This window comes from Streptomyces sp. NPDC039423 (assembly GCF_055598725.1).
Map to the genome: position 1 here is coordinate 1 of NZ_JBVKAH010000017.1, position 57671 is coordinate 57671.

Annotated in this window: 46 protein-coding genes (1 of these 46 running past the window's edge); 19 read left to right on the plus strand and 27 right to left on the minus strand. The window is 72.3% G+C overall.

Annotated elements, in window-relative coordinates; translation table 11 throughout:
- Nucleotides 1-246: 246 nt before the first annotated feature.
- The 3 genes from ACZ7LK_RS31665 to thyX all read right to left on the minus strand — a co-directional run bounded on the left by ACZ7LK_RS31665 (nucleotide 247) and on the right by thyX (nucleotide 3884).
- The gene (locus tag ACZ7LK_RS31665) at nucleotides 247-1932 is read right to left on the minus strand and encodes a ribonuclease J (protein ID WP_392277736.1); all 1686 of its coding nucleotides are present in this window, start codon (nucleotides 1930-1932) and stop codon (nucleotides 247-249) included.
- 112 nt (nucleotides 1933-2044) lie between these two features.
- Nucleotides 2045-2944 (minus strand): 4-hydroxy-tetrahydrodipicolinate synthase, encoded by a 900-nt coding sequence (gene dapA / locus ACZ7LK_RS31670; protein ID WP_392277735.1) that lies wholly within the window; start codon nucleotides 2942-2944, stop codon nucleotides 2045-2047.
- Nucleotides 2945-3143: 199 nt separating this feature from the next.
- Nucleotides 3144-3884 carry an FAD-dependent thymidylate synthase gene (thyX, locus tag ACZ7LK_RS31675; RefSeq protein ID WP_471144596.1) on the minus strand — a complete coding sequence of 247 codons (741 nt, stop codon included), beginning with the start codon at nucleotides 3882-3884 and terminating at the stop codon, nucleotides 3144-3146.
- A 187-nt stretch (nucleotides 3885-4071) separates the two neighbouring features.
- On the opposite strand from thyX, the gene ACZ7LK_RS31680 reads away from it, so the two are divergent.
- A complete protein-coding gene (locus ACZ7LK_RS31680) occupies nucleotides 4072-4314 on the plus strand; it encodes a hypothetical protein (protein ID WP_392277733.1) in 243 nt (80 codons plus the stop codon).
- A 107-nt stretch (nucleotides 4315-4421) separates the two neighbouring features.
- Nucleotides 4422-4967: a hypothetical protein gene (locus tag ACZ7LK_RS31685; RefSeq protein ID WP_392277732.1), complete on the plus strand. Its 546-nt coding sequence runs from the start codon at nucleotides 4422-4424 to the stop codon at nucleotides 4965-4967.
- Nucleotides 4968-5045: 78 nt separating this feature from the next.
- Here the strand turns inward: ACZ7LK_RS31685 and ACZ7LK_RS31690 are convergent, their stop codons facing one another.
- From ACZ7LK_RS31690 to eccD, 7 genes are all read right to left on the minus strand, one after another.
- Nucleotides 5046-5450 carry a hypothetical protein gene (locus tag ACZ7LK_RS31690; protein ID WP_392277731.1) on the minus strand — a complete coding sequence of 135 codons (405 nt, stop codon included), beginning with the start codon at nucleotides 5448-5450 and terminating at the stop codon, nucleotides 5046-5048.
- Nucleotides 5451-5549: 99 nt separating this feature from the next.
- On the minus strand, nucleotides 5550-6005 hold the full coding sequence (locus tag ACZ7LK_RS31695) for a tetratricopeptide repeat protein (protein ID WP_392277730.1): 456 nt from the start codon (nucleotides 6003-6005) through the stop codon (nucleotides 5550-5552).
- Nucleotides 6006-6012: 7 nt separating this feature from the next.
- Nucleotides 6013-6768, minus strand: a complete 756-nt coding sequence (gene dapB / locus ACZ7LK_RS31700; RefSeq protein ID WP_392277729.1) for a 4-hydroxy-tetrahydrodipicolinate reductase — start codon at nucleotides 6766-6768, stop codon at nucleotides 6013-6015.
- A gap of 44 nt (nucleotides 6769-6812) precedes the next feature.
- Entirely contained in the window at nucleotides 6813-8192 is a 1380-nt protein-coding gene (locus ACZ7LK_RS31705; RefSeq protein ID WP_392277728.1) for a M16 family metallopeptidase, read from the minus strand.
- On the minus strand, nucleotides 8189-10408 hold the full coding sequence (locus ACZ7LK_RS31710) for a polyribonucleotide nucleotidyltransferase (RefSeq protein WP_469464619.1): 2220 nt from the start codon (nucleotides 10406-10408) through the stop codon (nucleotides 8189-8191). Before ACZ7LK_RS31710 ends, ACZ7LK_RS31705 begins: the two co-directional genes overlap by 4 nt.
- A gap of 300 nt (nucleotides 10409-10708) precedes the next feature.
- Entirely contained in the window at nucleotides 10709-10999 is a 291-nt protein-coding gene (gene rpsO, locus ACZ7LK_RS31715) for a 30S ribosomal protein S15 (protein ID WP_006346214.1), read from the minus strand.
- A 155-nt stretch (nucleotides 11000-11154) separates the two neighbouring features.
- Entirely contained in the window at nucleotides 11155-12657 is a 1503-nt protein-coding gene (gene eccD, locus ACZ7LK_RS31720; protein WP_392277726.1) for a type VII secretion integral membrane protein EccD, read from the minus strand.
- 219 nt (nucleotides 12658-12876) lie between these two features.
- Between eccD and eccCa the strand changes: the two genes are divergently transcribed.
- The 4 genes from eccCa (at nucleotide 12877) to ACZ7LK_RS31740 (ending at nucleotide 22292) form a co-directional block, all read left to right on the plus strand.
- Nucleotides 12877-16845, plus strand: coding sequence for a type VII secretion protein EccCa (eccCa, locus tag ACZ7LK_RS31725; RefSeq protein WP_471144597.1), 3969 nt, complete (start codon nucleotides 12877-12879; stop codon nucleotides 16843-16845).
- A gap of 236 nt (nucleotides 16846-17081) precedes the next feature.
- Nucleotides 17082-18005 (plus strand): protein kinase family protein, encoded by a 924-nt coding sequence (locus ACZ7LK_RS31730; RefSeq protein ID WP_471144598.1) that lies wholly within the window; start codon nucleotides 17082-17084, stop codon nucleotides 18003-18005.
- 17 nt (nucleotides 18006-18022) lie between these two features.
- Nucleotides 18023-20227, plus strand: a complete 2205-nt coding sequence (locus ACZ7LK_RS31735) for a protein kinase domain-containing protein (protein WP_471144599.1) — start codon at nucleotides 18023-18025, stop codon at nucleotides 20225-20227.
- Between the two features lie 16 nt (nucleotides 20228-20243).
- Nucleotides 20244-22292 carry an outer membrane protein assembly factor BamB family protein gene (locus ACZ7LK_RS31740; protein ID WP_471144600.1) on the plus strand — a complete coding sequence of 683 codons (2049 nt, stop codon included), beginning with the start codon at nucleotides 20244-20246 and terminating at the stop codon, nucleotides 22290-22292.
- 82 nt (nucleotides 22293-22374) lie between these two features.
- Here ACZ7LK_RS31740 and ACZ7LK_RS31745 read toward each other — a convergent pair whose 3' ends face one another.
- The 7 genes from ACZ7LK_RS31745 to eccB form a co-directional block, all read right to left on the minus strand.
- Nucleotides 22375-22674, minus strand: a complete 300-nt coding sequence (locus tag ACZ7LK_RS31745; protein WP_392277721.1) for a WXG100 family type VII secretion target — start codon at nucleotides 22672-22674, stop codon at nucleotides 22375-22377.
- Between the two features lie 65 nt (nucleotides 22675-22739).
- A complete protein-coding gene (locus tag ACZ7LK_RS31750; RefSeq protein WP_392277720.1) occupies nucleotides 22740-23087 on the minus strand; it encodes a WXG100 family type VII secretion target in 348 nt (115 codons plus the stop codon).
- A 90-nt stretch (nucleotides 23088-23177) separates the two neighbouring features.
- Entirely contained in the window at nucleotides 23178-24461 is a 1284-nt protein-coding gene (locus ACZ7LK_RS31755) for a S8 family serine peptidase (RefSeq protein ID WP_471144601.1), read from the minus strand.
- A gap of 25 nt (nucleotides 24462-24486) precedes the next feature.
- On the minus strand, nucleotides 24487-26199 hold the full coding sequence (locus ACZ7LK_RS31760) for a WXG100 family type VII secretion target (RefSeq protein WP_471144602.1): 1713 nt from the start codon (nucleotides 26197-26199) through the stop codon (nucleotides 24487-24489).
- Nucleotides 26196-26678 (minus strand): hypothetical protein, encoded by a 483-nt coding sequence (locus tag ACZ7LK_RS31765; RefSeq protein ID WP_392277717.1) that lies wholly within the window; start codon nucleotides 26676-26678, stop codon nucleotides 26196-26198. Before ACZ7LK_RS31765 ends, ACZ7LK_RS31760 begins: the two co-directional genes overlap by 4 nt.
- Nucleotides 26679-26900: 222 nt before the next feature.
- A complete protein-coding gene (gene mycP, locus ACZ7LK_RS31770; RefSeq protein WP_469464626.1) occupies nucleotides 26901-28145 on the minus strand; it encodes a type VII secretion-associated serine protease mycosin in 1245 nt (414 codons plus the stop codon).
- Between the two features lie 14 nt (nucleotides 28146-28159).
- A complete protein-coding gene (gene eccB, locus ACZ7LK_RS31775; protein WP_471144603.1) occupies nucleotides 28160-29686 on the minus strand; it encodes a type VII secretion protein EccB in 1527 nt (508 codons plus the stop codon).
- 182 nt (nucleotides 29687-29868) lie between these two features.
- On the opposite strand from eccB, the gene eccE reads away from it, so the two are divergent.
- The 9 genes from eccE (at nucleotide 29869) to ACZ7LK_RS31820 (ending at nucleotide 41588) form a co-directional block, all read left to right on the plus strand.
- Complete coding sequence (gene eccE / locus ACZ7LK_RS31780; RefSeq protein ID WP_392277714.1) at nucleotides 29869-31203, plus strand: type VII secretion protein EccE; 1335 nt, start codon at nucleotides 29869-29871, stop codon at nucleotides 31201-31203.
- Nucleotides 31203-31919: a hypothetical protein gene (locus tag ACZ7LK_RS31785; protein ID WP_392277713.1), complete on the plus strand. Its 717-nt coding sequence runs from the start codon at nucleotides 31203-31205 to the stop codon at nucleotides 31917-31919. The genes eccE and ACZ7LK_RS31785 overlap by 1 nt, the downstream gene beginning before the upstream one ends.
- A gap of 216 nt (nucleotides 31920-32135) precedes the next feature.
- The gene (locus ACZ7LK_RS31790) at nucleotides 32136-32369 is read left to right on the plus strand and encodes a DUF397 domain-containing protein (protein ID WP_392277712.1); all 234 of its coding nucleotides are present in this window, start codon (nucleotides 32136-32138) and stop codon (nucleotides 32367-32369) included.
- Between the two features lie 368 nt (nucleotides 32370-32737).
- On the plus strand, nucleotides 32738-35626 hold the full coding sequence (locus ACZ7LK_RS31795) for an SCO5717 family growth-regulating ATPase (RefSeq protein ID WP_471144604.1): 2889 nt from the start codon (nucleotides 32738-32740) through the stop codon (nucleotides 35624-35626).
- A gap of 202 nt (nucleotides 35627-35828) precedes the next feature.
- Nucleotides 35829-37646, plus strand: a complete 1818-nt coding sequence (locus ACZ7LK_RS31800; protein WP_392277710.1) for an ABC transporter substrate-binding protein — start codon at nucleotides 35829-35831, stop codon at nucleotides 37644-37646.
- 6 nt (nucleotides 37647-37652) lie between these two features.
- Nucleotides 37653-38681, plus strand: coding sequence for an ABC transporter permease (locus ACZ7LK_RS31805; RefSeq protein WP_392277709.1), 1029 nt, complete (start codon nucleotides 37653-37655; stop codon nucleotides 38679-38681).
- 47 nt (nucleotides 38682-38728) lie between these two features.
- Nucleotides 38729-39655 carry an ABC transporter permease gene (locus ACZ7LK_RS31810; RefSeq protein WP_471144608.1) on the plus strand — a complete coding sequence of 309 codons (927 nt, stop codon included), beginning with the start codon at nucleotides 38729-38731 and terminating at the stop codon, nucleotides 39653-39655.
- Nucleotides 39652-40620, plus strand: a complete 969-nt coding sequence (locus ACZ7LK_RS31815; RefSeq protein ID WP_392277707.1) for an ABC transporter ATP-binding protein — start codon at nucleotides 39652-39654, stop codon at nucleotides 40618-40620. Before ACZ7LK_RS31810 ends, ACZ7LK_RS31815 begins: the two co-directional genes overlap by 4 nt.
- The gene (locus ACZ7LK_RS31820) at nucleotides 40617-41588 is read left to right on the plus strand and encodes an ABC transporter ATP-binding protein (protein WP_471144605.1); all 972 of its coding nucleotides are present in this window, start codon (nucleotides 40617-40619) and stop codon (nucleotides 41586-41588) included. The genes ACZ7LK_RS31815 and ACZ7LK_RS31820 overlap by 4 nt, the downstream gene beginning before the upstream one ends.
- Before the next feature lie 20 nt (nucleotides 41589-41608).
- On the opposite strand, the gene ACZ7LK_RS31825 is transcribed toward ACZ7LK_RS31820, so the two are convergent.
- The 9 genes from ACZ7LK_RS31825 to rimP all read right to left on the minus strand — a co-directional run bounded on the left by ACZ7LK_RS31825 (nucleotide 41609) and on the right by rimP (nucleotide 53480).
- Complete coding sequence (locus ACZ7LK_RS31825) at nucleotides 41609-42553, minus strand: bifunctional riboflavin kinase/FAD synthetase (protein WP_392277705.1); 945 nt, start codon at nucleotides 42551-42553, stop codon at nucleotides 41609-41611.
- 42 nt (nucleotides 42554-42595) lie between these two features.
- Nucleotides 42596-46219: a trypsin-like peptidase domain-containing protein gene (locus tag ACZ7LK_RS31830; protein WP_471144606.1), complete on the minus strand. Its 3624-nt coding sequence runs from the start codon at nucleotides 46217-46219 to the stop codon at nucleotides 42596-42598.
- A gap of 248 nt (nucleotides 46220-46467) precedes the next feature.
- Nucleotides 46468-47367, minus strand: a complete 900-nt coding sequence (gene truB / locus ACZ7LK_RS31835; RefSeq protein ID WP_392277703.1) for a tRNA pseudouridine(55) synthase TruB — start codon at nucleotides 47365-47367, stop codon at nucleotides 46468-46470.
- Complete coding sequence (rbfA, locus tag ACZ7LK_RS31840; RefSeq protein ID WP_392277702.1) at nucleotides 47364-47813, minus strand: 30S ribosome-binding factor RbfA; 450 nt, start codon at nucleotides 47811-47813, stop codon at nucleotides 47364-47366. The genes truB and rbfA overlap by 4 nt, the downstream gene beginning before the upstream one ends.
- Nucleotides 47814-47864: 51 nt before the next feature.
- The gene (locus tag ACZ7LK_RS31845) at nucleotides 47865-48158 is read right to left on the minus strand and encodes a DUF503 domain-containing protein (RefSeq protein ID WP_392277701.1); all 294 of its coding nucleotides are present in this window, start codon (nucleotides 48156-48158) and stop codon (nucleotides 47865-47867) included.
- A gap of 139 nt (nucleotides 48159-48297) precedes the next feature.
- Nucleotides 48298-51375 (minus strand): translation initiation factor IF-2, encoded by a 3078-nt coding sequence (gene infB / locus ACZ7LK_RS31850; protein ID WP_392277700.1) that lies wholly within the window; start codon nucleotides 51373-51375, stop codon nucleotides 48298-48300.
- A 148-nt stretch (nucleotides 51376-51523) separates the two neighbouring features.
- Complete coding sequence (locus tag ACZ7LK_RS31855; RefSeq protein ID WP_392277699.1) at nucleotides 51524-51802, minus strand: YlxR family protein; 279 nt, start codon at nucleotides 51800-51802, stop codon at nucleotides 51524-51526.
- 164 nt (nucleotides 51803-51966) lie between these two features.
- A complete protein-coding gene (gene nusA, locus ACZ7LK_RS31860; RefSeq protein ID WP_392277698.1) occupies nucleotides 51967-52968 on the minus strand; it encodes a transcription termination factor NusA in 1002 nt (333 codons plus the stop codon).
- A gap of 2 nt (nucleotides 52969-52970) precedes the next feature.
- Nucleotides 52971-53480, minus strand: a complete 510-nt coding sequence (gene rimP / locus ACZ7LK_RS31865) for a ribosome maturation factor RimP (RefSeq protein WP_392277697.1) — start codon at nucleotides 53478-53480, stop codon at nucleotides 52971-52973.
- 162 nt (nucleotides 53481-53642) lie between these two features.
- Between rimP and ACZ7LK_RS31870 the strand changes: the two genes are divergently transcribed.
- From ACZ7LK_RS31870 to ACZ7LK_RS31885, 4 genes are all read left to right on the plus strand, one after another.
- Nucleotides 53643-54302 carry a hypothetical protein gene (locus ACZ7LK_RS31870; RefSeq protein WP_392277696.1) on the plus strand — a complete coding sequence of 220 codons (660 nt, stop codon included), beginning with the start codon at nucleotides 53643-53645 and terminating at the stop codon, nucleotides 54300-54302.
- Nucleotides 54299-54739 carry a DUF4439 domain-containing protein gene (locus tag ACZ7LK_RS31875; protein WP_392277695.1) on the plus strand — a complete coding sequence of 147 codons (441 nt, stop codon included), beginning with the start codon at nucleotides 54299-54301 and terminating at the stop codon, nucleotides 54737-54739. The genes ACZ7LK_RS31870 and ACZ7LK_RS31875 overlap by 4 nt, the downstream gene beginning before the upstream one ends.
- Before the next feature lie 51 nt (nucleotides 54740-54790).
- Nucleotides 54791-55693: an aminoglycoside phosphotransferase family protein gene (locus ACZ7LK_RS31880; RefSeq protein WP_471144607.1), complete on the plus strand. Its 903-nt coding sequence runs from the start codon at nucleotides 54791-54793 to the stop codon at nucleotides 55691-55693.
- Between the two features lie 80 nt (nucleotides 55694-55773).
- Nucleotides 55774-56706: a slipin family protein gene (locus tag ACZ7LK_RS31885; RefSeq protein ID WP_392277693.1), complete on the plus strand. Its 933-nt coding sequence runs from the start codon at nucleotides 55774-55776 to the stop codon at nucleotides 56704-56706.
- 52 nt (nucleotides 56707-56758) lie between these two features.
- Here ACZ7LK_RS31885 and ACZ7LK_RS31890 read toward each other — a convergent pair whose 3' ends face one another.
- Nucleotides 56759-57671: the 3' portion of a proline--tRNA ligase gene (locus ACZ7LK_RS31890; RefSeq protein WP_392277692.1), read on the minus strand. Its footprint extends 782 nt past the window's final position; 913 of the gene's 1695 nt are visible here — the last part of the coding sequence; the start codon falls outside the window, past its right edge; its stop codon occupies nucleotides 56759-56761.

Here is a 57671-nt window from a genome sequence, read left to right on the forward strand (position 1 = left end):
TACCAGATCCGTTTTCCGTTCCGTTTCCGGTTCGGATTCTGTTTCCGGTGGCCGTTGGAGGGCCTTTGCCTTTCGGCTGCTCCGACTTTATCAGAGATTCTGAGTCGGAATTTCCGGCTCTTCCCGGGCACCCTTCGAGGCACACGAAGGTGCCGGGTTCCCGTTCAGGCGGAGCCGTAAACGTACTGGAGCGGGGCGCCCCGATGCAAATCGAGGGGCCCCGCTCCGCGACGAGCTGGTGGAACGTCAGACCTCGACGACCACGGGGAGGATCATCGGCCGGCGGCGGTAGGAGTCGGAGACCCACTTGCCGATGGTGCGGCGGATGAGCTGCTGGAGCTGGTGCGGCTCCGCGACCCCGTCCGCGGCCGACTTGGCGATGGCCTCGTGCACCTTCGGGATGACCGCGTCGAAGGCGCCGTCCTCGATGCCCGAGCCGCGCGCCTGGATGTGCGGGCCGCCGACGACCTTGCCTGTCGTGGAGTCGACGACCACGAACACCGAGATGATGCCCTCGTCGCCGAGGATGCGGCGGTCCTTCAGGTGCACCTCGGTGACGTCGCCGACCGAGAGGCCGTCGACGTACACGTAACCCGCCTGGACCTTGCCGACGATTTTGGCCTTGCCGTCGACGAGGTCGACCACGACGCCGTCCTCGGCGATGACGATCCGGTCCTTGGGGACCCCCGTCAGGGCGCCGAGCTCGGCGTTGGCGCGGAGGTGGCGCCACTCGCCGTGGACCGGCATCAGGTTCTTCGGCCGGCAGATGTTGTAGAAGTACAGCAGTTCGCCGGCCGAGGCGTGGCCCGAGACGTGGACCTTGGCGTTGCCCTTGTGGACGACGTTGGCGCCCCAGCGGGTGAGGCCGTTGATCACGCGGTAGACCGCGTTCTCGTTGCCCGGGATCAGGGACGACGCCAGGATCACGGTGTCGCCCTGGACGATGCGGATCTGGTGGTCGCGGTTGGCCATGCGGGACAGGGCCGCCATCGGCTCGCCCTGGGAGCCCGTACAGACCAGCACGATCTCGTGGTCCGGGAGGTCGTCGAGGGTCTTGACGTCGACGACCAGGCCGGCCGGGACCCGGAGGTAGCCCAGGTCACGGGCGATGCCCATGTTCCGGACCATCGAACGCCCGACGAAGGCGACTCGTCTGCCGTATTCGTGGGCCGCGTCGAGGATCTGCTGGATGCGGTGCACATGGCTGGCGAAGCTGGCCACGATGATGCGCTTCTGCGCGCCGGCGAAGACCGAGCGCATGACGTTGGAGATGTCGCGCTCGGGCGGGACGAAGCCCGGGACCTCGGCGTTCGTGGAGTCCGACAGCAGGAGGTCGATGCCCTCCTCGCTGAGGCGCGCGAAGGCGTGCAGGTCGGTGAGACGGTTATCCAGCGGGAGCTGGTCCATCTTGAAGTCGCCGGTGTGCACCACCATGCCCGCGGGGGTGCGGATGGCGACGGCCAGGGCGTCGGGGATGGAGTGGTTGACCGCCACGAACTCGCAGTCGAAGGGGCCGAGGCGCTCGCGGTCGCCCTCCGTGACCTCCAGGGTGTACGGACGGATCCGGTGCTCCTGGAGCTTGGCCTCGATGAGCGCGAGCGTCAGCTTCGAGCCGATGAGCGGGATGTCGGGCTTCAGCCGGAGCAGGAAGGGGACGCCACCGATGTGGTCCTCGTGGCCGTGCGTGAGCACGATGCCCTCGATGTCGTCGAGGCGGTCCTTGATGCTGGTGAAGTCCGGCAGGATCAGGTCGATGCCGGGCTGCTCCTCCTCGGGGAAGAGCACGCCGCAGTCGACGATCAGCAGGCGGCCGTCGAACTCGAAGACGGTCATGTTCCGGCCGATCTCGCCGAGACCGCCGAGCGGGGTGACGCGCAGGCCGCCCTTGGGCAGCTTCGGGGGCGCGCCCAGTTCAGGATGCGGATGACTCAAAAGACTCTCCTCACCACACGCGCCACGTACCAGTGAGGCACGTGGCGCGCATGACATTCGTGCACTTGCTGTTGTCTGATGTTGATTTCGTATTCAGTTATGAAGTCCGTTGCTACAGCTGTACCCCGCCGGCGGCGAGGTCGATCTTGAGCTGAGCGGTTTCCTCCGGGGAGAGCTCCACGAGCGGCAGGCGCAGCGGCCCGGCGGGGAGGCCCTGGAGGGCGAGGGCGGCCTTGGTGGTGATCACGCCCTGGGTGCGGAACATTCCGGTGAAGACCGGCAGCAGCTTCTGGTGGATCTCGGTGGCCTTCTGGACGTCACCGGTGAGGTGGGCGTCGAGGAGGGCGCGGAGCTCCGGGGTGACGACGTGGCTCACGACGGAGACGAAGCCGCAGGCTCCTACGGAGAGCAGCGGCAGGTTGAGCATGTCGTCGCCCGAGTACCAGGCGAGGCCGCTGCGCGCGATGGCCCAGCTCGCGCGGCCGAGGTCGCCCTTGGCGTCCTTGTTGGCGACGATGCGCGGGTGGGCGGCGAGGCGGACGATCGTCTCGGTGTCGATCGGGACGCCGCTGCGGCCGGGGATGTCGTACAGCATCACGGGGAGGCCGGTGGCGTCCGCGATGGCCGTGAAGTGCCGGAAGAGGCCCTCTTGCGGGGGCTTGTTGTAGTACGGGGTGACGGCTAGCAGGCCGTGCGCCCCGGCGCGTTCGGCGGCGCGGGCGAGTTCCACCGAGTGGTGGGTGTCGTTGGTTCCGATGCCGGCGACGACGTGGGCGCGGTCGCCCACCGCCTCCAGGACCGCTCGTACGAGCTGGTCTTTCTCCGCGTCGCTGGTGGTCGGGGACTCGCCGGTGGTGCCGTTGATGACGAGACCGTCGTTGCCTGCGTCGACCAGGTGGGCGGCGAGCCGCTGGGCGCCGTCGAGGTCGAGTACGCCGTCCGCCGTGAAGGGCGTGACCATGGCGGTGAGGACCCGCCCGAAGGGGGTCTGCGGAGTGGAGATCGGAGCCATGGGTAACACGCTACTCGCTGCTCTGCCCGCCGGGTCCCCTCGGGGGACGTGAGGGAGGTGGAGCCCGGCACTGCCTGCTCGGGGGTTCAAGCAGTGCCGGGTCCGTTTGATCAGCCTAGATGAACTTCTCGAAACGCCGCAATACGGACACTTCGGGCGGATGATCCGCACATCTGTACCGGGCTTTGACCTGGGACGACTACGGAGCGACGCGGCCGTTCGCGTTGAAGGCGGCGTACGTCAGGGGCATCAGCCGGGCCCACTCCTGCTCCATCTTCTCCCCGACCATCTCGATCTCACGCTGGGGGAAGGACGGGACCTTGGCCAGCTCGTGCTGGGTGCGCAGCCCGAGGAAGTGCATCAGCGAGCGGGCGTTGCACGTGGCGTACATCGAGGAGAACAGGCCCACCGGGAGGACCGAACGGGCCACCTCGCGGGCGACGCCGGCGGCGAGCATCTCCTGGTACGCCTCGTACGCCTGGACGTAGGAGGTCTCCATCGTGCGCTCGACGAGCGCCTGCTGGTCCTCGGTGCCCTCCACGAAGACGTACTTGCCGGGACGCCCCTGCTGGACGAGCTTGCGGGAGGCGTCGGGGACGTAGAAGACGGGCTGGAGCTCGCGGTAGCGGCCGGACTCCTCGTTGTACGACCAGCCCACGCGGTGCCGCATGAACTCGCGGAACACGAAGATCGGGGCGCTGATGAAGAACGTCATCGAGTTGTGCTCGAAGGGGCTGCCGTGCCGGTCCCGCATCAGGTAGTTGATCAGCCCCTTGGAGCGCTCGGGGTCCTTCTGGAGCTCCTCCAGGGACTGCTCGCCGGTCGTGGAGACGCGGGCCGCCCACAGGACGTCGGAGTCGGCGGCGCTGTGCTTGACCAGCTCGACGGTCACTTCGCTGCGGAAACTGGGCTTGAGGTCTTCGGCGGGGGTGTCGGTCACCGACGCGGTCCTTCCCTTTGCATCGTTGGGCGGCGCCCACTCTACGGCCCGGCACCGACAGCCGAGGACGAGGCGGGGACGGCTGACATCGTTCGATCGATGCGGGGAAATCGGGCACCAAACCGCTGCTTCGCGCGTCTGTCCCAGTAGCAGCGTCCATCGCCCGCATTCCAAGGAGGGTTCTCACATGTTCCGCCGGCGTGAGGCAGTCCCGTTCGCGTTCGTCGCCGAGGCCGACCGCTTCCGCAGTAACGTCACTCCCCCGACTCGGCAGCGTCCCAGCATTTCCGAAGTGACCGGTCGTACGCTGATCGGGCTGACCGTCGTGGCCGGTCTGGTCGGGTCGCTGCTCTTCGGCCTTCCGGCGATGGAGTCGGGTCCCGGTACCACCGGGCACGGGCAGCAGTCCGAGGCTTCCCACGGGCGCTGAATCGGGCACTCCCCCGTACGGCCACCCTGGAGTGGCCGGTCGTCGGACCGCTGGGTAGCCTCACCCGGCACAGCCCCATCGAGCGTGCGTATGAGTGAGGACCAGCCGTGCCCCTGCCCTTCCTGACGGCCGACCGCGGTTTCGACACCGACGAGGACGTCGCGCTGCCGTTCGACGACCACGACCAGTGGCGCCGCCCGTACCGCCCGGGGCCCTGGCGGGTCGCGGCGGCGGCGCTGGCGCTGCTGCTCGCCTCGTTCATGCTGCTGGCCACCGTGATCATCGCCTTGGCGGGGGGGCTGTCCGGCGCCGCCGTGTGCTTCGGGCTGGCGGCGCTGGTGATCGTCTGCGCGTTGCGGATGCTGCGCGTCGGGACGTGGGTGAGCCGGCACGGTCTGCGGCGCGTCGCCTTCTTCCGTACGACGACGCTGCCGTGGTCGCGGGCCGGGGGCGTCCGTACGGTGCAGCAGCCCGTGCGGTGGCTGGGGCTGCCGAGGACCGTTCAGGGGCAGGCCCTGGTGGTCGCGCGCAAGGGTGGCGAGCAGCTCGCGCTGCTGACCGACCACAACGCGGACTTCCTGGCCCGGGTCGAGGCCTTTGAGCGGGCGGCCGACACGGTCGAGGCGTGGAGCGCGGAGTACGCGTCGTCCTAGGCCGACCCCGCGCCATTCGCCGTACCGCAGTCGTGTCCGGGCTCCGGTCCTCCTCGGGAGGGCCGGAGCCCGGTCGTTTCAGCGGGCGAACCAGGCCTTGCTCTCGGCCGAGGCGAACGTGGTGACGACGGCGACGGCCAGCAGGAGGCCGACGATCACCGTCGGGCCCCCACCGGAGAAGAGGGTGAACACGGCGCCGGCCATCAGGATCACCTCGATGACGATCACGGCGACCCGCACCCAGTCCAGGCGCCGCAGGGTGAGCACCGCCGCGGCGATCAGCGCGGCGGCCGCCAGCAGCGACACGTACGCCATGGCGCGCAGGACGCCGGCGTCCTCGTCCTGTCCGTGGTCCACCCGGTCGCTCACCAGGGAGAGGATGAGGACCGCGGCGAGCACGTTCATCAGGCCCTGGAACCACACGGCCACCAAGGCGAACTTGAGCTTGCCGGGCATCGGCGCGGGTACTGCTCGCTGACTCATGACGGACTCCCCCCTCGTCGGTAGGGAGAGCATGGACGTGGCCGCGCGGGCTGTCCAGATGCCGCGGAAGCGTATTTCGTCCGGTTGCCGGAGCCCCGGTCAGGTCCCGACGGGCCGCCTGCCCTCGTGGAGGGCGATGGCCCGCTGCATCGCCTTGCGGGCGCGCGGGGTGTCGCGGGCGTCGTGGTAGGCGACCGCGAGACGGAACCAGCAGCGCCAGTCGTCGGGCGAGTCCTCGGTCTCCGCGCGCCGCCGGGCGAAGACGGCGTCGGCCGAGTCGCGGACGACGCGGCCGCTGGGGGTGCGCTCCAGCTCGTCGGCCGGCAGTCCGCCCTCGGCCTCCAGTACGGCGGCCAGGCGGTTGGCCTTGGTGACGAACCGCGTGTTCTGCCACAGGAACCAGACGCCGATGACCGGCAGGACGAGCACCGCGCAGCCGAAGGTGACGGTGAGCGCGGTGCCGTGCTGGATCAGCATCACACCACGGCTGCCGACCAGGACGAAGTAGACGACCAGGACGGCTGCCGTGACGAAGTAGGTGATCTTGGCGCGCATGAGGTGATCAGCCCAGGTCCAGGAAGTGTTCCAGCCCGAAGGTGAGACCGGGGGTGGTCACCACACGGCGGGCGCCGAGCAGGATGCCCGGCATGAAGCTGCTGTGGTGCAGCGAGTCGTGGCGGACCGTGAGGGTCTCGCCCTCGCCCCCGAGGAGCACCTCCTGGTGGGCCAGCAGGCCCCGGAGGCGTACGGCGTGGACGGGGACGCCGTCCACGTCCGCGCCGCGGGCGCCGTCCAGGGCCGTCGCCGTGGCGTCGGGCTGCGGGGCGCAGCCGGCCTCCGCGCGGGCGGCGGCGATGAGCTGGGCGGTGCGGGTGGCGGTGCCGGAGGGGGCGTCCACCTTGTTGGGGTGGTGGAGCTCGACGACCTCGACCGACTCGAAGTACGGCGCGGCGATCTGCGCGAACTTCATGGTGAGGACCGCGCCGATGGAGAAGTTCGGCGCGATCAGGACGCCCGTCTCCGGGGAGCCCTCCAGCCAGCCGTTCAACTGGGCGAGGCGGTCCTCGGTCCAGCCGGTGGTGCCGACCACGGCGTGGATGCCGTGGCGTACGCAGAAGTCGAGGTTGCCCATGACGGAGGCGGGGGTGGTGAGTTCCACCGCCACCTGGGCGCCCTTCTCGGCGAGCGTCTCCAGCTTGTCGCCGCGCCCGAGGGCGGCGACGAGTTCCATGTCCTCGGCGGCCTCGACGGCGCGTACGGCCTCGGAGCCGATGCGTCCCTTGGCGCCGATGACCGCGACCCGCAGCTTGCTGCTCATGCTCGTACTTCCTTCGGTTGCGTCGGTTCCGTCCGGGAGAGGCGTTACGCGACCGCGGTGTGGAGGCGGTCCGCCTGCTTGTCCTTCAAGGGGCCGATCACCGACAGCGACGGGCGCTGTCCGAGGATCTCGGCGGCCACCTCGCGTACATCATCGGGGGTGACGGCGGCCATCTCGGCGAGCATGTCGTCGACCGACATCTGGTCGCCCCAGCACAGCTCGCTCTTGCCGATGCGGTTCATCAGCGCACCGGTGTCCTCCAGGCCGAGGACGGTGGAGCCCTTGAGCTGGCCGATCGCCCGCTCGACCTCGTCGTCGGTCAGGCCTTCGCGCGCGACGCGGTCCAGTTCGTCGCGGCAGATCCGCAGCACGTCGTGGACCTGGTTCGGCCGGCAGCCCGCGTACACGCCGAAGAGACCGCAGTCGGCGAAGCCGGAGGTGTACGAGTAGACGCTGTACGCCAGCCCGCGCTTCTCCCGGACCTCCTGGAAGAGGCGGGAGGACATGCCGCCGCCGAGGGCCGTGTTGAGCACGCCCAGGGCCCAGCGCCGGTCGTCGGTGCGGGCGAGGCCCGGCATGCCGAGGACCACGTGGGCCTGCTCGGTCCGGCGGCCGAGGACCTCGACGCGGCCGGCCGTGCGGATGGTGCGCCGGCCGTCGCGCGGGGCGACCGGGACGGCGTCCGTACGGGTGAGGGCGCCGGCCTTCTCGAAGGCGCGGCGGACCTGGCGTACGACCGTGGCGTGGTCGATGTTGCCGGCGGCGGCGACGACCAGGTGGGTGGGGTCGTAGTGCTTCTTGTAGAAGCGGCGGATGCGGTCCGCGGACAGGGCCTCGACCGTGTCGACGGTGCCGAGGACCGGGCGGCCCAGCGGGGTGTCGCCGAACATCGTCTTCGCGAAGAGGTCGTGGACGACGTCACCGGGGTCGTCCTCGGTCATCGCGATCTCCTCGAGGATCACGCCGCGCTCGGCGTCGACGTCCTCCTGGAGGATCAGTGAGCCGGTGAGCATGTCGCACACCACGTCGATGGCGAGCGGCAGGTCGGTGTCCAGCACCCTGGCGTAGTAGCAGGTGTACTCCTTCGCCGTGAAGGCGTTCATCTCGCCGCCGACCGCGTCTATGGCGGAGGAGATGTCGAGGGCGCTGCGGTTGCGCGTGCCCTTGAAGAGGAGGTGCTCCAAGTAGTGCGTGGCGCCACCGAGGGCGGGCGTCTCGTCGCGGGAGCCGACGTGCGCCCAGATGCCGAAGGTGGCGGAGCGCACCGAGGGGAGGGTCTCGGTGACGATGCGGAGGCCGCCGGGCAGGGTGGTGCGGCGGACCGTGCCGATGCCGTCCCGGCCCTTGAGAAGCGTTTGGGTACGGGCGACGGCCCGCGCCTCCGAGGAGGTGCGGGCCGTCGCCTTCGAACTACGGGACGTCACTGGTCGGTGTCGTCCTTCGTCTCGCCCTCGGCGTCCTCGTCCGCGATCACGGGGATCAGGGAGAGCTTGCCGCGCTGGTCGATCTCGGCGATCTCGACCTGGACCTTGGAGCCGACCGCGAGCACGTCCTCGACGTTCTCCACGCGCTTGCCACCGGCGAGCTTGCGGATCTGCGAGATGTGCAGCAGGCCGTCCTTGCCCGGCATGAGGGACACGAACGCACCGAAGGTGGTGGTCTTGACGACCGTACCCAGGTAGCGCTCGCCGACCTCCGGCATGGTCGGGTTGGCGATGCCGTTGATCGTGGCGCGGGCGGCCTCGGCCTGCGAGCCGACCTGGGCACCGATGTAGATGGTGCCGTCGTCCTCGATCGTGATCTCGGCGCCCGTGTCCTCCTGGATCTGGTTGATCATCTTGCCCTTGGGGCCGATGACCTCACCGATCTTGTCCACGGGGATCTTGACGGTGATGATCCGCGGGGCGTTCGGGGACATCTCGTCCGGCGTGTCGATCGCTTCCATCATCACGTCGAGGATGTGGAGGCGGGCGTCGCGGGCCTGCTTGAGGGCCGCGGCCAGGACGGAGGCCGGGATGCCGTCCAGCTTGGTGTCGAGCTGGAGGGCGGTGACGAACTCCTTCGTACCGGCGACCTTGAAGTCCATGTCGCCGAAGGCGTCCTCGGCGCCGAGGATGTCGGTCAGCGCGACGTAGTGCGTCTTGCCGTCGACCTCCTCGGAGATGAGGCCCATGGCGATGCCGGCGACGGGGGCCTTGAGCGGCACACCGGCGTTCAGCAGCGACATGGTGGAGGCGCAGACCGAGCCCATGGACGTCGAGCCGTTGGAGCCGAGGGCCTCGGACACCTGGCGGATCGCGTACGGGAACTCCTCGCGCGTCGGCAGCACCGGCACGATGGCGCGCTCGGCGAGCGCGCCGTGGCCGATCTCGCGGCGCTTGGGCGAGCCCACGCGGCCGGTCTCACCGACGGAGTACGGCGGGAAGTTGTAGTTATGCATGTAGCGCTTGCGGGTCACCGGGGAGAGGGTGTCCAGCTGCTGCTCCATGCGGAGCATGTTGAGGGTGGTGACGCCCAGGATCTGGGTCTCGCCACGCTCGAACAGCGCGGAGCCGTGCACGCGCGGGATGGCCTCGACCTCGGCGGCGAGCGTACGGATGTCCGTCAGGCCACGGCCGTCGATGCGGACCTTGTCCTTGATGACGCGCTCGCGGACCAGCTTCTTGGTGAGCGAGCGGTACGCGGCGGAGATCTCCTTCTCGCGGCCCTCGAACTGCGGGAGCAGCTTCTCGGCGGCGATCTCCTTGACGCGGTCCAGCTCGGCCTCGCGCTCCTGCTTGCCGGCGATGGTGAGCGCCTGGGAGAGCTCGGTCTTGACCGCGGCGGTCAGCGCCTCCAGGACGTCGTCCTGGTACTCGAGGAACACCGGGAACTCGCCGACCGGCTTGGCGGCCTTGGCGGCCAGGTCCGACTGGGCCTTGCAGAGGACCTTGATGAAGGGCTTCGCGGCCTCGAGACCGGCGGCGACGACCTCCTCGGTGGGGGCCTCGGCGCCGCCCTTGACGAGCTGGATGGTCTTCTCGGTGGCCTCGGCCTCGACCATCATGATCGCGACGTCGCCGTCCTCCAGGACGCGGCCGGCGACGACCATGTCGAAGACGGCGTCCTCGAGCTCGGTGTGCGTCGGGAAGGCGACCCACTGGCCCTTGATCAGGGCGACACGGGTGCCGCCGATCGGGCCGGAGAAGGGCAGGCCGGCCAGCTGCGTGGAGCAGGAGGCGGCGTTGATCGCGACCACGTCGTACAGGTGGTCGGGGTTGAGCGCCATGATCGTCTCGACGATCTGGATCTCGTTGCGCAGGCCCTTCTTGAAGGAGGGGCGCAGCGGCCGGTCGATCAGGCGGCAGGTGAGGATCGCGTCCTCGGAGGGGCGGCCCTCCCGGCGGAAGAAGGAGCCGGGGATCTTGCCGGCCGCGTACATCCGCTCCTCGACGTCCACCGTGAGGGGGAAGAAGTCGAGCTGGTCCTTGGGCTTCTTGGAAGCGGTGGTGGCCGACAGCACCATGGTGTCGTCGTCCAGGTACGCCACGGCGGAGCCGGCGGCCTGCTTGGCCAGGCGGCCCGTCTCGAAGCGGATGGTGCGGGTGCCGAAGGTGCCGTTGTCGATGACGGCCTCGGCGTAGTGGGTCTCGTTCTCCACCAAAGCGAATTCTCCGTTGCTTGTCGTCTTTGCGTCCCGGGTCGCCCGTGTGGCGAGGGGACGGGGCGGAGAAGTGCGCCGTGTGTGCGGGGCCGGTCTTCGATCGAAGCGCCCGGGGTGATCTCTCCCGGGGGCCACTACCGAGGACCGGCGACGGCGCCGGGGCACCTCTCCAGTATGTGATTGTCGCTTTTCCGTTATGGCGTTGTGTAAGCCAGCCTACAAAGGGGAGGCAACACTCCGCATGTACAGCAAAGGGAGCGGCCCCCTAGAAGTGGGAACCGCTCCCTCCACGGCGTCTTACTTGGCGCCGCCGGCCGCACCGCGGCGGATGCCGAGGCGGTCGACCAGCGTACGGAAGCGCTGGATGTCCTTCTTGGCCAGGTACTGCAGCAGGCGGCGGCGCTGGCCGACCAGGATCAGCAGACCACGACGGGAGTGGTGGTCGTGCTTGTGGGTCTTGAGGTGCTCGGTCAGGTCCGAGATGCGGCGGGAGAGCATCGCGACCTGGACCTCGGGGGAGCCGGTGTCGCCCTCCTTGGTGCCGAACTCGGCCATGATCTGCTTCTTCGTAGCGGCGTCGAGAGACACTCGGTACTCCTCTTGGTGTTCGATGCGCCCACGAGTGCCCCTGGTCTTGGTCTCAGGGGAGCTTCCGTGACTCGGAGGCGAAGGACCGATGAGCGCAGCTCCCAGATGATCCGGAAGCGCGTACACGAACGGCCGTTACACAGCGTACCAGCCGCTCAGGACGTCATGGCACGGATCGCGTGGTAGACGTCGAAGACGGCGAGGCACAGCGGGATGAGGGTGAGGAGGACGAACGCCTCCGCGATCTCCAGGAAGCGCCCCCAGAAGGGGGTGACGCCCTTGCGCGGCACGATCAGGCCGATGGAGACGATCAGCGCGGCGGCGCCGGCGACCGCGGCGGCGAGCCACACCGTACGGATGTCCAGTGCCGTGGCGTCGCGCCCCAGGCCGGCGGGCGGGTTCAGGCACAGCCCGAGGCCCAGCAGGACGAGGGCGCCGAGGCCCGCGGCGAGGGCGCAGCCGACCTGGGCGGTGTAGCGGAAGAGGTGGGCGCGCATCAGCATGGCGACGCCGGTGGCGAGCGCCAGCAGCCGGCCGTAGGTGTTGTCGGAGAAGCCGAGCACGGCGGCCGAGCCGACCGCGACCAGCGCGCAGCCGCCGACGAGGCCGACGAGCAGCTCGTGGCCCCGCCGCACCTGGGCGGCGATCCGCCCGGCGTCCACCGGGCCCTGGGGCTCCGACTCCGCTCCGTAACCGCCGGCGGACGTGCGGGGCGGCTCGAAGCCGATCGGGAGGCGGGCGAAGCGGGTGGACAGGCCCGGAAGGAAGGCCAGCGCGCCGACGGCGAGCGGGGCGCACACGGCGGCGCTCTCGGCGGTGTCCATGCCGGTCATGATCGCGGCGAAGGTCACCAGGGCGCCGGTGCCGGCCGCGAGGACGAACGCGACGAAGGGGCCGTCCCCGCTCGGGGCGACGAGGGTCAGGACGACCGCGACGACCAGGACGGCGGCGCAGGCCAGCAGGAACTGGAGCTTGCCGTTGCCCTGCCCCGCGGGCGGCGGCAGCAGGCCGGCGCCGGCCACGGCGGCGTTGACCATGGCGCCGATGCCGAGGGCCACGGCGGAGCCGCGGTCGTCGTACACCCGGGCGCGTACGCAGGCGAGGGCGAGCAGCAGCACACCGGCGACCGCGGCCAGGACGCCCGGCAGCCCGTGCACGTCGTGCCGCGGGGCGGCGGTCCACAGCGCGAAGCCGAGCAGGACCAGCAGGACCGAGCCGCCGAAGAGCCCGGCGCCGCGCATCAGGTCGTCGGTCCACAGGGTCCGGTCACGGGCGACCGCCGAGGCGACGGCGTCGGAGACGTCGTCGAACACGGCGGGCGGCAGCGACTCGGCGAAGGGCCGCAGGGAGAGCAGTTCGCCGTCGAGGATGCGCTGCGCCGCGAGGGAGCGGGCGCCGTCGAGGACGCTGCCGTCGCGGCGGACGAGGTGGTACCCGACGGGGGCGCCGGGGGCGGGGCTCTGCCCGGACAGCCGGAGGACCTCCGGGTAGAGGTCGGCGACGGGGATGTCCTCGGGCAGTGCGACGTCGACACGGCCGTCCGGTGCGACGACAGTGACGCGGCAGAAACCCGTTCCGCCGCCGGACGGAGTCGCGGGAGCCGGGTGGCCGGCTCCGGAACCCGTACCGGTACCGGTGGCCGCGGCTGAGGCCGTCATACTCACCTGCTGCTTCCCCTCGTGGTGTTCGTGGGTCGTCGGCGTGGCGCGGTCGAGTGACCCGTAATTTGCGTTGGTTCATGCACGCGCCAACACGTCGCGCCACCCTACCGCCCACCCGCCTCCCCCTCCGCCAGTAGGATCCCCACCGCGGATGGAGCCCGTCGCCACGGGGGCGCCGATAGGAACATTTCCGTCCGGCAAGGGAATTGGTGAGCTGTGAGTCAGATCGTCGTCAAGCGCCCACCACGGGCCCTTCCCTCCGAAGTGCCGGTCGATCCGGTGCAGCTGCAACCGCCGCCCGAACTGCCGCGGGGCCAGCAGGAGGGCGTTCTGATGCAGTTGTTGCCGACGCTCGGCATGGCCGGATCGGTCGTCTTCTTCTTCATGACCCCGAACCCCGTGATGCGCATCATGGGCATGGTGATGATCGCGTCCACCGTCGCGATGGCCGTCGCCATGCTGGTGCGCTACCGGCGCGGTACCCAGGGCCAACTCGCCGACATGCGGCGGGACTACCTCAAGTACCTGACGCAGACGCGGCGTTCGGTGCTGCGGACCGCGCGGCTCCAGCGCGACGCGCAGTTCTACCTGCACCCGTCGCCGGAGCAGTTGTGGGCCCTGGTCGCCGAGGGCAGCCGGGTGTGGGAACGGCGCGTCGGCGACGACGACTTCGGCCAGGTACGCGTCGGCCTGGGCAGCCAGCAGCTCGCCACACCGCTCATCGTCCCCGAGACCGCTCCCGTGGACGAGCTGGAGCCGCTCACGGCCGGGGCCATGCAGAAGTTCCTCTCGGCCCACGGCACGCTGGACGGCCTGCCCATGGCCGTGTCCTTGCGCGCCTTCTACCACGTGACCGTGAGCGGGGACCCCGACTCCGTCCGCGCCTCGACGCGGGCCATGGTCGGTTCTCTCGCCGCGCTGCACTCCCCCGAGGACCTGGTCATCGCCGTGGCCGCGGATGCCGCCGCGGCACCGCACTGGGAGTGGGCCAAGTGGCTCCCGCACGTCCAGGCACCGGGTCCCGGTGACGGCGCGGGCAGCCGGCGCCTGATCACGACCGACTCGCGGCACCTCCAGGACATGCTGGCCGCGCGCCTGGAGGGCCGCCCCCGCTTCCACGGCGGCGGTCAACCGCTGCTGGACCAGCCGCACATCGTCGTCGTGCTCGACGGCCAGTCGGTCCCCCACGCGTCGGCGCTCGCCGCCCCGGAGGGCGTGCAGGGCGTGACGATCATCGAGGTGGTCCCGGGGGAGATGACGGCTGCCCGTGGCGCCCTGTCCGTGATCGTGCACCCCGACTCGCTCCAGCTCGAGTCCGGCCACGGCCTGGTGTACGACGGGGTCCCCGACCGGCTGGGCGTCGAGGCCGCCGAGGCTCTCGCCCGCCAGCTCGCCCCGCTGCGCATCGCCTCGGGATCGGACGACGACGAGCCGCTGCTGGCGAACCTGGACTTCACCGACCTGCTGAACCTCGGTGACGCCGCGTCGGTCGACGTGAGCCGCACCTGGCGGCCGCGGTCGCAGTCGGAGCGGCTCCGCGTGCCCATCGGTGTCGGCGAGGACGGCACCCCGGTCATGCTGGACCTGAAGGAGGCGGCCCAGGAGGGCATGGGCCCGCACGGACTGTGCGTGGGCGCCACCGGTTCCGGCAAGTCCGAGCTGCTGCGCACGCTGGTGCTGGGCCTCGCGGTCACGCACTCGTCCGAGACGCTCAACTTCGTCCTCGCGGACTTCAAGGGCGGCGCGACCTTCGCGGGCATGTCGCAGATGCCGCACGTCGCGGCCGTGATCACCAACCTCGCGGACGACCTGACGCTGGTGGACCGCATGGGCGACTCCATCCGCGGCGAGCTCAACCGGCGCCAGGAGATGCTGCGCGACGCGGGCAACTACGCCAACATCCACGACTACGAGAAGGCCCGGGCCGCCGGCGCGCCGTTGCAGCCGATCCCCTCGCTGGTCCTGGTCATCGACGAGTTCAGCGAGCTGCTCACCGCGATGCCGGACTTCATCGAGATGTTCGTGCAGATCGGCCGGATCGGCCGGTCCCTCGGCGTCCACCTGCTGCTGGCGTCGCAGCGCCTGGAGGAGGGCCGGCTGCGCGGTCTGGAGACGTACCTGTCGTACCGGATCGGTCTGCGGACCTTCTCGGCCGCCGAGTCCCGTGCGGCGATCGGTGTCCCCGACGCCTACTCGCTGCCGAACGTCCCCGGTTCCGGGTACCTCAAGTACGGCACGGACGAGATGGTCCGCTTCAAGGCGGCGTACGTGTCCGGTGTGTACCGCTCGAACCAGCACGCCGCCGTCACCGGTGGGCCGCTCCCGGTGGACCGCCGCCCGGTGCCGTTCACCGCGGCGCCGGTGCCGGTGCGGTACGTCGAGCCCGCCGCGCGGGCGGGGGTGCCGGAGCCCCGGCGGGCGGAGGACGACGCGCTGGCCGACTCGGTGCTGGACGTGATCGTGCGGCGGCTGGAGGGCCGGGGCGCGGAGGCGCACCAGGTGTGGCTCCCGCCGCTGGACAACCCGCCGCCGCTGGACGAGATCCTGCCCGGCCTCGCGGGCGTGGAGAGCCGGGGCCTGACGCAGCCGGGGTACGAGGGCGCGGGCCGGCTCATCGTCCCCCTCGGTGTGGTCGACAAGCCCTTCGAGCAGCGCCGGGACGTGCTGTACCGGGACTTCTCCGGCGCGGCCGGCCACATGCAGATCATCGGCGGCCCGCAGTCCGGCAAGTCGACGTTGCTGCGCACCCTCGTCGCGGGCTTCGCGCTGACCCACACACCGCAGGAGGTCCAGTTCTACGGCCTCGACTTCGGTGGTGGCGGTCTGGCGGCGATCGCGGATCTGCCGCACGTGGGCGGGGTGGCGTCACGCCTCGACCCGGAGAAGGTGCGGCGCACGGTCGCCGAGGTGTACGGCATCCTCTCGCGGCGCGAGGAGTACTTCCGCAGTACGGGCATCGACTCCATCGCCACGTTCCGCAAGCTCCGTGCCCGCGGCGAGATCTCGGTGGCGGACCAGCCCTGGGGTGACGTCTTCCTCGTCATCGACGGCTGGGGCAACTTCCGCACGGACTACGAGGGCCTCGAACCGGCGGTCCTCGACATGGCGGCGCGCGGTCTCGGTTACGGCATCCATGTGATCCTGACGGCGTCGCGTTCGATGGAGGTGCGCTCCAACATCAAGGACCACCTGATGAACCGGCTGGAGCTGCGGCTGGGCGACACCATGGACTCGGAGGTGGACCGCAAGATCGCCGTCAACGTCCCCAGCGGCGTACCGGGCCGCGGTCTGATTCCCGAGAAGCTGCACTTCATGGCCGCCGTACCGCGCATCGACGGCATCAGCTCCGACAGCGACCTGGCCGAGGCCACGGCCGCGATGGTGCGTGAGGTCGGCCGCCACTGGACGGGCCCGTCCGCTCCGAAGGTGCGTCTGCTGCCCCGCGAGCTGCCGGCGGAGAACCTGCCGGCGGGATACGTGGAGCCGAAGCGTGGTGTCGCCTTCGCGATCGACGAGAACAACCTGGAGCCGGTCTTCGTCAACTTCGACCGCGACCCGTTCTTCCTGGTCTTCGGCGAGAGCGAGTCGGGCAAGTCGAACCTGCTGCGGCTGCTCATCAAGCAGGTGTGCGAGCGGTACGACGGGAACTCCGCGAAGTTCTTCGTGATCGACAACCGGCGTGCGCTGCTGGACGTCACCCCGGCGTCGCACCTGGCGGAGTACGTCCCCATGTCCAACAACATGGACCACCATGTGGACGCGCTCGCCGACCTGATGCAACGCCGCACCCCCTCCGCCGACGTCACGGCCCAGCAACTGCGGGACCGCAGCTGGTGGAGCGGTCCGTCGGTGTACGTGGTCGTCGACGACTACGACCTGGTGTCGACGTCGAGCGGCAACCCGCTGGCCAAGCTCACGGAGCACCTGCCGTTCGCGCGTGACGTGGGCGTCCGCTTCATCATCGCCCGCAATGCGGCGGGCGCGAGCAGGGCCGCGTACGAGCCGTTCATGCAGCGGATGATGGAGCTCGGCGCGCAAGGCGTCCTGCTGTCCGGTGACCCGCAGGAGGGCGATGTCCTCGGCGGCGTACGGATGCGGCCGATGCCGGCGGGGCGGGGCGTCTTCGTCTCACGGCAGCGCGGCAACCCGCTGGTGCAGACGGGGTGGCTGGGGGAGCCGGAATAGGCGCACCGGGACAGCTCCTTCGTGGACGGGGGTGGCGGCACCGTACCGGCCGTCGCCCCCGGCCACGACGCCCCGCGGACGACGGCCATCGGGCCCGCCGTACGGGCCGGGGCGGGTCGTGCGGGCGCCCGGGGACGCCCGCCGGCGAGCGGCGTCTGTTCCTCGGTCCCACGCCCGGCGTGCCGTGGGCGTCTGGAGGCTCCGGGGCTGTCATTTTTCCGAGGGGGAATTCACAGATGGAACGAGGGCGCACGGAACGGCCCTCCGGCGACGGCCCTCGCCGCATCGGCCCGTACCAGTTGATCACTCGGCTCGACCCGAGCGGGCCCGGCCATCCGCCCGTGCCCGAGCGCCGGTTCGTCGCGCGCAGCGCGGACGGCGAACGTACGGTTCTGGTGAGCGCGCCGCTCGACGGTGTCGACCCCGGCCGCTTCCTCGTCGAGGCGCAGGCCGCACGCGTGCCGGCCGGGCCGTGGGTGTTGCCCGTGACCGAGGTGTCGCCGTCTCCGGCCGCGCCCTGGTACGCCACGCCCTACCTTCCCGTGCTCCCCCTGCCGGTCGCCCTGGCCGTGCACGGCGGCCCGTTGCCCGAGGACACCGTACGGGCCCTGGGTACCGCCCTCGCCGACACGCTCGCGGCCGCACACGCGGCGGGCATCACCCACGCGGGCCTCTCCCCAGCGGCGGTGTTGCTCGCCTGGGACGGGCCCCGACTCACCTGTTACGGCTCCGTGCGCGCGGCCGCGCCGGACGGCGAGCGGCGCAACGGCCGTCCCGGACTGGATCCGGGCAGTCTGGCCCCCGAGGCGGCGGCCGGCGGGCGCCCGCGCCCCGCGGGCGACATCCACGGGCTCGGTGCGGTGCTCGCGTACGCCGCCACCGGCCACACGGTCCCGGACGGAGACGAACTTCCCGCCTCCCTGCGCAGCGTGGTCTCCCGCTGCCTGACCCGCGACGCGGCGGCCCGGCCGACGGCGTCCGAGCTGTCGCTCGCCCTCCGGTCGGGCCCGTCGGCCTCGTCGGCGACGGTTCTGGACCCGTCGGCGCCGCTGCCGGCCCGCAGTTGGCTGCCGGGCCGTGTGGTCGCGGCACTCGCCCGCCAGTCGGCCCGGATCCTGGCCGCCGAGATCCGTCTCCCGCGAACCACCACCAGGACCTGACGACGATGCTCGCGCCCTTGACCCATGACGACCCGGTCGAGATCGGCGGCCACCGCCTGATCGCCCGCCTCGGGCACGGCGGCATGGGCACCGTCTACCTGGCCCGGTCGGCCGGCGGCCGGACCGCCGCCCTGAAGACCATGCACGCCCGCATCGCCGCCGACACCGCGGCCCGCACCCGCTTCCGCCTGGAGACGGATGCCGCCCGCATCATCGGCGGCCACCACGGCGCCACCGTCGTCGACGCCGACCCCGGCGCCGAGACCCCCTGGCTCGCCACGGAGTACGTGCTCGGGCCGCCCCTCGACGACGCCGTCGCCCTCTGCGGCCCCCTGCCCGAGCCGTCCGTCCGGGCACTGGGCGCGGCCCTCGCCGGCGCCCTCGCACAGCTCCACGCCTCCGACGTGGTCCACCGCGACCTGAAGCCTTCCAACGTCATGGTCACGGCCCATGGCCCCAAGATCATCGATTTCGGCATCGCCCGGGCCGCCGGTGACGACCGCCTCACCCGTACCGGCACCGCCGCGGGCACCCCCGCCTTCATGTCCCCGGAGCAGGCCACGGGCCAGGAACACACGTCCGCGGGCGATGTGTTCGCGCTCGCGGGAGTCCTCGTCTTCGCCGCCACGGGGCACGGCCCCTTCGGCACCGGTCAAGCGGCCGATCTCCTCTACCGCGTCCGCTACGCCGACCCCGACCTGACGGGGGTCCCGGCCGGTCTGGCGCCGGTCCTGGCCCGGTGTCTGACCAAGGACCCCGGCCGACGCCCCACCACCCGGGAGCTCATGGCCGAACTCCACGACGGTCACAGCGAGTTCGCGGACCATCTGCCGGCCCCGCTGCTCGTCGACATCGCCCACCGCGCGTCGGCGGTCTGGCAGTACCACCCGCTCCGTTTGGCGGCCCCGGTGGAGGGCCCGTACACGGCTCCGGCCCCGGCCGGCCGGGGCATGTCACGGCGCAAGCTGCTCGCGGCGGCCGGCGGTTCGCTGGTGGGGGTGGGCGCTGCGGGGGCCGGAGCGTGGGTGTGGTCCGGCAGGAAGCCGTCGGACGAGGAAGACGCCCTGCCCTCCACCGACCGTGCGCCCCGCGCGCTGTGGCACGCCGACGCCGGAGCCACCGCGGACGCCCCGCTTCTGATGACCATGAGTGGTGCGGTAGCCACCTGGCAGGACGGACAGCTCGTCGGCCTGGACGCGAGAAGCGGCGAACAGCGATGGTCGACGCGCGCATTCCGGGACACGAGCGACATCACGACCGACGGGAAGGTGATCTACGGCCTTCTCCCCGGGCAGGCGGAGGGCGACGCGCTGTCCCTCCACGCTCTCACCCCCGGCAGCGGAGTCGCGCAGCGCCTCGTCGCCCGGGTGACCGGGTTCGCGGGCTACGGGCACGCCGAAGTGCTGCTCGCGGCAGCCGGCCTGATCTTCGTCGCGGCACGGAAGGTCGTTCCCGGCCACGACACGGACGTGGAACAGAAGAACGACTGGCACCTGCTGGCGGTGGACATCCGCACCGGCAGGAAGCGGTGGCAGATGACCATGTCGGAGTTCGATCCGGGCAACGCCTACACGGCCGTCAGCGTGAAGGTCGTCGGACAACACCTGATCTTCTGCCGGAAGATCAGCTTCGACAGGAACGACGAACCGGTCGACCCGCACTTCTTCGTCGCGGCCGCCGACATCCGCACGGGCAAGCGCGTCTGGGCATGGGAAATCCCCCGGCGGCCCAGGGACACATCGGACATCGTTCCAGGCAGGCTCGCCGTGGACGACAAGCACATCTACGTGGCCAGCGGCCACGTCTGGGCACTGCGGCTCGCCACCGGGGACGTCGCCTGGAAGTTCGGGGACGACCGCAACGACGGCGGCGTCGCCAAGGGAGCACGCCGCTACGGGACACCGGCCGTCAGGGACGGTGTGGTGTACGCGGCCGAGGGGAAGCGGGGCCTCGTGGCTCTGGACGCCTCGACGGGGCGTCTCCTCTGGGCGGAGAAAGAGGACCTGACGCAGGCGTGGGCGCCCGTTCTCGCCCCGCCACCGGTCATCGGCAGGAAGTACGTCTACGTCAGAAGGGACAACGGCATCAGCGCCGTCGACATGCGCACCCGCGCCTCCGCCTGGACCTGGGACACTCCCGCTTCGCTGTTCGCCGCCCACGAGGAAGCCGAACGACTCCTCTGCGTCGACCGCCACTCCATCAACGCCCTCCCTTTCGAGTGAAGAAAGCAATATCGCGATGAATCCCCTCGGCACGGGTGACCCCCTGCGCCTCGGCCCGTACCGGCTTCTCGGCGTGCTGGGAGAGGGCGGTATGGGCAAGGTCTATTTCGGCCGGGACATCGCGTGCCGCGCGGCAGCGGTCAAGGTCCTGCGTCCGGAGCTCTCCCACGACCCGCATCTTGCGCAGCGGTTCGTACGGGAGGCCGTCACCGCGCAGGCCGTGACCAGTTCTGGCGTGGCGAGGGTCCTGGGCGCGCAGTTGGAGGGCGGCCGGCCCTGGATCGCCGCGGAGTTCCTCGCGGGCCCGACGCTCGAAGAAGCCGTCGCCGCGTACGGGCCACTGGACGAGGCCGGACTGCGTGCGCTGGCGACAGCTCTCGCCCGCACGGTCCGGGACATCCACGCGGCAGGTCTCGTCCACCGCGACCTCAAGCCGTCCAATGTCGTCCTGACCTCGGCAGGGCCGCGTGTCATCGACTTCGGCATCGCCCGCCCCGAGCACGGTCTGACCCTCACCACGACCGGCCAGATCCCGGTCACCCCTGGCTACGGTGCGCCCGAGCAGGTCCTGGGGCAGCGCGTCGGACCGGCCGCCGACGTCTTCTCGCTGGGCGCTCTGCTGGCCTACGCGGCGAGTGGTGTGCGGGCCTATGACGGTCCGCATGTCGCCGGCGTGCAATACCAGGTGGTGCACGGTGAACCGGACCTGTGGCACGTCCCTGATGGAATACGGACGCTGCTGCTGCCCTGCTTGGCCAAGGACCCGGCCCACCGCCCCCTTCCCGACCGTATCGCGGACGTTTTCGCGCGCCCGCGGGGTGCGGACCGGGCCTGGCGCAAGGGTCCCGTGGCCGAGGAGATCGCGCGGCGTGAGAAGGCTGCCGCGGCGATGGTCGCGGTCTTGCCTTCGGTCACAGGGGGCAGGCCCTCCCGCAGGCGTCTTCTCATGGGGCTCGCCGGTGGTGGCACCGTGCTCGGTCTCGGCGGGGCGGGGGCGGCCTGGTGGTTCCGGCGCGACCAGCGGCTCGAGGACGTTCCGGTGGTCATCCCAGCGGCCGCGGAACGGCCTGTGGCCGCGATGCTCGAGCCCGACGACGAGCTGGCACCGCTCTGGGGGCCTGTCGCGGGAGCCGACCCGACGGCGCTGCTCCCTCTACCCGTCCGGGATGTCGTGGTGGTCGGCTCGGCCGACAGCGGGCTGACCGCCCGCCGGGTGACCGACGGCAAGCAGAAATGGACGGCCCCGAGGGTGAGGGCGTCCGCCGGTTTGCTCACGGCTGCCGATCGACTCGTCCTGGCAACGGACTTCGACGGCTCCCTGCACGCGTTCATCGCCTCGACGGGCGATCAGGTGTGGTCGGTCCCCATCGCCGCGAACAGGCTGCTGGCTTCGGACGGCCGCGGGGTGTACGTGATGACCGAGGAACGGCAGTTGCAGGCCGTCGGCGCCACGACCGGCAGGGTGCTCTGGTCGGTGCCGACGCCTGTGCGCACGTCGAGTTCGGAGCCTCCCGCGGCAGCCGTCAAGGACGGTCGTCTGGTTCTCTTCCCGTCCGACGGAAACGTCGTCGCCGTGGACACGGCCACCGGCAAGCGCGTGTGGGATCTCGCCGACCAGGGATCGTCAGCCTTCATGCCGGCCGTGACCGGCGACATGGTGCTCCTCGGCGGAAGGACGCTCACCTCCAGGTCTCTCGCCGATGGGAAGGAGCTGTGGAGCGTTCCCGCCGAGTTCGGGGCGTGGGGACCTCCGACTGTCCGCGGCCAGGAGGTGTATGCCGTCGACCAGGACTTCCGCCGCCTCCGCGCGGGCGACGGCAAAGAGGAGTGGAGTCTCTACGGGGGAAGCGGTTTCGGCACCGCGCTTCCGCCTGCCGTCCAAGGAGGCACCGTATGGGTCGCGGAGAGTGACAACGGATTCCTGATCGCCGTCGACACGCGCTCCGGCGAGCAGATCTTCACCTACACGGACCAGGGCCCCGGCGGGTTCGGGTATGCCGCCGACGGCAATCGCGTCTTCGTCGCGCACGCCGGCTCGGTCTCCGCCCTACCGGTCAGACCCTGATGTCCCGGGATAGGAATCGGTCGTGGACGGGGTGGGCACCCCTCGCGCGTGCCCACCCCTGGTGTCCTACGATGCCCGGCGCCTACAGGAAGTAGCCGGCGGCCTTCTTGTCGCCGCCCATGTAGTCGCCGCCCGCCTTCGCGACGACCTGGCCGATCTGCATGAGGGCCTGGTGGATGTCGGAGGCTTCCTTGTCCCACTTCATCTGTTCCTGGACGTAGGCCTCGTGTGCCTCGCCCTCCCAGCCGGCGGCGACGGTGGCCATGGCCGTCTTGATGGAACGCAGGTCCTCTTCAAGCTTCTTGGCCTGGTTGCCGAGCACGGTGGCGGTCGCGTCGAGAGCTCCGTACTTGACGACGAGCCCGTCGTAGTTGGTACCCATGTTTCCTCATCTCACCTTTGGTTGTGGATCGGCCTCGCGTGCCGAAAAGGGTGTGCCCAGGGCTGCTACAGACCGCTGAGGTTCGACTTCGCCTGGGTACCGACACCGAGGTCGACGTTGATGCTCTGCACGGCGGCGAGGACGTCGTCCTCAGTGCCGTCCTTGATCTTCCTGGAGGCGCTCAGTCCCTCGAGGAACTTCGCCAGGATGTTGCCGAGACCCACCATCGAGGTGTTGATCTCTTCCTGCTTCTTGTTGAAGGCGCCTGCGCCGATACCCTTCCACTGGCCCTCAAGGCTGTCGATCGTGCCCTGAATCGCCTGGAGCTGGCCCTTGATCGAGTTGAACTTCTCGAGGAGGTGCCTCTCGAGCTTGACTACTTCGGTATCCGAAAGCCGCTGACCCTGTGACACGGTTGCGTTTCCCTTCTGAACTACTGTGGTGACTTGCTGAGTTGCGCTTCACCAGATGGTGAAAGGTGAAGTCTGACGCACCTGGTCCGGTCAGGCGCTGCGCCGCCGACGTGCGATCGCGTAGGCGGCTCCCGCGAGGACGACCACGACGGCCGCTCCCCCGATGACGAGGCCCGACTTGCTCCCCCCGTCGGCCTCCTGGGCCTCTTGGGCCTCCTTGCCGGAGCCTGCCACGATCGCGTCGGAGCCCGGCTTGCCCTTCGAGGCCTGTGACGGAACTGGTGCAGCGGGAGCGGGCGCTCCCTTGGCAGGGATGTCGCCCCCCGTCTTCTGACGGGTGAGCGGGCTGATGTCGGGCGCGCCGGGGTCACCCTTCTTGTCCAGGATGATCTGGCCGGGGCGGATCAGACCGTAACCGAGGTAGACGCTCCGGGTGCCCTCCTTCCAGTCCCTGGCGGCCGTGTCGATCATCGCGCGCAGGACCTGGTTCGCCGTCCAGTCGGGGTGCTGGGACCAGATGAGGGCGGCGGACGCCGATGTGATGGCGGTGGCCGAACTCGTACCGCCGTCCCCGCCGCAGTACTTCGTGAACGTCTCGTCGCACCAGCCGGGGATGTCGTTTCCGGGGGCGGCAAGGTCGACGTTGTCACCGTGCTGCGAGTAGTCGGAGACTTTTCCCTTTTTGTCGGCGGACGCGACGCCGACCACGTACGGGTAGGCAGCCGGGTACTGGGGCTTGTTCCCACTGGCCGCGTTGTTGCCGGAACCGGCGAAGAAGAGCTTCCCCTTGCGGTGTGCGTATTTCGTCGCTTCTCGCGTCTCCGTTTCGGAGTAGTCGCTGGCGAAGGACATGTTGATGATCTGCGCATCACTGTCCGCAGCAGCCCGGATGGCATCCGCGACGTCCTGTCCGTTCACCTTGCGGTTCTGTTGGTACTCCGAGTCGGAGATCCGCATAGGAATGATCTTCACGCCGGGAGCGAGGCCACGCAGACCACCGCCCCGCCCCGTACCCGCGATCAGCTCGGCCATCGACGTGCCGTGGCCGCTGTAATCGTCCGTTTCGTCGCCGTCGGTCTCCGTGGCGTCGAACCCCTTCTCCACTTGCCCCTTCAGCGAAGGCGTGGACGGATTGACGCCCGAGTCGATGACAGCGACCTTGATGCCTTCGCCGGTGGTGACTTTCCACAGCTCCTCGGCGGCCATCGCGTCGAGATACCACTGCTTCGCCCGCACGTTCTCGGCGGGTGCCGCCGACGCCGTGCCCGCGAGGCCCGTGGACCAGACGCCGACCGCCACCGTGGCACAGACGATCCCTCGCCGGACGGTGCCGGACACACCGCGCTTCCGGTTCCGGCCCATAGCTGACGCCATCCTGACTTCCGAACCTTCCCTGTACCTACTGGATCACCGGAGGGACGGCACCTCGACGCCGACTCTCCCAGGTCTCTTCGTCTTCCGTCAGGTAGTCAGGACGGGACGACTCCGTGCGCTCCTGCTCCTCGTTCTCACCCTCGTTCCGGCCCCTCGCCGCACGAGTCAGGCCCGTACCGCCCTGTGTGAAGCCGCCGGTCCCGGGACGCGAGCCCGTCGCGCCGGCACGCGGTGTGCCGCCCACGACTCCGTCGGGCCGGGCCACAGGCCGGGCCCCGGGGCGCACACCCGTGTCCGCGGGTGGCGTCCCCACCATGCCGCGCCGGCCGGTCTGGCCCCCAGCGGGGCGGCCCGTCGGCGTGCCCTCCCCGCCGACGACCCTTCCGCCCGGAAGACGAGAAGTGGACTGCGGGCCAGGAGTGTGCTGTGGCCTTCCCCCGACGATCCCGTCCGCCCGTCCGGTCCGCGAGGTCCCCGAGGGCTGGTGAATGGCCCCTCGTCCCCCCGCGACGTTCGGCGGGCCGCCGGCGCGTCCGGTGACCGGATTCTGATTCGGCGCCTGGACGGGGCCCTGGCCGCCGAACCGACCCAGCGGCGGCTGGCCTCCCCTGCCGTTCGCCTGACGTCCTGCCGCGGGGTTGGTCTCGGGCATGCCCGCTCGGCCCACAGGGCCCCTGCCCGGACCGGTGGTACGCGGCAGGCCGGTGGCTTCCCGGGGCCGGGGGCCGCCCTTCACCGCATTGGGGAAGGGAGCCACTGGCGGCATCGGCGCGGTCTGGGGCGGGTTCGGCCCTGTGGGAGGCACCACCGAGGTCTGGGGAGGTGCTGTGGTCAGTGGGGGCGGGGGCGCGACGCTGTCGATCTCCATCGCCGTGTCGGGCTGCCGGGGGGCAGGTGCGACGCGCGTGGGAGCTTCCGTGGGGGCTTCCGTGGGCGCCGGTGCGGCGGTGTCCCTCGGCGCGGCCATCTCCGACGTCGCCCCTCGCGGTGCCCTCACCGCCTGCTCGTTGCTGCCCGCCGTGGCGCCCTGAGGCATGTCAATGCTGCCCCGCGGGGGCGGCACATTCGTCTTCAGCGTCGCCTTGAACTCCGGGGGCTGCTTCGCCGCCAGCGTCTGCTCCGACACCGCGTAGTACGAGGCCAGCTTGTACATCTGGTTGATGGCCTCTTGGCGGTCCTTCTCGACCTGCACCGCCTTGTCGTACTCCGCCTTTTTGGCCGCGCGTTCCTCCGGCGGGATGCTCTCGGGCTTCCGCTTCACCGCCCGGTCGTCACGCGGAGGCATCTTCACGGAGGCGAGGCCGGTGCCGGCGACCGTGATCTGCGTACCGGCCACGTCCGCGAACGCGGCGAGTTCTCGCGCGTGGTCGGCCAGCTCCCGCCCGAAGGCCCTGAACGACTCGCCGGACTCGCCCTTCCAGTCGACCTTGTCCACATAGGTCTGCAGCTCGTGAGCGGCGTCCCGGAGCGCGTCCCTCGCGCTCCACAGCGCGGTGCCGGCGCTCTCGAGATCCGCGGGGTTGGTGTTGTCGACCAGGTCGATCAGGTCGTTGAGCTCCCGCTTCTCGAAGTTGCTTCTCGCGAACGGCCCGGGGCCGCTCGAGCCGCCTCCGAAGAAGCTGTCCATGAGCCCGGTGACCGTCCTGGCCATATCGGTCACACCGAGCTGGGAGTGGACGCGTGCGAGGTCCTGCTCGTGCTGTTCCTTCGGGCTTTGCGCCGGCTTGTTCTCGGTCATCGGTACGTTCCCCCGTCCGCGGTCTTGTCGTTGCTGGTCGGCGTCTGCGTCTTCTCGCCCGTCTCACGGGCCTCTGCCGCCGCACGCTCCCGGTCGAGACGCGCCTTGATCACCGCGAACTCGCGCCGCACGTCCTCTTCGACGTTGTCGAAACCGACGTCCGCGGCGTGCACACCGATGCTCAGGATCGTGATCTGGTCATTGAGCGACCGAGAAAGCCTGACAAGGGACTGATGGACCCGGTTGTACTGCGTGAAGAGCCCCTCCGCCTCGGGGAACTCCTCCGCGCTTCCACCGCTCACCGAAGCGCGGGAAATCGTCTGCGCGGACATCTTCGTCCCGCTCGCCGCGCTCTCCTCCAGCTCGGTCAGCAACGTGTTCACGCGCTCCCGAAAGCGCTTCAGCGCCCCTACACCACGCTCGAGATCGCTCGTGCCACTCGAGCCGCCCCCACCCTCTGCCGGAAGCACGATGCCCATTCCTCCCCGTTTGCTACAGCCGTCCTGCATTGCGATCGCGGCGCACCGCGATCCACGGATGTCACTCTAACCACCAGGTGTGACGGTCCCAAGTGCCATTGTCGCCGCCGGACTTCGCTCGCGGCGACATGACCCGCGGCGGCAACGCGCTCGCGACGCCCGGAGGACGCCGCTGTGCGGCTGCAATCGCGGGCTTCTTGCCCCGGCCCGGCTCGCCGTCATTCAGCCGGCCGCTTGCCGCGCCACCCGCCGCGCCCGCCGCCGCGCGTCCCGGAAGGCCACCGCGGTGCCGGTGATGACCGCGACCAGGACTCCGCCCCCGATCACCACGTACGTGGCGAGGCGGGCGTTGCGTTGCTCGGGGGTCTCGCCGAGGTGGAGCTCGGCCGGGGTCGGGGCCTCGGCGCGGGTGATGCCCTCGTGGGCGACCGGGGCCTCGATGGGTTTGTCGTCCTCCGTCAGGGCGCGGACCGGGTCGACGACGCCCCAGCCGACGAGGCGGTCGTGCCCGGCCACCGACCGTTCGGCGGTCTGCTGGATCTGGGCGACGATCTGCTTTCGCGTCCAGTCCTTGTGCTTGGCCTTGATGAGGGCGGCGAGGCCCGCGACGTACGGGGCGGAGAAGCTGGTGCCGTTGTCGGCGCAGTGGCCTCCGCCGGGGACGGTCGAGACCATGTCCACGCCCGGTGCCGCGATCCCGACGAACTCGCCCGACTGCGAGAAGAACGCCCGTTCGTTGTTGCGGTCGGAGGAGGCCACTGCCAGCACTCCCTCGAAGGAGGCCGGGTAGGTTCTCTTGACGTTGCCGCCCAGGCCGTCGTTGCCCGCCGAGGCCACCACCACGATCTGCCGGGCCAGCGCCTCGTCCACCGCCTGCTTCAGCGAGAGGGAGGGTTTCACGGCCTTGGCCGTGTCCTGGGAGATGTTGATGACGTCCGCTTCGGCGTCGATGGCGTGCTTGATGGCGGTCGCCAGGGTGTCGGTGGTGCCGTGTCCTTCGGCGTCGTTCTGCTGGATGGGGATGATCGTGGCGTCGGGGGCGAGGCCGACGAAGCCCGTGCCCTTGGCCGGGCGGGCGGCGATGATGCCGGCGACCTTGGTGCCGTGGCCCACGGTGTCCGTGGTGCCGTCCTCCTTGCCCCGCTCGATCTTGTTGCCGCTGTCGTCCTTGATGTCCTTGGGGAGCAGGTTGATGCCGCTCTTGGTGTCGACGGCCTTCGTCAGCTGCGGGTTCTTGACGTCGACACCGGTGTCGATGACAGCGACCCGCACGCCCTTGCCGGTGGACTGCTTCCACAACTCGTCCAGCAGGACGCGCTGAAGGGACCAGGGCCGGCCTTCGTACATCTTGCCGGGGAAGGTGCACTGGGTGCCGTCGTCCGCGGCGGCCGGGGCCGTGGGCGCGAGGACCAGGGTGAGCGCGGTGACGGCCGAGGCCGCCAGCGGGCGCCGGTACGTGGATGTCATGTGCGACCCGCCCCTCAGGAGCCCTGCGGCTGACGCGCCGCGCCGGTGGACAGGCGGGGGCCGGTGGGGAGGAAGGCCGACCACGCGGCGGGGACCGGGACGGGGCCCACACCCTTGTAGCCGAGGCGGTTCTGCGCCTGCTGCGCCTCCTGCTGACGCGCCTGCTTCTCCTCCTTGGAGCCGGAGGAGCCGATGCCGGAGTCGTCGGTGGCGGTGTCGCCGTTGGACTGCATCGCGTAGCGGAGTCCGGTGTCGGTGACCAGGAAGAGGAAGCCGGTGTGGGTGGTGGAGCCCTTGAACTGGCGGAAGAGCTGGCCGGAGCCGGGGGTGACGTAGGCGCTGCTGGAGCCGGTCGGGAGGGTGGCGGGGAAGTCGCTGCCGGCCCAGGTGCTGAGGGTGGTCCTGCCGTTGTCGCCGTCCACCTCGCGGAGGACGTTGCAGACGGTGTTGCGTTTGCCTTCGCCGATGCCGGCGTCGTTGACGGGCTTGGGCGCGGACTCGGGCCACTTCTTGTCCCGGCCGAACGCCTCGCCCGGCTGGAAGGCTCCGGCGCTGACCGACTTCGCCTGGCCGGCCTGTCCGAGGTCGATCAGTTCCCTGCTGTTGAGCAGGAGCTTGGCCATGAAGTCGGACACGGGGGCGACCCGGCCCCGGAGCACGACGTACTGCTGCTTCCTGGTCCCGTCGGTGGCGGTGAGGACCATGCCGACCTTGTTGTCCTCGGGGTCGAGCGGTCCGTCGATCCCGGCGGGCTCGCCGGGGGTGCCGGGGACGGTGGGGAAGGTGATGGTGTCGCCCTTGTGGAGGGTCTCCAGCCAGGCGGCCGACACCCGTTGGGCGGCGCGTCCCTGGCCGACGAGCTGGCGGAGGAGCAATTCGTCCTTCTTCACCGGATACGCGGTGCCTCCGGCATCGACGACGTACCGCGTGGCGTCGGGGCCCTCGACGTAGAGCAGTTCCCCGCCGCGGAGGCGGTCGGCGCCCTCGGTCCGGCCCTCCTCGCGCTCGGCGAAGACGAACGCGGCCTTCTGGATGGCGCGGCCGCCCTCGCCCGGCCGTTCGCAGACGGCCCAGCGCTTGGCGGCGCCGGCCTCCTTGGGGTCGGGCAGCCGGTCGGGGGCGTAGGGGATGCCGAGGGTGGCGCCGTGGGGGATCCTGCCGTCGTCGAGCACCGACTCGTCGACGTTGATCACCGTGCCCTTGTCGGGGTTGAGCAGGAGCTTGGCGGAGGACATGTTCAAAACGGGGTGGAGCTGCGTCTTGTCGCCGGTCTTGAGCACCACGTAGCGGGTGGTGGACTTGCTGGCGATGATGACGTTCTCGCCCGGGGTGTCCCAACTCTTCGGCGCCACCGGCTTGAACATGCCCCAGGCGGCGAAGACGGCGAGGACCACGGCGCCGGCGATGGCTCCTGGCACCACCGCGCGCAGCGGGCGCGGAGCGCCCTCCTCGGAGCCGGTCGTATTGGGCTGCACGAACTGCGCAACAAGCCTCCGCTTTGCGAAGGTATAGGCGTTGAGTTCGTCCCGTCGTGATGCCATTTGTCCGCTGCCCCTCATCCCCTCTGGGCGACCAGGTTCCCACACGCATCGAAAACCCTCTGCCGTCGCGCCGCGCACTACTATGCCTGCTGGCGCTTGCGTCCCACCGCTCAGGTAGGGTGATCGCCCGGTCAACGCCCATAAGAATTTGGCAATTGCGGACACGAGGGGGCAACGCGGCGATGGGTACGGCGACGCGCGCGCGAAATGGGCGGACTTCTCGGCGGGCCCCCGACAGTTCCCGACGGCAACGGAGTAACGCCCGCTCCACGCCGCCCACTCAGGGCCCTCCCGCGACCACCACACTCCGTCCCCTCTCCCGCACCGGCCGTCTCGGCCCCTTGCAGCTCCGTCAGTTGGTCCTCGTCGAGGCGGCGCTCGCCCTGGCCGCGGTCGGGTTCGCCCTCGGCGGCCTCTGGGTCGTCCCCACGTGCGCCGTGGCGTGCCTGATGGTGCTGTTCGCCGTGATCCGCCGCAGGGGAAGGGCGCTTCAGGACTGGCTGTCCACGGCACTCTCGCTGCGCGCCCGCAGGCGCGGGGCCGCCGCCCCCGCGGCCGACACCGACCCGTCGCTGGCCGGTGTCACGGAGAGCGTGCCGGGCTTCCGCCCGTACCCCTACGTGGACCGCCGGCGCCGCACCGTCGGGATGCTCGGCGACGGCACCTTCCTGACCGGTGTCGTACGCATCGAGGCCAGCGGTTCCGCTTTGCGCCCCGCCTCCGGCGCACGGGCCCTGCCGCTGTCGGTCCTGGGCGACGCCCTCCAGGTCGACGACATCGTCGTGGAATCGGTGCAGTTGGTGCAGCAGGTGCGGCCCGCACCGGCACCGCACCTGCCCCAGCAGGCGGTGGCGCGGCTCTCGTACGCCCCCCTGCACGAGCGCACCGGAGCGCCCGCGTCGCGGATGACCTGGGTCGCGGTGAAGCTCGACCCGGAGCTCTGCGCCGAGGCGGTCGAGGCGCGCGGCGGCGGTACGGAGGGGGCACAGCGCTGCCTGGTGCGCGTGGCGGACCACGTGGCGAGCCGTCTGACCGGGGCCGGTTTCCAGGCGGTGGTGCTGGACCAGGAGGAGCTCAACTCCACGGTGGCCACCGCCGCGTGCGCCAACCCCCGCGCGGCGGCGCGGGCGGCGCGTCCCGGCGCGGCGCCGCAGCGGCGTACGGCGGAGACCTCGCGGGTCTGGCGGTGCGACGACCGGTGGCACACCACCTACGCGGTCGGCCGCTGGCCCGAGCTGGGCCGGGGTGCGTCGCCGCTGCCCCAGCTCGTCTCGCTGCTGACGTCCGTTCCGGCGTACGCCACCACCGTCAGCCTCACCTTGCGGCGCGGAACACGCCAGGGGGCGATGAACATCCTCGGCCACGTACGTATCACCGGCGGATCCGACACCGAACTCGTCGGGGTGCGGCGGGCGTTGGAGCAGGCCGCCCGGTCGGCGAAGGTGGGCCTGCTGCGCCTGGACCGCGAACAGCTTCCCGGTGTCCTCGCGACGCTGCCGCTGGGAGGTGCGCGCTGATGGCACGCACCGCTTCCGCACGCGGCCTCCGGGGGCTGTTCGGACCCCGTCACGCGGGCCACAGCGTGGCCACCGACCACCTGGGCGCCCTGTCCCTGCCCGTCGGGGACGACGGCGTGGTGATCGGCGACGACGCGGAGGGCCGCCCGCAGCTGATCGGCTTCCACCGCTCCACGCCGTACGACGTCCTGCTGATCGGCGGCCTGTGGACCGCCCAGGTGCTGGCGCTGCGGGCGGCGGGCACCGGGGCGCGCGTCGCGGTGGAGACGGGCCGGCCGCAGGAGTGGACCACCCTGGCGCAGTCCGCGGGGGCCGGGCTGGAGTGCGTCACCCTGCACGAGGTGGGCCGCGTACCGCCGCTGGGCGCGACCGTGGGCAGTCCCGTCGTCGTCGTACGGGACTGCGGCATGCGCCCGCCCCGGGGGCGTGTGGTGTCCTCGCCGTGGCAGTCCGTCCTGACACTGCTCCCCTATCTGAGCCCCGTGGCACCACGGCTGATGCGGATGGCCACGCTCGTGGGCGTCCAGCGCGTCTCGCCCCAGGAGGCGCAGCAGATCGGCCGGATTCTGGGCCTACACAGGACCGAGACGGAGGCGCTGCCGACCCTGGCGGACGGCGTGACCCTCTGGTGCTCCGGGCGGGAGCGGCACTGGGTGATGACCGCCGCCACCGACGCGGAGTCGGGCCTGCTGGGCATGCCCCGCCGGATCGACTGAGCCCCGCCGCGCCTCACTCCCCCGGGTGACGTACGGGCCCGGCTGCGGCCGACGCGGGCCCCGCGGGGCGGCGTACCGATCCGCGGAAGACGTCCGTCCCCGGCCTGCCGACTGGCCTACGATACCGATGGTGACGCTTCAGCAACATCCAACTACGCGCCGCCACCGGGTGTTTGCCCACGCCCGGCCGGCCGGCCGTGACCGAAGGGAACCGTGATGGGGAGCGCAGAGGAGAAGGAAGCGCTGTACGCGCTCGACATTTCCGGCGTCGAATGGCACGGCGCCCCGGGAACGAGCGCGGACGAGGAGCGGGTGGAGATCGCCTACCTCCCGGGCGGGGCCGTCGCCATGCGCTCCTCCCTGGACCCCGGCACCGTCCTGCGGTACACGGAGGCCGAGTGGCGGGCGTTCGTGCTCGGGGCGCGCGACGGCGAGTTCGACCTGCGCTGACGGCTCGGGGCCGGCACGCGGGACGGGACCGGGTACAGGACGGGGCCAGGACCCGGCCATGGCGGGGGCCTTCGGGACCTCGCCGGCCGGCCGGGCCCCGCCTCCGTTGGATCGCTCCCCTTTTGTACGGCTCTGCCCCTCACGCTCCGCCGTGTGCAGGTCACATGAGGGACACGGGTGGGGCGCGGAGGTGCGCCGACGCCGGGCGGGCCTGCCGGGCGGGTGGTGTTGGCGATTAGGGTGGGTGAGGGCGCGGCGCGGTCGTACGGGCATGGCCGCCACGCCCCGGGGGAGAGCCGGGCCGATCGGAACAACGGTGGCCCCCACCCACGACGGCACAAGGGTGCTCGACCACACCAGGAGGCAAAGTGAACGGCGATCGGGACGACATCCACGGGAGCTGGAACATTCCCGTCGAGGAGTCCGACGCGGATCCCGCCGAGATGACGGGTGAGTTCACCATCGACTACACCCCGCCCGCCTGGTACACGCAGAACGCGGGCGACACGTCGGGGGCCGGGACGCCCGCCGCTCCGTCGGCCACGCCCGTCCCGCCCCCGCCGCCGCACGGTGCCACACCGGTGGCGGTGCCCGAGCAGCCGGTGGCGGTGCCCGAGCAGCCCGCGCCGGCGGCCGCGGATGTGCCCGCGGAGGCGGCGGTGGCGGATGCGCCCGCGTCCGCTGAGGGGGTTGCGGCCGCGGCTGTCGACGGGGTTGTGGCACCGGATGCGGGGGCGGTGGTGGCTCCGGAGGCGGCTGAGGCTCCTGGGGCGCCGTCGAGCGGCGACTTCGAGTCGGGTTGGGCGCCGGGGGCGCCGGCGGCGGAGGCCCCCGCGGTGCCTGCCGTGCCCGCGGTGCCTGCCGTGCCTGGCCCGGAGGCGCCCGCTCCGGCGGCGCCTCCGGTCGCTCCCGTCACCCAGGCGGCTGCCGAGCCCGCGCGGGAGCCGGAGACGGGGCCGGCTCCGGTGGAGGCCGAGCCGGTGCAGGCCGAGCCGGTGCAGGCCGAGCCGGTGCAGGCCGAGCCGGTCGTGGCCGCGGACCAGCCGCAGCCGTTCGGTGGCGGCGACGTGGAGAGCGGGGCCACCATGCGCTTCTCCCCCGCCGCGCTGAAGCGCGAGATGGCGGAGATCGCGGCACGTGAGGCGGCGGGATCGGCCGAGCGGGCCGAGCCCTCGCAGGGCGGCTCCGAGGGCGACGGCGCTGCGGTGGACGCCGACGCGGACGCCCAGGCCGGGCCCGACGCCCCGGGGAACGGCGAGGGCCCTGTCGCCGGGACGCCCACCGGGGCGGAGGAGGCGCCGGAGGCCGCCGGTGCGGTCGCCGACGCCGTGCCCACGGGCCCCGCACCCCAGGACACCGCGTCCCAGGGCCCCGCACCCCAGGACACCGCACCGCCCGCGCCCGCGCAGCCGTGGGCCCCGGTGCCGGGCCAGCAGGGAGCGGGGCTCCCGCCGCTGCCGCCCGCGTTCCAGCCGGCCGCGCCGACCGCCGCGCCCCAGTGGCCCGTACCGCCTGCCCAGGCGCAGGCGCAGCCCCCCGCACAGCCGGCTCCGGCCGCGCCCGCCCAGGACCAGACCCCGGCCCCGGCCCCGGCACCCGCCGCGCCGCTCCCGCCGCAGGCCCCCGCGCCCCAGGCCGGGTACGGGTTCCCCCACCCCGGCCAGCAGCAAGCACCGCAGGCGGGCTACGGCTTCCCGCACCCGGGCCAGCAGCCCATGGCGCAGCCCGCACCCCAGGGCGGCTACGGCTTCCCCCACCCGGCCCAGCAGGTCCAGCCCCAGCACCAGCCGCACGCCCAGCCCGGCCAGCACCCGCAGCCCGCCCAGCACCCGCACGCGGCCCAGCACCCCGCCCCGCACCCGCAGCAGCCGCCCGTCGATCCGCGGACCGGGGCCGCCTGGCCCAGCTCCGTCACGCACGACCAGCGCGAGCGGTCCGTGCCGGGGGCGCCGCTGGGTTACACGGCCGCGGTGGAGCTCTCCTCCGACCGCCTGCTGCGCAACAACAAGCAGAAGGCCAAGTCCAGCCGGAACCCCTCCGCCTCCGCCCGGTTCAAACTCGGCGGCAAGAAGGAGGAGGCGGAGCGCCAGCGCAAGCTGGAGCTGATCCGTACGCCGGTGCTGTCCTGCTACCGGATCGCGGTCATCTCCCTCAAGGGCGGCGTCGGCAAGACGACGACCACCACCGCCCTGGGCGCCACCCTCGCGACCGAGCGGCAGGACAAGATCCTCGCGATCGACGCCAACCCCGACGCCGGTACGCTCGGCCGGCGCGTGCGCCGCGAGACCGGGGCCACGATCCGGGACCTGGTCCAGGCGATCCCGTACCTCAACTCGTACATGGACATCCGCCGCTTCACCTCGCAGGCGCCCTCCGGCCTGGAGATCATCGCCAACGACGTGGACCCGGCCGTGTCGACGACGTTCAACGACGAGGACTACCGGCGCGCGATCGACGTCCTGGGCAGGCAGTACCCGATCATCCTGACCGACTCCGGCACGGGCCTGCTCTACAGCGCCATGCGTGGTGTCCTGGACCTCGCCGACCAGTTGATCATCATCTCGACCCCGTCCGTCGACGGTGCGTCCAGTGCGTCGACCACGCTCGACTGGCTGTCGGCGCACGGGTACGCGGATCTGGTGCAGCGCTCGATCACGGTGATCTCCGGGGTGCGCGAGACCGGCAAGATGATCAAGGTCGACGACATCGTGCAGCACTTCGAGACGCGTTGCCGCGGGGTCGTCGTGGTGCCGTTCGACGAGCACCTGGCGGCGGGCGCCGAGGTGGACCTGGACATGATGCGGCCGAAGACGCGCGAGGCGTACTTCAACCTCTCCGCGATGGTCGCCGAGGACTTCGTACGGGCGCAGCAGGCGCAGGGGCTGTGGACCGGTGACGGCCACGGGTCCGTGCCGCCCCAGTTGGCCCCGCCGGTGCCCGGCCAGCCGGTGCCGGGCCAGCCCTACCCGCCCCAGCAGCCGGTGCCCGGTCAGCCGGCCCCCGGCCAGCCGTATCCCGCACAGGGCTGGGAGCCGTACCAGCAGCCGGTTCAGCCCGGCCAGGCCCCGCCCCCGGCGCCGCACCCGCAGCACCCGCAGCAGCAACCCCAGCACCAGCCGCAGCAGCCGCAACACCCCCAGCAGTACCCGCAGCAGCCCCAGCCGCCGCAGCCGCAGCCCGGCTGGCCGCAGCAGCAGCATCCGCAACAACAGCCCCAGCAGCAGCCCCCGCAGGCTCCGCCAGCTCCTCAGCAGTAGGGCGTCAGAGGACTGGACCAATGAGGGCCCGCACCGTCGTCACGGTGCGGGCCCTCACCGCATTCTCGCAGCACAGAGCGGGTTTGACGGCTCGTCAACGGATGGTCAAAGGATCGCCGACGCGTCGTTGACGCGCCTCCGTCCCGCTGGTAGACCTTCGCTTCACCAGCCGGCGCCCCGAGATGGACGCGAGGTCAACCTCATGGTCACCATGGCTCCACACCGCTCCCTCCGCCTGCTTCTCGCCTCAGGCTTAGCCGCCACCTCACTCACCGCCGGCCAGCCCGCGCGGGCGGACGAGGGGGACGGCGGGGACGGCAGGACCGTCCTCAGCATCGCCGTCTCGCAGAGCGTGGACTCGCTGAGCCCGTTCCTCGCCCAGCGGCTGGTCTCCACCAGCATCCACCGGCTCGCCTACGAGTACCTCACCAACTACGACGCCAAGGACGCGCACCCCGTCCCCGGCCTCGCCACCGCCTGGAAGTCGTCGCCGGACAAGCTGACGTGGACCTACACGATCCGGGACGACTCCACGTGGTCGGACGGGAAGAAGGCCACCGCCGAGGACGCGGCCTGGACGTTCACCAAGATGATGACGGACGAGAACGCCGCCACCGCCAACGGCAGCTTCACCGCGAACTTCCGGCAGGTCACCGCGCCGGACCCGAGGACGCTGGTCATCAAGCTGAAGAAGCCGCAGGCCACCATGACGGCCCTCGACGTCCCGATCGTCCCCAAGCACGTCTGGGAGAAGGTCGGAGACTTCTCGAAGTTCAACAACGACAAGCGGTTCCCCATCGTCGGCAACGGCCCCTTCGTCATCACCGACTACAAGGTCGACCAGTACGTCAAGCTCACGCCCAACAAGACGTTCTGGCGCGGCGCGCCCAAGTTCGACGAGCTGGTGCTGCGCTACTACAAGGACGGTGACGCGGCCGTCGCCGCACTGCGCAAGGGCGAGGTGTCCTTCGTACCGAACCTCACCCCCGCCCAGGCCGCGGCCCTGAAGTCGGCGCCGGACATCAAGGTGAACGACGCCCCCGGCCGCCGGTTCTTCGCCCTCGCCACCAACCCCGGGGCGCGTGCCAGGGACGGCAGGAAGTTCGGCAGCGGCCACCCGGCACTGCTCGACCCGGCGGTCCGCAAGGCCCTGTTCCAGGCGGTCGACCGGAGGACCATCGTGGAGAAGGTCTTCCAGGGCCACGCCGTGGAGGGCGAGGGGTACATCCCGCCGCGCTTCGGCACGTACTTCTGGAAGCCCGGGGGCGCGCAGCGGATCGCCTACGACCCGGCACAGGCGGCGCGGACACTGGACCGGGCGGGCTACCGGAAGAACGCCGGCGGCAAGCGGGCCGGCAAGAACGGCAGGCCGCTGGACTTCCGGATCCTGTGCCACGCCACCGACCCCAACGACAAGGCGGTCGGCAAGTACCTCCAGGAGTGGTGGGGCGAGCTCGGCATCGGCCTGGAGGTCGACTGCCTCGACAACGTCTCCGACCCCTGGGCGAAGGGCGACTACGACCTGGCCTTCGACGGCTGGTCGGTCAACCCGGACCCCGACTTCGTCCTGTCCATCCACACCTGCGGCGCACTCCCCGCCACCCCCAAGGACACCGGCGCGACCGACAACTTCATCTGTGACGCGCGGTACGACGAGCTGTACGCCCAGCAGGCGGTGGAGTACGACACGGCCCGACGGGCCGACCTGGTCAAGCGGTTGCAGTCGCGGCTGTACGACACGGGGTACATGAACGTCATCGCGTACCCCAACGCGGTCGAGGCCTACCGCACCGACCAGATCGCGTCGATCACCACGATGCCCTCGGACGGCGGCAACATCTGGGGCCAGGACGGCTACTGGAGCTGGTGGTCCGCGGAGCCGGCCGCGAAGGGCCCGGACGACGGCTCCGGCTCCTCGGCGACGGTGTGGCTGGTGATCGGCCCCGCCGCACTGGTCCTGGTCGCGGTGGGCGTCTGGGCCGCAATGCGCCGCCGCTCCACCGCCGACGACCGCGAGTAGCCGGTGGTGACCACCGTCGGCCCGCCCGCCGAGGCGGCGCGGCGCCCGGGCAGGACGACGAGCGGCTATCCGCGCTACCTGGCGGGCAAGCTGGGCGGCGCGGCCGTCTCCCTCTTCGCCGTGCTCGTCACCAGCTTCTTCCTGTTCCGTGTCCTGCCCGGCGACCCGGTCAAGGTCATGACGCACGGCATGCCGACGTCGGCCGAGCAGATGGCGACCCTGCGGCGGCAGTTCGGGCTCGACCTGCCGCTGTGGCAGCAGTTCACCGACTACTGCGCCAAGGCGCTGACCGGCGACCTCGGCACGTCCTACCAGTTCCGGACGCCGGTCGGGGAGCTGATCGCGCAGAAGGTGCCGGCCACGCTGCTGCTCACCGGGGTGGCCGTCGTGCTCTACTCGGCGATCGGGCTGTGGCTCGGCACCCGTTCCGCCTGGCGCCACGGCGGCCCCGGGGACAGGCTGAACACGGCCGTCGCACTGACGCTGTGGTCCGTGCCGTCGTTCTGGCTCGGGCTGCTGGCCATCATCGTCTTCTCGGTGGGTGTCGGGCCGGTGCCCGGCCTCTTCCCCACCGGCGGCATGGAGTCGGGTGACGCGACGGGGTTCGGGTACGTCCTGGACGTCGCCCACCACATGGTGCTCCCCGTGCTCACCCTGGTGGCCGTGGGGTACGCGCAGACGCTGCTGGTGATGCGCGCCTCGCTGCTCGACGAGATGGGGGGCGACTACCTGACGACCGCGCGGGCCAAGGGGCTGCGGGACGACTTGGTGCGCCGCCGGCACGCCGTGCCCAACGCGTTGCTGCCCACCGTCACGATGGTGTTCATCAACCTGGGGCACGTGGCCGCCGGGTCGATTCTCGTGGAGACGGTGTTCTCCTGGCCGGGGCTCGGGGGACTGTTCTACCAGGCGCTGTCCGTACCGGACCTGCCGCTCGTGCAGGGTCTGTTCGTCGTCTTCGCCGGGGCGATGATCGTGATGAACCTGCTCGCCGACCTGCTGTACCCGTTCCTCGACCCCCGGGTGGGCCGATGACCACTTCCCCGGAGTCCTCAGCGAACTCCTCCCCGGACCCCTCCTCGATGTCCTCCGCGAACTCCTCCCCGGAGTCCTCCGCGAAGTCCTCGTTGACGTGGGCGCGCCGCCGGGAGTCGGCGGCGCGGTTCTGGCACCGGTACCGCCGGCAGCGGGCCGGGCTGTACGGGCTCGCCGCCCTCGCCCTCATCGCGCTGGTCGCGCTCGCCGCCCCGCTGCTCGTGGGAGCCGGTGACGAGGTGCGGAGTGTGACCGGTGCGTCCGGTACGCCGCTGGAGGCGCCGAGCGCCGCGTTCCCGCTCGGGACGGACCAGTTCGGCCGGTCGCTGCTGGACCTGCTGGTGTGGGGCGCCCGGGTATCGCTGGCCGTCGGACTGCTCGCGGCGGCGCTGTCCGTCGCCATCGGCACCCTGGTGGGGATCCTGGCGGGCCACTTCGGCGGCTGGCTCTCGACCGTGGCCATGCGCGTCACCGACTGGTTCCTGGTGATGCCGGCGCTGGTGCTGGCGATCGTGCTGGCCACGGTGATGTCCCGGAGCATGTGGACGGTGGTCCTCGCCATCGGGATCACGAGCTGGCCCACCACGGCCCGGCTGGTGCGGGCGCAGACCATCGCGGTGGAGTCCCGCCCGTACATCGAGCGCGCCAGGGCGCTCGGCGGCGGCCACGGCCACGTCATGAGCCGCCATGTGCTGCCCAACGTCATGCCGCTGGTGCTGTCGCAGACCACGCTGGGCATCTCGGCCGCGATCCTCACCGAGGCGACGCTGGCCTTCCTGGGCCTGGGCGATCCGTCGGTCGTCTCCTGGGGCGGGATGCTCCAGGACGCGCGCGAGGCGGGCGCGGTGTCGTCCGGGCACTGGTGGTACCTGGCTCCGCCCGGGATCGCCATCGCCGTCGTCGCCCTCTCCTTCACCCTGTGCGGGCGGGCGGTCGAGTCCGTGCTGAACCCGAGGCTGGGGGTGGGGCGTTGAGCCTGCTCGACATCCAGGACCTGCACGTCACGTACGGGACGGGCGACGCCGCCGTACCCGCCGTGCGCGGGGTCGGCCTGACCCTGGAGGCGGGGCGGAAGCTGGGCGTCGCCGGTGAGTCGGGGTGCGGCAAGTCGACCCTGGCGCTGGCCCTGCTGCGGCTGCTGCCCGCCTCCGCCCGGCTGACCGGGCGGATCCTGCTGGACGGCGAGGACGTCCTGACCATGACGTGGGGACGGTTGCGGGCCGTACGGTGGGCGGGCGCGTCGATCGTGTTCCAGGGCGCCATGCACTCGCTCAACGCCGTCCACCGGATCGGCGACCAGATCGCCGAGCCCCTCCTCGTCCACCGGAGGGCGACCGCCGGGGCGGCCCGCACCCGGGTGGGCGCGCTGCTGGAGCAGGTCGGGCTGCCGGCCGCGCGGGCCGGTGCGTACCCGCACGAACTGTCCGGCGGGCAGCGGCAGCGCGTGATGATCGCCATGGCGCTGGCCTGCGAGCCCCGGCTGATCGTGGCGGACGAGCCGACGACCGCGCTCGACGTGATGATCCAGGCGCAGGTCCTGCGGCTGCTGGAGACGCTGGTCGGCGAACGGGACATCGGCCTCGTCATGATCAGTCACGACCTGGCCGTCCTGGCCGACACCTGTGACCGGCTGGCGGTGATGTACGCGGGCCGGATCGTCGAGGAGGGACCGGCCCGGGACGTCTACGACGCCGCCCGGCACCCCTACGGGCGCGCCCTGTCGGCCGCCTTCCCCCGCATCGGCGACCCGGCCTCCCGGCTCGCCCCGCGCGGTCTGCCCGGCGACCCGCCCGACCCGGCCGCGCTGCCCTCCGGCTGTACGTTCCACCCGCGCTGCCCGGTCGCGCTGGAGACGTGCGCGTCCCAGGACCCGCCGCTGGTCCGGGCGGCGCCCGGTCACCTGGCGGCCTGCCTCCTGACGGACGGGAGCCCCGCATGAACCCCCTGCTCGCCGCCTCCGGGCTGCACGTCACCTTCCCCGGCCGGCGCGGTGGCCAGGCCGCCCGTGCCGTGGACGGGGTGGACCTGGAGATCGGCGCCGGCGAGATCGTCGCGCTCGTGGGCGAGTCGGGCTGCGGCAAGACGACCCTGGCACGCTCACTGCTGGGCCTGGTCCGGCCCACGTCCGGCTCGGTCACCTTCGACGGGGCGCCCCTGTCGTACGCCTCCCGGGACCTCAAGAGCCACCGGCGGCGGGTACAGCTCGTGCTCCAGGACCCGAGCGGCTCGCTCAATCCCCGCCACACCGTGTACGACGCGGTCGCGGAGGGGCTGCGGATCCACGGGTACGGCGGGGACGAGCGGGCCGCCGTCGCCTCGGCGCTCGCCCGGGCGGGACTGCGGCCCCCGGAGCGGTTCTTCCTCCGTTACCCGCACGAGCTGTCGGGCGGCCAGCGGCAGCGGGTCGTCATCGCCGGGGCGCTGGTCCTCGAACCCGAGCTCATCGTCGCCGACGAGCCGGTCGCCTCCCTGGACGCCTCGGTGCGCGGCGAGATCCTCGCGCTGCTCCTGCGCCTGCGCGACGAGCTGGGCCTGGCCGCGCTGGTCGTCACGCACGACCTGGGCCTGGCGTGGAACATCGCCGACCGGGTGGCGGTGATGTACCTGGGGCGGGTCGTCGAGACCGGCACGGTGGAGGAGGTCCTGTCGGCGCCGCGCCACCCGTACACCCGGGCGCTGCTGTCGGTGCTCCCCGAGTCCGACACGGAGCCGGTGCTCCTGACGGGTGAGCCCCCGGACCCGTCCCGCGTCCCGGCGGGGTGCCGGTTCCACGCCCGCTGCCCGGTCCTGGCGTCCGGGGAGGCTGACCGGGCGGGCGTGGCGGCCGCGTGCCGCACCCGGGACCTGCCGGTCCTGGACGGCCGCGGCCGGGGGGCGGCGTGCCACTGGGCGGCGCGGCAGGGCTGACGGGGCGCCGCAGACACGACCTAGCGGTCGGCGGTGAGTTCGCGGCAGCGCTTGACGTCCGCCGCGATCGCCTCCAGGAGCGCCTCGATCGACGCGAACTTCTCCTGGCCCCGTACGTACGCCAGGAAGTCGACCGCCACGTGCAGCCCGTACAGGTCCAGGCCGACGCGGTCGATGGCGTACGCCTCGACGGTCCGCTCCGTGCCGTCGAACTGCGGGTTGGTGCCGACCGAGATGGCGGCGGGCATCCGCTCCCCGGCCGCCGTGAGCCAGCCGGCGTACACGCCGTCCGCGGGGATCGCGGTGTGCGGCAGGGTCTCGACGTTCGCCGTGGGGTACCCCAGCTCGCGGCCGCGCTGTGCGCCGCGCACGACGACGCCCTCGACGCGGTGCGGGCGGCCCAGGATCTCGGCGGCGCCCTCGACGTCGCCCTCGGCGACCAGGCGCCGGGTCAGGGTGGAGGAGAACGGCTCGCCGCCGCCCGCCTCGCCGCGGACGTACAGGTCGACGACCTCGACCTCGTAGTCGTACGTCGCGCCCAGCTCCCGGAGGAAGTCGACGTTCCCGGCCGCCCGGTGGCCGAAGCGGAAGTTGGGGCCCTCGATGACGGCACGCGCGTGCAGTTTGTCGACGAGCACCTTCACGATGAAGTCGGCCGGCGAGAGCTGCGAGAACCCGGCCGTGAACGGCAGCACCAGCACCGCGTCGACACCGAGCCCGGCCATCAGCTCGGCCCGCCGGTGGTGCGGGGCCAGCAGCGGCGGGTGGCTGCCGGGCCGGACCACCTCGGAGGGGTGCGGGTCGAAGGTCACGACGACGGACGGGACGCCGAGTTCACGCGCCCGCTCCACCGCCCGGCCGATGATCAGCTGGTGTCCGCGGTGCACCCCGTCGTAGGAGCCGATGGTGACGACGCTGCGCCCCCAGTCCTGGGGGATGTCCTCCAAGCCACGCCAGCGCTGCACTGTGACCGCTCCTCGCCCGAACCCGTGTACGTCATTGACCTCTTACGCAGGTCTAAGACTGCCATGCCCACGGCTCGCGGCTCGCATCGGCACCGGATGGGCCGGACCGCCCAGGCCCTCGACGGTCCGCCGGGCGCTGGGGCCGACCACGAACGCCCAGTCCCCCGGCGCCTCCCGCAGCCAGCCGGTGACGAGGGACGCGAAGCCCGGCACCTCCCGGGCGAGCTCGACCAGCCGCCGGTCGAAGCAGGTCGCGCCCTCGGGCGTGCGGACCAGGAGCAGCCCCGTCCGGTGGACCAGCTCCCGGGTGCGGGCCTCCGGCCGCCGCGTACACCCGAGCGCGGCGGCCCGCAGCAGCGCGTCGAGCACGGCGAGGTCCCGGCCGTCGTGGCTCTCGTACCGCTCGTACTCCAGGAGTACGTCGAGGAGCTCGTCGCGCAGCGGGCGGGACGCGGGCGTGCCGGGCGCGGCGAGGACGGGGGCCAGCGCGCCGCGCACCTCCACGGGAGAGCCCCGCAGCAGCCCGCTGACCAGTGGGAAGAGCACGGCACGGGCGGCAGGGCCCTGCTCCAGGCGCCGGTCGACGTACGCGGCGGCGTGGGCGGCGCCCGCCGGGTGGTGATGGACGTACGCGCGGACCAGTTCGGCGGCGCGGCGGGCCAGCGCCGGGGTGCGCACCTCGGCGAGGACGGCGAGCACCTCGGCGGGGGCCGCCCCGGGGCCGCCGTCCAGCAGCCGGGCGCGGAAGGCGGCCAGGACGGGCTCGGGGTGGGTGGCCAGGGCGGCGGTGAAGGCGCTCGCCGGCAGCGCGGGGTCGCCGGCGAGGAAGGCGGCCAGGGCAGGGCCGAGGTACCGGCTGCGGCCGTGCGGGTCGCGGACGAGGAGGCCGAGCGCCGGTCCGTGCAGATCCCGGTCGCCGGGGCGGGCCAGGAGCGCGACGGCCGCGTACCGGAGCAGCTCGCGTTCCGCGTCGGTGGTGACCCGGGCGGCGAGGAGCCGCCCGTACGTGGCGGCGGCCACCCGGCGTCCTGGCCGGGTGTCGTCGTGGGCCCAGCGGTCGACGGCCCGGCACAGCGCGGCCGGCTCGTCCTCGACGAGGGCGGCGAGCAGTTCGTCGGCGCGCGGGTGCGCGGTGGAGACGAGTGCCTCGCACAGGTCGTCGACGGCCAGATCGCGGTGGGCGTACAGCAGCGCCTGCGCCGCCCCGGCGACGGTGGGCCGCACCGTGGCGCCGGGCGGGGCGGGCAGCGGCCGCTCGTCGCCGAACCAGCGGCACAGCAGGGGCTGTACGCCACGGGGGTCGACGGCCAGCCGTACGGCGACGGCGTCCAGGTAGCGCGGTACGTCCCGCGCGCCGGGTGCCCCGTCGGCGGGCACGAGGCGCCGCAGCAGGTCGAGGCGGTCGTCCTCGCCGAGCCGGAGCCGTTCCCAGAACCAGGGCCCGAACTCGTGCAGCGGGTCCTGGTCCGCTACGGGCGCGCCGCCCCGCCGGACGGAACGGTCGGTGACGCACTCGGCGAGCCGCCGCAGCACGCCCGTGTAGAGCCGCACGTCCGGGACCCGGAGCAGGGTCTCCCCCAGCAGCCGGGCACACCACCAGGCGGCGTCCCCGTCCCGCCCCTCGGCCCCCGGTACGCCGGCGTCCACCGGTGCGCCGGCCCCGGCGCCCGCGTCGCGGGAGGTCCCGTCGCCCCGGCCCTCCGTACCGGCGTCGGTCCCGTGGGGCCCGGCCCCCGCACCGGGCGCGGGCGCGAGCCGGTCCAGGGCGTCGACCAGGCCCTCCAGCCGGGTTGCCAGGGCGGTCGGCCGCCGGGCGCGGTCCAGCAGCAGGAGCGCCTGGAGGACCGGGCCGATCCGGTGGCGGGGTACCGGGAGGTCCGCATGCGTGCCCTCGTGCACCAGCGCCCGCAGCGCCGCGTCCAGGTCCAGGTGGGCGCCCTGGATCCAGTCGCCGACCTCCTCGTGGGCGAACCGGTAGCCGGTACCCGCCGGGACCAGCACGCCCTCCGTCAGCACGGCGGCCGCCCAGCCGGTGGCCCAGGGGAACAGTTCCTCGAACGCCTCCCGGGACAGTTCGCCCTGCCCGGGTCCCAGGCACCGCCTGGCCGCCTCGTGGACGCGCCCGGCGACCCGGGCGGCGAGCCGCCGCAGCGCGGTGCCCCGCAGCGGGGGCCGGGCCGCGGTGGCGATCCGGCCGGCGACGCGCAGGCACAGCAGGTCCAGGTGCGCGGCGAACACCTCCGCCCGGCCGGGCCGTCCCGGTACGTCACCGGGCAGCGCCTCCCGCACCTCGGCGAGGAGCCGGAGGGCGAGCGGGTGCCGGGCGTCGGCCACCGCGAGGGCGTCGCCGGGCAAACCGTACCGCTCGCGCACCCGCCGGGCCTCCCGCCCGGCCAGGTCGCCGATCCGCAGGGCGTCCGGCAGCCGCCAGGCGGGCCGGCCGGGCCGGTACAGCGCCCCGGCGGGGTACAGCGCGCCCGCCTGTTCCCAGTGCTCGGGCCGGCAGGCGACAACGAGCCGGACGCGGTGCGCCCGGAGCCAGCCGGCCGTTGCCGCGGTCCACTCGGCGAGCCGGTGCGCCAGGACAGGGGGCATCTCCTCCGCGCCGTCGAGAACGACGAGGAGGGGGCGGCCCCGGTCGAGGGCGAGCCGCGCCACCCGCGCCGGGGTGGCGGCCGACATGTCGCCCGGCGCGCCCGAGCAGGCGACGACACGGCCGGCCTGCCGCAGCGCCCGGGCGACCGCGTCGTCCAGGGAGGCGTCGTCGGCACGGAGGTCGGCGCCGCGCAGCCAGAGGGTGGGGGCGGGTGCGTCGCCGCCCGCGCGGCGGGCGGCGAGGGCGCGCAGTGCGGTGGTGCGTCCGCAGCCGGGGTCGCCGACGAGGGCGAAGGCCACGGCGTCCGAGTCCGTGAAGGCCTCCAGCTCCCTCGCGACGGAGCGGCGTTCCACCGGGTCGGGCGCGGTGCCGGGCGCACCGGTGGTCGCGGTGGTGGTGGCGGTGAGGGCGAGCGCGCCGGCGAGGTTCAGGTCGGCGCCGTACGCCGGGACGGTGGCGGCGTTGCGCCGCAGCAGGGCGGCCAGCGGGCCGTCGGGCGCCGCCGCGGCGGCCCTGGCGAGCGGTACGGCGAGCCCGGCCGCCCGGTGCCCGGCGTGCAGGGCGGTGCCCAGCACGCCGAGGACGGTGCCGGTCGTGGCGTCCAGGACGGGCCCGCCCGCGGCCTCGCCGCCCAGCCGGAGCGCCTCCCGGCCCTCCGTCCCGATGGCGAGCTCCAGCACCTCGCCGAGCAGGTGGAACCGGTCGGCCGCCGTGTAGGTGACCCGCGCGGTGCCCAGGACCCGTGCCTCGCGCCAGCCGTCCGCGGCGATCCGTACGTATGTTCCCGCCGCCACGCTCCCCCGGTCCGCGATCGGCAGGGGGGCCACGCCGAGCCCCTCGGTGCGCACGAGCGCCAGGTCGGCCCCGGGCAGCGGGACGATCGCGTCGCCCTCGGCGACGGAGGCGCCGCCGTCCGGACCGGGTGCGCGCACGACCACCCGGACCAGCCCGTCCACGGCCTCGTGGCTGGTGACGACCGTGCCCTCGTCGTCGGCGACGAAGCCGACCCCGCGGGTCCGGCCCGCCGGATCGGAGATCCGCACCAGCCTCGCCCGTTCCCCGCGTTCCATGGGTCGACGGTAGGACGGAGTTGATCACCGGGTGAAGGTCGCGGAACGAAAGCGCCCCCGAGTGCTCCCGCCCTTCACTCCGAGCGCCTGGCCAACCGGGTGAATCCGGCATGCCGGGCGGATAGACCCTCTGCGAGGGGGATCGTGGAGCGGGCCGGGAGGCCTCCCGGCGCCTCGCGGCGCGGCGGGAGGGCCGTGGCCCGCTCCACGGTGGGCGCGTCTCCCCGTGCGGGGGGGGCGCCGGGCGGTCAGCCGAACACGGCCAGGCTCTTGGCCTTGCCGTTCTTCTCCTCGACCAGCGCCAGGAACCGGCCCTCGGGACCGAAGACCGCCACGGGGGCCGTCCCGTACGCGGGCATGTCCAGGCGGACGCCGTTCAGCAGCAGCTTCGCCCGGCGCTCGTCGACGTCCCAGCGGGCGAACGCGGCCGCGGCGGCGTCGGCGATCGGCATGACGGTCAGCTCCTCCTGGAGCTGGTCCAGGGTCCTCGCGCCGTCCAGCTTGTACGGGCCGACGCGGGTGCGCCGCAGGGCCGTGAGGTGGCCGCCGACGCCGAGTCCGGCGCCGAGGTCGCGGGCGAGGGCGCGGATGTACGTACCGGAGGAGCAGACGACCGACACCACCAGGTCGACGACGGGCGTGCCGTCCTCGGCGACGGCATCGCGCATGTCGTACACCCGGAACGACGACACGGTCACCGGGCGGGCGGGGATGTCGAACTCCTCGCCGCCCCGCACCCGGGCGTACGACCGCTTGCCGTCGATCTTGATGGCGCTGACCTTGGACGGCACCTGCATGATGTCGCCGGTCAGCTTGGCCACCTCGCCGTCGACGGCCTCGCGGGTGACCCGGGAGGCGTCGGCGGACGAGGTGATCTCGCCCTCCGCGTCGTCGGTGACGGTGTTCTGCCCGAGGCGGATGGTGCCCAGGTACTCCTTCTCGGTCAGCGCGAGGTGACCGAGGAGTTTGGTGGCCTTCTCGACGCCGAGGACCAGCACACCGGTGGCCATGGGGTCGAGCGTCCCCGCGTGTCCGACGCGGCGGGTCCTGGCGATCCCGCGCATCTTGGCGACGACGTCGTGCGAAGTGAAGCCCGACGGCTTGTCGACGATGACAAGCCCGTCGGGCGTCCTGTTGTGCTGTGTCATTCCGAGGCTTCGCCCTCGTCCTCGTCGTCCTCGGGCTTGCGGTACGGGTCGGCGTCGCCGGCGTACGTCTTGCCGGTCGACACCTCGCGCACCTCCTCGTCCTTGGCCCGTGCCTTGTGGAGGAGGTCCTCGATGGTGCGGGCGTTGTCCGGCAGGGCGTCCGGGACGAAGGTCAGGCTGGGCGTGAAGCGGACGCCGGTCTGCCGGCCCACCTCGGAGCGCAGGATGCCCTTGGCGGACTCCAGCGCCGCCGCGGACGCCGCCCGCTCCTCCTCGTCGCCGTAGACCGTATAGAAGACCGTGGCCTCCCGCAGGTCACCGGTGACCCGGGCGTCCGTGATGGTCACGAAGCCCAGTCGCGGATCCTTGATACGCCGGTCCAGGGTCTCCGCGACCACGACCTGGATGCGATCGGCCAGCTTGCGGGCCCGCGCGTTGTCGGCCACCGGTCCTTCTCCTCTTTCGTCCTACGTTCGTCGTACCGCCGTGCGGCACGTTCAGTCTTCATCGGTGTGCATGCGCCGCCGTACCGACAGCAGCTCCACCTCGGGCCGGCCCGCGACCATGCGCTCGCACCGGTCCAGTACCTCCGTCAGGTGCCCCACGTCCCCGGACACCATCGCGAGGCCGATCCGGGCTCTGCGGTGGAGGTCTTGGGAGCCGGTCTCCGCCACGCTCACCGCGAACTTCCGCTGGAGCTCGGCGACGATCGGACGGACGACGGAGCGCTTCTCCTTCAGCGACCGTACGTCGCCGAGGAGCAGGTCGAAGGACAGGGTCCCCACGTACATGTGTGCCCGGATGTCCCGCCGGTTCGGGTTCAGTGCCCCGCCAACCGCTTGGCAGGGACACCAAGAACCGTACACGGAACGGCCGGGGCCGATCGACGGAAATACATCCGCCGACCGGCCCCGGCTGCCGTGACTGGGATCAGCCGCGCGGCTTCTCCCGCATCTCGTACGTCGCGATGACGTCGTCGACCTTGATGTCGTTGAAGTTTCCGAGGTTGATACCACCCTCGAAGCCTTCGCGGATCTCGGTGACGTCGTCCTTGAAGCGACGCAGACCCTCGATGTTGAGGTTCTCCGCGATGACCTTGCCGTCGCGGATGAGGCGCGCCTTGGTGTTGCGCTTGACCTCGCCGGAGCGGATGAGGACACCCGCGATGTTGCCCAGCTTGGACGAGCGGAAGACCTCGCGGATCTCCGCCGTACCGAGCTCGACCTCTTCGTACTCCGGCTTGAGCATGCCCTTGAGGGCCGCCTCGATCTCCTCGATGGCCTGGTAGATCACCGAGTAGTACCGGACGTCGACGCCCTCGCGCTCCGCCATCTGCGCGGCACGGCCGGCCGCGCGGACGTTGAAGCCGATGACGATGGCGTCGGAGCCCATCGCCAGGTCGATGTCCGACTCCGTGACCGCACCGACACCGCGGTGCAGGACCCGGATGTCGACCTCTTCGCCGACGTCGAGCTGGAGCAGCGACGACTCGAGCGCCTCGACGGAACCGGAAGCGTCACCCTTGATGATGAGGTTGAGCTGCTGGATCTCGCCGGCCTTGAGCACCTTGTCCAGGTCCTCGAGGGAGACGCGGCGCACACGCTTGGCGAACGCGGCGTTGCGCTCACGGGCGGCACGCTTCTCGGCGATCTGACGGGCCGTACGGTCCTCGTCGACCACCAGGAAGTTGTCGCCGGCGCCCGGGACGTTGGTGAGACCGAGGACGAGGACCGGGGTCGACGGACCCGCCTCTTCCACGTTCTCGCCCTTGTCGTCGAGCATGGCGCGGACACGGCCGTAGGCGTCGCCCGCGACCATCGTGTCGCCGACCCGCAGCGTGCCTCGCTGGACCAGGACGGTCGCGACGGCGCCGCGGCCCTTGTCCAGGTGGGCCTCGATGGCGATGCCCTGCGCGTCCTGCTCCGGGTTGGCCCGGAGGTCGAGCGAGGCGTCCGCCGTCAGGATCACGGCCTCCAGCAGGGAGTCGATGTGCAGACCCTGCTTGGCGGAGATGTCGACGAACATGGTGTCGCCGCCGTACTCCTCGGCCACCAGGCCGTACTCGGTCAGCTGACCGCGCACCTTGACCGGGTCGGCACCCTCGACGTCGATCTTGTTGACCGCGACCACGATCGGCACGTCGGCCGCCTTGGCGTGGTTCAGCGCCTCGATCGTCTGGGGCATCACACCGTCATTGGCCGCGACCACGAGGATCGCGATGTCGGTGGACTTCGCACCACGGGCACGCATGGCGGTGAACGCCTCGTGACCCGGGGTGTCGATGAAGGTGATCTTGCGGTCCTCGCCGTTGACCTCGGTGGCGACCTGGTACGCACCGATGTGCTGCGTGATGCCGCCGGCCTCGCCCGCGACGACGTTCGTCTTGCGGATCGCGTCCAGCAGTCGGGTCTTACCGTGGTCGACGTGACCCATGACGGTCACGACCGGCGGACGGGACACGAGGTACTCCTCGCCGCCCTCGTCCTCGCCCCACTCGAGGTCGAAGGACTCGAGCAGCTCGCGGTCCTCCTCCTCCGGGCTGACGATCTGAACCTGGTAGTTCATCTCGTCGCCGAGGAGCTGCAGCGTCTCGTCGGAGACGGACTGCGTGGCGGTGACCATCTCGCCGAGGTTCATCATGACCGCGACGAGGGACGCCGGGTTGGCGTTGATCTTCTCCGCGAAGTCGGTGAGGGACGCACCGCGCGACAGGCGAACGGTCTCGCCGTTGCCGCGAGGCAGCATCACGCCGCCGACCGACGGGGCCTGCATGGCCTCGTACTCCTGGCGCCTCTGCCGCTTCGACTTACGGCCACGACGCGCGGGACCGCCGGGACGACCGAAGGCGCCCTGCGTGCCACCACGGCCACCGGGGCCGCCGGGACGGCCACCGAAGCCGGGACGACCGCCGAAGCCGCCGCCACCGCCACCGGGACCACCGGGACGACCGCCGCCACCGCCGCCGGGACGGCCGGCGAAACCGCCGCCACCGCCACCGGGACCGGCCGGACGGCCGGCGAAGCCGCCGCCGGGACGACCGGCGCCACCGGGACGGCCGGCGCCGCCACCGGGACCACGGCCACCGCCGCCGGGGCCACCGCCGGGGCGGGGACCGGCAGCCGGACGCTGCGGCATCATGCCCGGGTTCGGGCGGTTACCGGCGGGACCGCCACCCGGGCGCGGGGCCTGGGGACGCGGCATGCCGCCGGGGGTAGGCCGCCCGGAGGGACCGGGGTGTCCACCGGGGCCGGCCTGCGGACGGGGACCGCCCTGACCGGCGCCCTGCGGGCGCGGACCGCCCGGGGCACCGGGGCCGCCGGGACGCGGGGCACCGCCCGGACGGGGCGCCTGCGGGCGCGCCATGCCGGTGGAGCCACCAGAGGTGAACGGGTTGTTGCCCGGACGCGGGCCCGCGGGACGCGGGGCACCCGGACGGGGGGCCTGGCGCTCGCCACCGGGACGCGGGGCGCCACCGGGGCGGCCGCCGCGCTCGCCGCCCTGACCGCGCTCGCCCTGCGGGCGGCCGGCGGGACGGGGACCGGGCGCGGCACCGGGCCGGGGACCGGCGGCCGGGGCCGACGGGGGCGCGGTGAACTCCGGGTTCGCCGGAGCCGGCGAGGCGGGCGCCGGCTTGGGCGCCGCCGCGGGCTTCGGACCCGGGGTGGGACGCGGGCCGGGGGCCGGCGCCGCGGGCTTCTCGGCCGCCGCGGGCTTCGGCGCGGGAGCGCCGGGCTTCGGGGCGGCGGGACGTGCCGCCTGCGCCGGGGAGGGCGCGGGGGCGGCGGGCTTGGCCGGCGCGGCCTTGCGGGGCGCGCCGGGCTTGGCTGCGGACTTGCCGGCGTTGCCGCCGGGCCCCTGCAGCGCGTCAGTCAGTTTGCGTACAACCGGCGCTTCGATGGTGGAAGACGCCGAACGGACGAATTCACCGAGTTCCTGGAGCTTGGCCATGACGACCTTGCTCTCCACACCGAACTCCTTGGCGAGTTCGTATACCCGGACCTTAGCCACTTCGCTCCTTTTAGGTCCGGGTTACCGCCGGACCGTCGCTACTTCATGGGCGTACTCATCGCGTACTCATCGAGTGCTCATCGCAATCTCGACCTACTTCCAACTCGCGAGGTACCTGACCGCACGGTGTTCCGTGCCGTACTTCTTCTTACGGTGCCGGCCGCTCGACGTACCGGCGGACGTCCGCGACGTCGAGCGGTCCCTGGACCCTGAGGGCCCTCGGGATCGCCCGGCGGCGGACCGCCTGGTCGAGACAGACCGAGGCGGGATGCACATAAGCACCCCGGCCGGGCAGCGTACCGCGTGGATCGGGGGCGCACTCGCCCTTGATCAACACGATGCGCAGCAGATCGCGCTTGGCCGCTCGCTCCCGGCATCCCACACAGGTTCGCTCAGGGCAGGCGCGGGCGTGCGTCCGGCCAGACACGGTTAAGTCTACCTCCCCGCACCGACCTCACCCCTTTGGGGCAAAAATCGAACGGTTGTTGTCGTGATCTCGCCATAGCACAACGTCACCATGGCGGGTTCCATTCCCCGGAGCCCCGGGAATCCGAGGGCCTGGCCCCCGGGCCCCCAGGGCCCGGACGCGGGTCAGTCCCGGTCCTCCGCGGGCTGCTGCTCGGTGTCCGGGCGGATGTCGATCCGCCAGCCGGTGAGACGCGCGGCCAGACGGGCGTTCTGGCCCTCCTTGCCGATCGCCAGCGAGAGCTGGTAGTCCGGCACGGTCACCCGGGCGGACCGGGCGGCGAGGTCGACGACCTCCACCTTGGAGACCCGGGCCGGGGACAGGGCGTTGGCCACCATCTCGGCCGGGTCGTCCGACCAGTCGACGATGTCGATCTTCTCGCCGTGCAGCTCGGCCATGACGTTGCGCACCCGGCTGCCCATGGGGCCGATGCAGGCGCCCTTGGGGTTGAGGCCCGAACGGGTGGAGCGGACCGCGATCTTGGTGCGGTGGCCGGCCTCGCGGGCGATCGCCGCGATCTCGACCGAGCCGTCCGCGATTTCCGGGACCTCCAGCGCGAAGAGCTTCTTCACCAGATTGGGGTGGGTGCGCGAAAGGGTGACGGACGGACCGCGCACGCCCTTGGCGACCCGGACGACGTACGTCCGCAGCCGCAGGCCGTGGGTGTACTCCTCGCCCGGCACCTGCTCCTGCACCGGAAGGATCGCTTCCAGCTTGTCGTCCAGCTTCACCAGGACGTTCTTGGGGTCCTTGCCCTGCTGCACCATGCCGGCGACGATGTCGCCCTCGCGACGGGCGTACTCGCCGAACGTCACGTCGTTCTCGGCGTCCCGCAGTCGCTGCTGGATGACCTGGCGGGCGGTGCTCGCCGCGATGCGGCCGAAGTCCGACGGCGTGTCGTCGAACTCCTTGGGCTCCTGCCCCTCCTCCAGGTCGGCCGGGTCCTCCTTCGCCCACACCGTCACATGACCGGTCTGCCGGTCCAGCACGACACGGGCGTGGCGGCGGGCTCCCTCGGTGCGGTGGTAGGCGATGAGGAGGGCCGACTCGATCGCCTCGACCAGCAGGTCGAAGGGAATCTCCTTCTCCTGTGCCAAGCCCCTCAGGAGCTTCACGTCGATGTCCACGGCTACGCCTCCTCTTCCTTCTTGTCCTTGCGGTTGAACTCGATCTCCACGCGCGCCTTCGCGATGTCCGGGAACGCGACACGGCGGGCGGTGGGCTTGCGCCCCTTCACGCCCGGCACCTCGAGATCGAGGCCCTCGTCGTCCACGGAGAGGATGCGGGCCACCAGCTCGCCGCCCTCCGCCCCCTGGGCGGTGAGCTGGAACTTCACCAGGCGGCCGGTGGCGCGTACGTAGTGGCGGTGCTCGGTCAGCGGGCGGTCCGCGCCCGGCGAGCTGACTTCGAGGACGTACTCCTCGTCGCCCATCGCGTCCGTCTCGTCGAGCTTGTCGGAGATGGCGCGGCTCAGCTCGGCACAGGCGTCGAGTTCCACGCCCTCGTCCGAGTCGACGATGATCCTCAGCATCCGCCGCCGGCCCGCCCGGGACACCTCGATCTCCTCGAGGTCCAGGTCCTTGGCGCTGACCAGCGGTTCCAGCAGCCCGCGCAGCCTTTCGCTCTGGGTGGTGCTCATCCGGGTGACTCCTCGGCCGCGTGTGCTGTTGTGGGATCGTCGCGTGTCAGACCAAAGGGTATCCGGTCGCGGGGGGTGTTGCCGTCCACCTCGCGCCGAGCCGCAGGTACGCTCGCCAGCGGTGATCTTGGGGTCTGGCTGGTACGGCTGAGGGAGTGACGCGTGGAGCGCACGGGGACGACACGCAGACGCGCGCTCGTCGTGACGGGCGCGGCGGCCGCGGCCGGGCTGCTCGGGGCGTGCACGTCGGACGAGCCGGGCGGTGCGCCGTCGGCGTCGGCGGCCGCGCGGGCGGCCCGCGCCGAGGCGGCCCTGCGGCGCCGGTCGGCCGCCACGAGCGCGGAGCTCCTGGCGCGGTACGACGCGGTGCTGGCCGCCCATCCGCCGCTGGCCGCCCGGCTGGCCCCGCTGCGGGCGGCGGCCGCGGCCCATGTGACGGCCCTGGCCCCGGCGGGCTCGCCGCCGCCCACCGCCGCGCCCACGCCCGGGGCGCCCACGGGAGCGCCGCCCACGCCCGCCGCGCCCACGCCCGCCGTACCGGACGTCACGCCCGCCGCGCCGGAGGCACCGGCCCGCGCCGGCGTCCCGGCGGCGGGGCCGGGGGCCCCGGGGGCGCCCGGCGACGCGGCCGACGGCACACCCGTGCCCGCCGACCCGGGCGTCGCGCTCGCCGAGCTGGCGGCAATGGCGCGCCGGACCGCGGACGCGCACGCCGCCGCGCTGCTCACCGCCCCGCCCGAGCTCGCCCGGCTGCTGGCGTCCGTCGCGGCCGCGGGAGCCGCCCACGCGTACCTGCTGAGCAGCGGAGGGACCCCGTCATGAGCGACGCAGCCCTGGAGGCCGCCCAGGCGGCCCTCGCCGCCGAGCACGCGGCGGTGTACGGGTACGGGGTCGTCGGCGGCCGGGTCGGCGACGCGCGGGAGGCGGAGGCGACCGCCGCGTACGCCGCGCACCGGGCCCGGCGGGACGCGCTGGGCCGTGCGGTGCGCGACCTGGGCGGGAAGCCCACCGCCTCCGCCGCCGCCTACGCGCTGCCGTTCCCGGTGCCGGACGCGGCCGCGGCGGTGCGGCTGGCCGCCGAGCTGGAGGACCGGGTGGCGGGCGTCTACTCCGACCTCGTACGGGCCGCGCGGGGGCCGTTGCGGCGGGAGGCGGCGAGCGCGCTGCGCGAGGCCGCGGTGCGGGCGGTGCGGTGGCGGGGCACCGGCGTAGCCTTTCCTGGGCTCGCCGAGCGACCGGGCGGCCGAGCCGAGCCGTAGCGCGGCCGCACGGACCGTGGGCCCCGGCCATCGAGAGGGAACGACGCACGCATGGGTTTCGAACCGCCGCAGCGACTGGTGCGGGCTCTCGGCGCGAGGTACGGGGACGCGGCCGCGGACGACTGGCTCGCCCGTCTTCCGGAGCTCGCCCGGGAGGCGGTGGACCGGCGGCGCCTGGACGTGGAACGGGTGGTCGCGCCGGGCGGGCGCAGCAGCCTGGTGGTCCTGGTGCGGCTGCCGGACGGCGCCCCGGCCGCGCTGAAGGTGGCTCCGCCGTTCGCCGGGCCGGACCTGGAGCGGGCGGCGCTGGCGCACTGGAACGGCTGGGGCGCGGTGCTGCCGCTGGACCCGGCCGGGCCGGACCTGCTGCTGGAGCGGCTGCACACGGAGGTGGGCCTGCGGTCGCTGCCGGAGGCCAAGGCGCTGCTGGAGGCGGCCGGCACGGTCCGGCGACTGTGGGTGGACCCGCCGGAGGGCCACGGGTTCGAGTCGGTGGCCGCGCGGACCGCCCGGCAGGCTGAGGCGATGCGGGCGGCGGCGGGGGCGACGGACCCGGAGACGGCCGGGCTGGTGGCGGCGGCGCTCGCCGCCCGGGAGGAGCTGGTGGCGGACGCCCCCGAGGAGCTGCTGCTGCACGGCGATTTCCGGCAGGGCAAGGTGCTGGCCGGCGACCGGGCGCCCTGGCTGGCGGTCGGCCCCGACCCGGTCGTCGGGGAACGGGCGTACGACCTGGCCCGGCTGGTGCGGGACCGGGTCGAGGACCTGGTGGCGGCGGCCTCCGGCCCCACGGCGGGGCGGCGGCGGGTGAACAAGCTGGCGGACTCGCTGGACCTGGACCGCGAGCGGCTGCGCGGATGGACGCTGTTCCGGGCCGTGGAGTCGGGCACCAGGGCCCTGGCGGCGGGGCGGCGGCAGGACGGGGAGCTGCTCCTGGAGTTCGCCGGCTGGCTGTAGAACTCCCCATACGGCCCCAATGGTGCGATATTGGGCATAACGCACCACCCCTACCACCCGGTATGGACGGGAGGGCTGTCATGGTCGAAGAACTGCTGGCAGCGGCGGCGGCCGTGGGCTCGGCCGCCGTGATCTACGTGGCGGCCGCCGCCAGGGTCGTCAAGCAGTACGAGAAGGGCGTCGTCCTGCGCTTCGGCCGGCTCCGCAGCGGCGTGCGCGGGCCCGGGTTCACCATGGTGGTCCCGTTCGCCGACCGGCTGCACAAGGTCAGCATGCAGATCGTGACCATGCCGGTGCCCGCGCAGGACGGCATCACCCGCGACAACGTCACCGTGCGGGTCGACGCGGTCATCTACTTCAAGGTGGTCGACGCCGCGGCGGCCATCATCCGCGTCGAGGACTACCGCTTCGCGGTGTCCCAGATCGCCCAGACCTCACTGCGGTCGATCATCGGCAAGAGCGACCTGGACGACCTGCTGTCCAACCGGGAGAAGCTCAACCAGGGGCTGGAGCTGATGATCGACAACCCGGCCGTCGAATGGGGCGTGACCATCGACCGGGTCGAGATCAAGGACGTCTCGCTGCCGGAGACGATGAAGCGGTCGATGGCCCGCCAGGCCGAGGCCGACCGGGAGCGGCGGGCGCGGGTGATCAACGCGGACGCGGAGCTCCAGGCCTCGAAGAAGCTGGCGGAGGCGGCCGGGGTCATGTCGGAGACGCCTTCCGCGCTCCAGCTCCGGCTGCTCCAGACGATCGTGGCCGTCGCGGCGGAGAAGAACTCGACCCTGGTGCTGCCCTTCCCGGTGGAGCTGCTGCGCTTCCTGGAGCGGGCAGCCCCGGACCGGCCCCGGGACCAGGACGGCGAGCGGCCGGCCCCGCACCCGTCGGCCCTCCACGTGCACGACCCGCACCTGCACGAGCCGCTCGACGGGCACCCGGAGGCCCCGGTACGCGAACCGGCGCCGGCCCCCCAGGTGCGGGAGGACGACGCCGGTACGGCGGGCTGCATCTGACGCCCGTGCCGCCCCGGGGCGCCGTGGCCGGGCTCCGGGGCGGTGGGAGGCGTTACGCGCCGAGGCGGGCGATCGCCTCGTCGACCGTCAGCTCTTCGCGCTCACCGGTGCGGCGGTCCTTGAGCTCGACGACGCCCTCGCCGGAGCGGCGGCCGGCCACCAGGATCTTCGGTACGCCGATGAGCTCCGCGTCCGTGAACTTCACGCCCGGCGACACCCCGGCCCGGTCGTCGACCAGGACCCGCAGGCCGGCGGCCTTCAGCTTCTCGGACACCTCCAGCGCCAGCTCGGTCTGGAGCGCCTTGCCGGCCGCCACGACGTGCACGTCGGCCGGCGCGATCTCACGGGGCCAGCACAGGCCCTGCTCGTCGGCGTGCTGCTCGGCCAGGGCCGCGACCGCGCGGGAGACGCCGATGCCGTACGAGCCCATGGTGACCCGGACGGGCTTGCCGTTCTGGCCGAGGACGTCGAGCTGGAAGGCGTCGGCGTACTTGCGGCCGAGCTGGAAGATGTGACCGATCTCGATGGCGCGGTCGATCGTGAGGTCGGAGCCGCAGTTCGGGCAGGGGTCGCCCTCCTCCACCACGACGACGTCCAGGTACTGGTCGACCTCGAAGTCGCGGCCGGCGACGACGTTCTTCGCGTGCCTGCCGGGCTTGTTGGCGCCGGTGATCCAGGCCGTGCCGGGCGAGACGCGCGGGTCGGCGAGGTACCGCACCTTGTCGAGGCCCTGCGGGCCGACGTAGCCGCGTACGAGGTCGTCGCGGCCCTCGAAGTCCTCGGCGGTGACGAGCTCGACGGTCGCCGGGGCCAGGTGGTCCTCCAGCTTGCCGAGGTCGACCTCGCGGTCACCGGGCACGCCGACGGCGACGATCTCGCCGTCCACCTTGACCAGCAAGTTCTTCAGCGTGTGGGAGGCCGGGACGTCCAGGTGCGCGGCGAGCGTCTCGATGGTCGGCGTGTCG

Coding starts and splice junctions, on each gene's coding strand:
- rimP (WP_392277697.1), bottom strand. CDS start 53,480: ATGAGCACCACCCAGAGCGAAAGGCTGCGCGGGCTGCTGGAACCGCTG.
- ACZ7LK_RS31810 (WP_471144608.1), top strand. CDS start 38,729: ATGTCCTCCGCGAACTCCTCCCCGGAGTCCTCCGCGAAGTCCTCGTTG.
- ACZ7LK_RS31800 (WP_392277710.1), top strand. CDS start 35,829: ATGGTCACCATGGCTCCACACCGCTCCCTCCGCCTGCTTCTCGCCTCA.
- ACZ7LK_RS31765 (WP_392277717.1), bottom strand. CDS start 26,678: ATGGGCATCGTGCTTCCGGCAGAGGGTGGGGGCGGCTCGAGTGGCACG.
- ACZ7LK_RS31820 (WP_471144605.1), top strand. CDS start 40,617: ATGAACCCCCTGCTCGCCGCCTCCGGGCTGCACGTCACCTTCCCCGGC.
- ACZ7LK_RS31730 (WP_471144598.1), top strand. CDS start 17,082: ATGGAACGAGGGCGCACGGAACGGCCCTCCGGCGACGGCCCTCGCCGC.
- ACZ7LK_RS31785 (WP_392277713.1), top strand. CDS start 31,203: ATGGCACGCACCGCTTCCGCACGCGGCCTCCGGGGGCTGTTCGGACCC.
- dapB (WP_392277729.1), bottom strand. CDS start 6,768: ATGAGCAGCAAGCTGCGGGTCGCGGTCATCGGCGCCAAGGGACGCATC.
- ACZ7LK_RS31830 (WP_471144606.1), bottom strand. CDS start 46,219: ATGGAACGCGGGGAACGGGCGAGGCTGGTGCGGATCTCCGATCCGGCG.
- ACZ7LK_RS31885 (WP_392277693.1), top strand. CDS start 55,774: ATGGTCGAAGAACTGCTGGCAGCGGCGGCGGCCGTGGGCTCGGCCGCC.
- ACZ7LK_RS31740 (WP_471144600.1), top strand. CDS start 20,244: ATGAATCCCCTCGGCACGGGTGACCCCCTGCGCCTCGGCCCGTACCGG.
- eccE (WP_392277714.1), top strand. CDS start 29,869: ATGGGTACGGCGACGCGCGCGCGAAATGGGCGGACTTCTCGGCGGGCC.
- ACZ7LK_RS31745 (WP_392277721.1), bottom strand. CDS start 22,674: ATGGGTACCAACTACGACGGGCTCGTCGTCAAGTACGGAGCTCTCGAC.
- ACZ7LK_RS31755 (WP_471144601.1), bottom strand. CDS start 24,461: ATGGCGTCAGCTATGGGCCGGAACCGGAAGCGCGGTGTGTCCGGCACC.
- ACZ7LK_RS31845 (WP_392277701.1), bottom strand. CDS start 48,158: ATGTACGTGGGGACCCTGTCCTTCGACCTGCTCCTCGGCGACGTACGG.
- eccB (WP_471144603.1), bottom strand. CDS start 29,686: ATGGCATCACGACGGGACGAACTCAACGCCTATACCTTCGCAAAGCGG.
- ACZ7LK_RS31680 (WP_392277733.1), top strand. CDS start 4,072: ATGTTCCGCCGGCGTGAGGCAGTCCCGTTCGCGTTCGTCGCCGAGGCC.
- ACZ7LK_RS31695 (WP_392277730.1), bottom strand. CDS start 6,005: ATGCGCGCCAAGATCACCTACTTCGTCACGGCAGCCGTCCTGGTCGTC.
- dapA (WP_392277735.1), bottom strand. CDS start 2,944: ATGGCTCCGATCTCCACTCCGCAGACCCCCTTCGGGCGGGTCCTCACC.
- ACZ7LK_RS31760 (WP_471144602.1), bottom strand. CDS start 26,199: ATGACCGAGAACAAGCCGGCGCAAAGCCCGAAGGAACAGCACGAGCAG.
- ACZ7LK_RS31880 (WP_471144607.1), top strand. CDS start 54,791: ATGGGTTTCGAACCGCCGCAGCGACTGGTGCGGGCTCTCGGCGCGAGG.
- eccD (WP_392277726.1), bottom strand. CDS start 12,657: ATGACGGCCTCAGCCGCGGCCACCGGTACCGGTACGGGTTCCGGAGCC.
- ACZ7LK_RS31690 (WP_392277731.1), bottom strand. CDS start 5,450: ATGAGTCAGCGAGCAGTACCCGCGCCGATGCCCGGCAAGCTCAAGTTC.
- ACZ7LK_RS31875 (WP_392277695.1), top strand. CDS start 54,299: ATGAGCGACGCAGCCCTGGAGGCCGCCCAGGCGGCCCTCGCCGCCGAG.
- ACZ7LK_RS31790 (WP_392277712.1), top strand. CDS start 32,136: ATGGGGAGCGCAGAGGAGAAGGAAGCGCTGTACGCGCTCGACATTTCC.
- truB (WP_392277703.1), bottom strand. CDS start 47,367: ATGACACAGCACAACAGGACGCCCGACGGGCTTGTCATCGTCGACAAG.
- mycP (WP_469464626.1), bottom strand. CDS start 28,145: ATGACATCCACGTACCGGCGCCCGCTGGCGGCCTCGGCCGTCACCGCG.